This window comes from Streptomyces sp. NPDC002669 (assembly GCF_042889165.1).
Classification (GTDB): domain Bacteria; phylum Actinomycetota; class Actinomycetes; order Streptomycetales; family Streptomycetaceae; genus Streptomyces.
The window spans coordinates 392,041-432,834 of record NZ_JBIAQQ010000005.1 but is presented as its reverse complement, the minus strand read 5'-3'; the positions used below and the strand labels follow the sequence as shown (position 1 = coordinate 432,834).

Annotated in this window: 40 protein-coding genes, 1 rRNA gene and 1 pseudogene (1 of these 42 only partly in view); 24 read left to right on the top strand and 18 right to left on the bottom strand. The window is 71.6% G+C overall.

Annotated features, from left to right (window positions below):
* Positions 1–152 precede the first annotated feature (152 nt).
* The 9 genes from rrf to ACFYW1_RS11025 all read left to right on the top strand — a co-directional run bounded on the left by rrf (position 153) and on the right by ACFYW1_RS11025 (position 7,244).
* Positions 153–269: ribosomal RNA gene (rrf, locus tag ACFYW1_RS11065) — 5S ribosomal RNA — on the top strand.
* A gap of 71 nt (positions 270–340) precedes the next feature.
* Positions 341–985 carry an HAD family hydrolase gene (locus tag ACFYW1_RS11060; protein WP_388990136.1) on the top strand — a complete coding sequence of 215 codons (645 nt, stop codon included), beginning with the start codon at positions 341–343 and terminating at the stop codon, positions 983–985.
* 42 nt (positions 986–1,027) lie between these two features.
* On the top strand, positions 1,028–2,242 hold the full coding sequence (locus ACFYW1_RS11055) for an MFS transporter (protein ID WP_388990134.1): 1,215 nt from the start codon (positions 1,028–1,030) through the stop codon (positions 2,240–2,242).
* Complete coding sequence (locus ACFYW1_RS11050; RefSeq protein ID WP_388990132.1) at positions 2,211–3,383, top strand: acetoin utilization protein AcuC; 1,173 nt, start codon at positions 2,211–2,213, stop codon at positions 3,381–3,383. Before ACFYW1_RS11055 ends, ACFYW1_RS11050 begins: the two co-directional genes overlap by 32 nt.
* A 122-nt stretch (positions 3,384–3,505) precedes the next feature.
* Complete coding sequence (locus ACFYW1_RS11045) at positions 3,506–4,321, top strand: phosphatase (protein ID WP_388990130.1); 816 nt, start codon at positions 3,506–3,508, stop codon at positions 4,319–4,321.
* A gap of 128 nt (positions 4,322–4,449) precedes the next feature.
* Positions 4,450–4,662, top strand: coding sequence for a helix-turn-helix domain-containing protein (locus tag ACFYW1_RS11040; protein ID WP_014046653.1), 213 nt, complete (start codon positions 4,450–4,452; stop codon positions 4,660–4,662).
* A 110-nt stretch (positions 4,663–4,772) separates the two neighbouring features.
* Positions 4,773–4,871, top strand: coding sequence for a 30S ribosomal protein bS22 (locus ACFYW1_RS11035; protein WP_003948845.1), 99 nt, complete (start codon positions 4,773–4,775; stop codon positions 4,869–4,871).
* Between the two features lie 189 nt (positions 4,872–5,060).
* On the top strand, positions 5,061–6,155 hold the full coding sequence (locus ACFYW1_RS11030) for an NAD-dependent epimerase/dehydratase family protein (RefSeq protein WP_388990127.1): 1,095 nt from the start codon (positions 5,061–5,063) through the stop codon (positions 6,153–6,155).
* A 15-nt stretch (positions 6,156–6,170) separates the two neighbouring features.
* The gene (locus tag ACFYW1_RS11025) at positions 6,171–7,244 is read left to right on the top strand and encodes a lysophospholipid acyltransferase family protein (protein ID WP_388990125.1); all 1,074 of its coding nucleotides are present in this window, start codon (positions 6,171–6,173) and stop codon (positions 7,242–7,244) included.
* Positions 7,245–7,342: 98 nt separating this feature from the next.
* Here the strand turns inward: ACFYW1_RS11025 and ACFYW1_RS11020 are convergent, their stop codons facing one another.
* The 3 genes from ACFYW1_RS11020 to ACFYW1_RS11010 form a co-directional block, all read right to left on the bottom strand.
* The gene (locus ACFYW1_RS11020) at positions 7,343–8,530 is read right to left on the bottom strand and encodes a DUF5667 domain-containing protein (RefSeq protein WP_388990123.1); all 1,188 of its coding nucleotides are present in this window, start codon (positions 8,528–8,530) and stop codon (positions 7,343–7,345) included.
* Positions 8,531–8,813: 283 nt separating this feature from the next.
* Positions 8,814–9,593: an ECF subfamily RNA polymerase sigma factor, BldN family gene (locus tag ACFYW1_RS11015; protein ID WP_388990121.1), complete on the bottom strand. Its 780-nt coding sequence runs from the start codon at positions 9,591–9,593 to the stop codon at positions 8,814–8,816.
* Between the two features lie 341 nt (positions 9,594–9,934).
* Entirely contained in the window at positions 9,935–10,888 is a 954-nt protein-coding gene (locus tag ACFYW1_RS11010; RefSeq protein WP_388990119.1) for an HAD family hydrolase, read from the bottom strand.
* 136 nt (positions 10,889–11,024) lie between these two features.
* On the opposite strand from ACFYW1_RS11010, the gene ACFYW1_RS11005 reads away from it, so the two are divergent.
* The 12 genes from ACFYW1_RS11005 (at position 11,025) to ACFYW1_RS10950 (ending at position 25,391) form a co-directional block, all read left to right on the top strand.
* Positions 11,025–11,300, top strand: coding sequence for a glutaredoxin family protein (locus ACFYW1_RS11005; RefSeq protein ID WP_388990117.1), 276 nt, complete (start codon positions 11,025–11,027; stop codon positions 11,298–11,300).
* A 271-nt stretch (positions 11,301–11,571) separates the two neighbouring features.
* Complete coding sequence (locus tag ACFYW1_RS11000) at positions 11,572–12,339, top strand: redox-sensing transcriptional repressor Rex (RefSeq protein WP_388990115.1); 768 nt, start codon at positions 11,572–11,574, stop codon at positions 12,337–12,339.
* On the top strand, positions 12,336–13,841 hold the full coding sequence (locus tag ACFYW1_RS10995; RefSeq protein ID WP_388990113.1) for a glutamyl-tRNA reductase: 1,506 nt from the start codon (positions 12,336–12,338) through the stop codon (positions 13,839–13,841). The genes ACFYW1_RS11000 and ACFYW1_RS10995 overlap by 4 nt, the downstream gene beginning before the upstream one ends.
* Entirely contained in the window at positions 13,838–14,824 is a 987-nt protein-coding gene (gene hemC, locus ACFYW1_RS10990) for a hydroxymethylbilane synthase (protein WP_388990110.1), read from the top strand. The genes ACFYW1_RS10995 and hemC overlap by 4 nt, the downstream gene beginning before the upstream one ends.
* Positions 14,821–16,491 carry a uroporphyrinogen-III synthase gene (locus ACFYW1_RS10985; protein WP_388990107.1) on the top strand — a complete coding sequence of 557 codons (1,671 nt, stop codon included), beginning with the start codon at positions 14,821–14,823 and terminating at the stop codon, positions 16,489–16,491. The genes hemC and ACFYW1_RS10985 overlap by 4 nt, the downstream gene beginning before the upstream one ends.
* 234 nt (positions 16,492–16,725) lie before the next feature.
* On the top strand, positions 16,726–17,724 hold the full coding sequence (gene hemB, locus ACFYW1_RS10980) for a porphobilinogen synthase (protein WP_388990105.1): 999 nt from the start codon (positions 16,726–16,728) through the stop codon (positions 17,722–17,724).
* Positions 17,725–18,109: 385 nt separating this feature from the next.
* Positions 18,110–19,303, top strand: coding sequence for an aminotransferase class V-fold PLP-dependent enzyme (locus tag ACFYW1_RS10975; RefSeq protein ID WP_388990103.1), 1,194 nt, complete (start codon positions 18,110–18,112; stop codon positions 19,301–19,303).
* Positions 19,288–20,619, top strand: coding sequence for an ABC transporter substrate-binding protein (locus ACFYW1_RS10970; protein WP_388990100.1), 1,332 nt, complete (start codon positions 19,288–19,290; stop codon positions 20,617–20,619). Before ACFYW1_RS10975 ends, ACFYW1_RS10970 begins: the two co-directional genes overlap by 16 nt.
* 5 nt (positions 20,620–20,624) lie before the next feature.
* Positions 20,625–21,581, top strand: a complete 957-nt coding sequence (locus ACFYW1_RS10965) for a carbohydrate ABC transporter permease (protein ID WP_388990098.1) — start codon at positions 20,625–20,627, stop codon at positions 21,579–21,581.
* Positions 21,578–22,396, top strand: coding sequence for a carbohydrate ABC transporter permease (locus tag ACFYW1_RS10960; protein ID WP_388990096.1), 819 nt, complete (start codon positions 21,578–21,580; stop codon positions 22,394–22,396). The genes ACFYW1_RS10965 and ACFYW1_RS10960 overlap by 4 nt, the downstream gene beginning before the upstream one ends.
* Positions 22,397–22,403: 7 nt before the next feature.
* Positions 22,404–24,296 (top strand): glycoside hydrolase family 36 protein, encoded by a 1,893-nt coding sequence (locus tag ACFYW1_RS10955; protein WP_388990094.1) that lies wholly within the window; start codon positions 22,404–22,406, stop codon positions 24,294–24,296.
* A gap of 66 nt (positions 24,297–24,362) precedes the next feature.
* Positions 24,363–25,391, top strand: a complete 1,029-nt coding sequence (locus ACFYW1_RS10950; RefSeq protein ID WP_388990092.1) for a LacI family DNA-binding transcriptional regulator — start codon at positions 24,363–24,365, stop codon at positions 25,389–25,391.
* A 57-nt stretch (positions 25,392–25,448) separates the two neighbouring features.
* Here the strand turns inward: ACFYW1_RS10950 and ACFYW1_RS10945 are convergent, their stop codons facing one another.
* From ACFYW1_RS10945 to ACFYW1_RS10930, 4 genes are all read right to left on the bottom strand, one after another.
* Positions 25,449–25,874, bottom strand: a complete 426-nt coding sequence (locus tag ACFYW1_RS10945; RefSeq protein ID WP_388990090.1) for a HEAT repeat domain-containing protein — start codon at positions 25,872–25,874, stop codon at positions 25,449–25,451.
* Between the two features lie 37 nt (positions 25,875–25,911).
* Complete coding sequence (locus ACFYW1_RS10940; protein WP_388990087.1) at positions 25,912–26,274, bottom strand: hypothetical protein; 363 nt, start codon at positions 26,272–26,274, stop codon at positions 25,912–25,914.
* A 102-nt stretch (positions 26,275–26,376) separates the two neighbouring features.
* Entirely contained in the window at positions 26,377–27,168 is a 792-nt protein-coding gene (locus ACFYW1_RS10935; protein WP_388990085.1) for a DUF4253 domain-containing protein, read from the bottom strand.
* A gap of 111 nt (positions 27,169–27,279) precedes the next feature.
* Positions 27,280–28,557: a choice-of-anchor A family protein gene (locus tag ACFYW1_RS10930; protein WP_388990083.1), complete on the bottom strand. Its 1,278-nt coding sequence runs from the start codon at positions 28,555–28,557 to the stop codon at positions 27,280–27,282.
* A 210-nt stretch (positions 28,558–28,767) separates the two neighbouring features.
* Between ACFYW1_RS10930 and ACFYW1_RS10925 the strand changes: the two genes are divergently transcribed.
* Positions 28,768–29,265: a hypothetical protein gene (locus ACFYW1_RS10925; protein ID WP_388990081.1), complete on the top strand. Its 498-nt coding sequence runs from the start codon at positions 28,768–28,770 to the stop codon at positions 29,263–29,265.
* 135 nt (positions 29,266–29,400) lie between these two features.
* On the opposite strand, the gene ACFYW1_RS10920 is transcribed toward ACFYW1_RS10925, so the two are convergent.
* The 9 genes and pseudogenes from ACFYW1_RS10920 to ACFYW1_RS10880 form a co-directional block, all read right to left on the bottom strand.
* Positions 29,401–30,066, bottom strand: coding sequence for a 1,4-alpha-glucan branching protein (locus tag ACFYW1_RS10920; protein WP_388990079.1), 666 nt, complete (start codon positions 30,064–30,066; stop codon positions 29,401–29,403).
* Between the two features lie 25 nt (positions 30,067–30,091).
* The gene (locus tag ACFYW1_RS10915; protein WP_388990077.1) at positions 30,092–30,343 is read right to left on the bottom strand and encodes a DUF397 domain-containing protein; all 252 of its coding nucleotides are present in this window, start codon (positions 30,341–30,343) and stop codon (positions 30,092–30,094) included.
* Positions 30,340–31,126, bottom strand: a pseudogene (locus tag ACFYW1_RS10910) (Scr1 family TA system antitoxin-like transcriptional regulator). Before ACFYW1_RS10910 ends, ACFYW1_RS10915 begins: the two are co-directional and overlap by 4 nt.
* A gap of 125 nt (positions 31,127–31,251) precedes the next feature.
* Positions 31,252–32,055: a HEAT repeat domain-containing protein gene (locus ACFYW1_RS10905; protein WP_388990075.1), complete on the bottom strand. Its 804-nt coding sequence runs from the start codon at positions 32,053–32,055 to the stop codon at positions 31,252–31,254.
* 45 nt (positions 32,056–32,100) lie between these two features.
* Positions 32,101–32,604, bottom strand: coding sequence for a pyridoxamine 5'-phosphate oxidase family protein (locus ACFYW1_RS10900; RefSeq protein WP_388990073.1), 504 nt, complete (start codon positions 32,602–32,604; stop codon positions 32,101–32,103).
* A gap of 52 nt (positions 32,605–32,656) precedes the next feature.
* On the bottom strand, positions 32,657–33,283 hold the full coding sequence (locus ACFYW1_RS10895; protein WP_388990071.1) for a glyoxalase: 627 nt from the start codon (positions 33,281–33,283) through the stop codon (positions 32,657–32,659).
* A gap of 2 nt (positions 33,284–33,285) precedes the next feature.
* Positions 33,286–33,753, bottom strand: a complete 468-nt coding sequence (locus ACFYW1_RS10890; RefSeq protein WP_388990069.1) for a helix-turn-helix transcriptional regulator — start codon at positions 33,751–33,753, stop codon at positions 33,286–33,288.
* A 38-nt stretch (positions 33,754–33,791) separates the two neighbouring features.
* On the bottom strand, positions 33,792–34,202 hold the full coding sequence (locus tag ACFYW1_RS10885; RefSeq protein ID WP_283852231.1) for a VOC family protein: 411 nt from the start codon (positions 34,200–34,202) through the stop codon (positions 33,792–33,794).
* 143 nt (positions 34,203–34,345) lie between these two features.
* Positions 34,346–35,095, bottom strand: a complete 750-nt coding sequence (locus ACFYW1_RS10880) for a DUF4232 domain-containing protein (protein WP_388990067.1) — start codon at positions 35,093–35,095, stop codon at positions 34,346–34,348.
* Positions 35,096–35,469: 374 nt separating this feature from the next.
* Here ACFYW1_RS10880 and ACFYW1_RS10875 point away from each other — a divergent pair, with 374 nt between their 5' ends.
* Positions 35,470–36,828 carry a helix-turn-helix domain-containing protein gene (locus ACFYW1_RS10875; protein WP_388990065.1) on the top strand — a complete coding sequence of 453 codons (1,359 nt, stop codon included), beginning with the start codon at positions 35,470–35,472 and terminating at the stop codon, positions 36,826–36,828.
* Between the two features lie 127 nt (positions 36,829–36,955).
* Here the strand turns inward: ACFYW1_RS10875 and argS are convergent, their stop codons facing one another.
* Positions 36,956–38,722, bottom strand: a complete 1,767-nt coding sequence (gene argS, locus ACFYW1_RS10870) for an arginine--tRNA ligase (RefSeq protein WP_388990199.1) — start codon at positions 38,720–38,722, stop codon at positions 36,956–36,958.
* Between the two features lie 136 nt (positions 38,723–38,858).
* Between argS and lysS the strand changes: the two genes are divergently transcribed.
* Positions 38,859–40,634 (top strand): lysine--tRNA ligase, encoded by a 1,776-nt coding sequence (gene lysS / locus ACFYW1_RS10865; protein WP_388990063.1) that lies wholly within the window; start codon positions 38,859–38,861, stop codon positions 40,632–40,634.
* A gap of 117 nt (positions 40,635–40,751) precedes the next feature.
* Here lysS and ACFYW1_RS10860 read toward each other — a convergent pair whose 3' ends face one another.
* On the bottom strand, positions 40,752–40,794 hold the final stretch of the coding sequence (locus ACFYW1_RS10860) for a DUF2637 domain-containing protein (RefSeq protein WP_388990061.1). It continues 1,427 nt past the right edge of the window; only the last 43 of its 1,470 coding nucleotides appear in the window; its start codon lies off the right edge, out of view; it ends in the stop codon at positions 40,752–40,754.

The following is a 40,794-nucleotide window of genomic DNA, read 5'->3' as shown; positions in this document are numbered from 1 at the left end:
GTTGATAGGCCAGATGTGGAAGCCCGGTAACGGGTGGAGCTGACTGGTACTAATAGGCCGAGGGCTTGTCCTCAGTTGCTCGCGTCCACTGTGTTTGTTCTGAAATAACGAACGGCTGTGTTGTCTCCGGTTGTTGGTTAATTTCATAGTGTTTCGGTGGTCATTGCGTTAGGGAAACGCCCGGTTACATTCCGAACCCGGAAGCTAAGCCTTTCAGCGCCGATGGTACTGCAGGGGGGACCCTGTGGGAGAGTAGGACGCCGCCGAACAATCATTCCGGGAAAGCCCCGTGCCCTTGTGGCACGGGGCTTTTCTGCGTTCCGGCGTCTAGTCTCGGACCATGCGCTACGAACTGGTCATCTTCGACAACGACGGTGTGCTCGTGGACAGCGAGCCGATCTCCAACACCATCCTGGCCGAGTACCTCACGGAGCTCGGCCACCTCACTTCGTACCAGGAGAGCCTTCGCGACTACATGGGGGCGGCCGTGCACCGGGTGCACGACCTCGTCGAGGAACGGACCGGGGAGAAACTGCCCGAGGACTTCGACACGACGCTCCACTCGCGGATCTTCGCCGCGTTCCAGCAGGAGTTGGAGCCGGTGCCGGGCGTCGAGGACGTACTGGCAAAGCTCGTCGCCGAGGGGATTCCGTACTGCGTCGCGTCCTCCAGCAGCCACGAGCGGATCAGGGTCGCGCACCGGAAGACCGGGATCGACCAGTGGTTCGAGGAGGAATGGATCTTCAGCTCGGAGGACGTGGGGCGGGGCAAGCCGGCCCCCGACCTGTTCCTGCACGCCGCCGAGCGGATGGGGGCCCGTCCCGAACGGTGCGTCGTCATCGAGGACAGCCCGCTCGGAGTGGAGGCGGCCAGGGCCGCGGGCATGGACGTGTACGGGTTCACGTCGATGATGCCGGCGGACCGGCTCACCGGTGTGACCGGCTACTTCTCCGACATGAGCCAACTCCCGGAATTGCTCGCCTGATCCATCTACCCACGGGTAGAAACTGGCCTTACGCTCGCGGCCATGACAGACGCTCGCTTGCGGCACGGCCGGGCTTCCCTCACGTTGAGTTTCTTCGTGCAAGGGGTCACCTTCGCCCTGCTGGTGACACGGATTCCCGCCATTCAGGACCGGTACGGGATATCCGACGGGCTGCTGCCCGCGTTCCTTGCCGCGGTACCCGTCCTGGCCGGAGTGGGCAGTGTGGTCACCGAGAAGGTGGTCGTACGGGTACGGCCCGGGGTCGTGCTGAGGTGGGCGCAGCCCGTCGTGATGCTCGCGCTCCTCGGCGCCGGTGCCGGGAACGCGCTGTGGCAAGCGGCCCTGGCGCTGGGGGTGTTCGGGATCGCCGTCGGGGCGCTGGACGCCTCGATGAACATGATGGGGGTCAGTCTCCAGCGGGCGTACGGGCGCTCGATCATGCTGGGGTTCCACGCCGCGTACAGCCTCGGGGGGATCGCCGGGGCGTCCATGGCCTGGGCGGGGGCGCACTGGGACCTGTCGCTGCTGGTCTCGTACCTGCCGGCGGTGGTCGTGCTGCTGCCCGCCGCGTTCGTCGGCAGCCGGTGGTACACCGAGGGCGGTACGGCGGAGAAGGGCACGGGCGCGGGACAGGAGCAGGGCAAGGGGGCGGGCGCCTCGGTCTCCTTCAAGCTGTTGCTGCCGCTCTGCCTGGTGATGAGCTTCGCGTACATCGGGGACTCGACGGTCTCCAACTGGAGCGCCAAGTACCTCCAGGACGTGCTGGGCAGCTCGGAGCAGATGTCGACCGTTCCGTACAACGTCTACATGGTGACGACGCTGCTGGGGCGGGCCGTCGGGGACTTCGGGGTGCGGCGGTTCGGGGCGGTGGCCGTGGTGCGGGGCGGGAGCGTGCTGGCCGCCGCGGGCTTCGGTGTGGTGGCCGCGGCCCGTGGGACGTGGACCGGGATGCTCGGGTTCACCATGCTGGGGCTCGGGCTGTGCGTGATCGTGCCGCAGACGTTCGCCGCCGCCGGGCGGATGTTCCCCGGGGCGAGCGACACGGCGATCGCGCGGCTGAACGTCTTCAACTACGTGGGGTTCCTGGTGGGATCGCCGCTGGTGGGGGCGATCGGGGACGCGTGGAGCTACCGGGGGGCCATGCTCGTACCGATGGTGCTGGTGCTCGCGATGCTCGTGCACGCCAAGTCGTTCGGGTCGGAGCCCGCCCGATACGGTGGCGGGCATGAGCGGCCGCGCACAGCTGATGTGGGATGACGCAGTAACGGGATACGACTTCGGGGAGAGCCACCCGATGGACCCCGTCAGGCTCGCCCTGACCATGGGGCTGGTCCGGGCGCTCGGGCTCGACGGGGCGGTGGACGTAGTGGCGGCCAAGGCGGCCGGGGACTCCACACTGCGGCTCGTGCACCGCGAGGACTACGTGGCCGCGGTGCGGGCCGCTTCCGCGGATCCGAAGCGGGCCGATCAGCGCTACGGGCTGGGCACGGTGGACGATCCGGCGTTCGCCGGGATGCACGAGGTGTCGGCGCTGATCGCCGGGCAGTCGGTGGCGGCGGCCGAAGCGGTGTGGCGCGGGGAGACCGCGCACGCGGTGAACTTCACGGGCGGGCTGCACCACGCGATGCCGGGCGGTGCGGCCGGGTTCTGCATCTACAACGACGCGGCGCTCGCCATCGCGCGGATGCTGGAGCTGGGCGCCGAACGGATCGCGTACGTCGATGTGGACGTGCACCACGGCGACGGGGTGCAGGCGGCGTTCTGGGAGGACCCGAGGGTCCTGACCGTTTCGCTGCACGAGCACCCGCGGACGCTGTTCCCGCAGACCGGCTGGCCGGAGGAGACCGGTTCCGGGGCGGGCGAGGGCAGTGCGGTCAACGTGGCGCTGCCGGCCGGTACCGGGGACGCGGGGTGGCTGCGGGCGTTCCACGCGGTGGTGCCGGAGCTGCTGGCGGACTTCCGGCCGCAGGTGGTGGTGAGTCAGCACGGGGCCGACACGCACTTCGAGGACCCGCTCGCCCATCTCGCGGTGTCGCTGGACGCGCAGCGGGCGGTGATGGCGGCCTGTCACGACCTGGCCCACGAGTACGCGCAGGACGGGCGCTGGCTGGCGCTCGGCGGGGGCGGCTATGCGGTGGTCGACGTGGTGCCGCGGTCCTGGACGCATCTGGTGGGGATCGCCGCGCACGCGCCGGTGGACCCGGAGACGGTGATTCCGTCGTCGTGGCGGGACGAGGTCTACGCCCGGACCCGGCAGTTGGGGCCGGGCCGGATGACGGACGGGCGCACCCCTTCCTGGAAGTCGTGGGAGGAGGGGTACGACCCCGCGGACCGGCTGGACCAGGCGGTGCTGGCGACGCGGCGGGCGGCGTTCCCGCTGCGGGGGCTGCTGACCTGAGAAGGGGCGGAACCGGTCGGGTGCGGCCGGTTCTGTCGCATGGCGAGGAATGGTTACGCCAACTGTGGGTCGTGAGCGGACTTCCGGCCCCCCGTCCGGGTGATTGGGGGAGCATCGGTGGAGTGTTGAGCACCGGAGCGCTGCGCGCGCATCTGCTGGCGGCCCGGCTGGCCGGGCCCGTGGCCACCTCGCGGGAGAAGAGCCTGCGGAGCTATCGGCTCTTCGCGGCCCGGGATCCGCGGGTGACGCTCGGTCTCCACCCCCGTCGGGGATGGGAAGAGCACGAACTTCTTCGTCTGATGGCCGACAGGTGCGGGGTTTCGTCCGATCCCGGGCATGTATCGGGTCCTGATGTGATCGATCCGGAGCGGACCCTGGCAGGTCTGGACGCCTTCGCGGAGCGGCTCGCGCATGCGGCGGTCCGGCGGGCGCCGGTGCTCTTCGGGACCGGTCATCCGCACCGGCTGCTCGGTTTCTACGCAGCGCTGGCAGACGCCATGTCGGCGGCCGGGTGTTCCGTACTCACTCCCGCGCAGGGGCGATGTGTCGACATAACGACCCGGTTCGGCGTACGTACGTTCAGCCTCGACTACGTACGGGGAGTCGCGATGGTGCGCGAACCCGGCGTGCGGCTCCCCGGTGGTGACACCGGCGCACACACGCATTCCCCGCTGCCGGTCAGGGTGGTCCTGGACGTGGCGGCGGAGGGGGGCGGGCCGCTGCCGGAGCTGGTGATCGGGGACCACGGCTGGGTCTGCGGGGCAGGTCAGCTGGGCATCGAGGCGATCGGGCTCGCGGACACGGACGATCCCGCGCTGTTCGTCGGGGAGGCCGAGGGGCGGGTCGCGGTCGCGGTGCCGCTCGACGACGCCGTCCCCTCGGCCTACTACCGGCCGCTCACGCGCTATGTACTCAATCGGGCGTGTCTGTCACAGTAGGCGGCCGATCGGCTCTCCTCTTCCCCACTCGCATCACCCGCCCCTAATCTGGGGAGTGAGCGCACAACGACGAAGAGTCACCGGAGGGGAAGCCGGTGCGCGTCTCGTGCGGAAGGTACAGGTGGGTCATGGCTGCTGGCAGCGAGAGGCCTCTCAACGAGGTCAAGTTTCTGACTGTGGCGGAAGTCGCCTCGGTCATGAGAGTGTCGAAGATGACCGTGTACCGCTTGGTGCACAGCGGTCATCTGCCGGCAATTCGGGTGGGCAGGTCCTTCCGGGTTCCGGAGCAAGCGGTTCACGAGTATCTCCGCGAGTCCTTTGTGGGGGTGGAGTCCGCCTGAGGTTCACCTCGGATTACGCCCCTCACGCGCTGGCGGGTAGGCTAGGCCGACGTAGGTCGTGTGGGCCCAGACGCCCCGCACCAGTGAAGAAGAAGTGAGCGAGGGTAGTCGTGGGCTCTGTTATCAAGAAGCGGCGCAAGCGGATGGCCAAGAAGAAGCACCGCAAGCTGCTCAAGCGCACGCGCGTGCAGCGTCGCAACAAGAAGTAAGCGAACGCTGTTCGTGATTCCGCAGCCCTTCCGCCACCTCGGCGGGAGGGCTGCGGTGCGTCGTGGGCGGCTGCATTCGGACCAAGAAGCCGGGCAGGAGCCGAAGAAGGCAGCCGTGGGGGCATCACGGGGCGACCACCACCCGCTACGGTGACGGCCAGGGAAACCTTTGGACGGAAGGCGCTGATCTTGGGGAAGGTCGTGCTGGTCACAGGAGCGGCCCGGCAGCTGGGGGGCCGCTTCGTGCGGCGCATCCAGCGTGATCCGGAAGTGGACCGGGTGATCGCCGTCGACGCGGTCGAACCGGAGCATCCGCTGGGCGACGCCGTTTTCGTACCGGCGGACATCCGCCAGCCCGCGATCGCCAGGGTCCTCGCCGAGTACGCCGTCGACACGGTGGTGCATCTGGACGTCTCGGCGAAGGCGGTCGGCACGGGCGGCCGGACGTCGGTCAAGGAGACCAACGTCATCGGCACCATGCAGTTGCTCGGGGCCTGCCAGAAATCGCCCGGCGTGCGTCGGCTGGTGGTCAAGTCGAGTACGAACGTGTACGGCTCGGCGCCCCGCGACCCGGCGGTCTTCACCGAGACGACCCCGCCCAAGTCGCTGCCCAGCGGGGGCTTCGCCAAGGACGTGGTGGAGGTCGAGGGGTACGTACGCGGATTCGCGCGCCGTCGGCCGGACGTCGCCGTGTGCGTGCTCAGATTCGCGAACATCCTGGGGCCGCAGGCGGACTCGCCGCTCGCGGACTACCTCGCGCTGCCGGTGCTGCCGACGGTGTTCGGGTACGACCCGAGGCTCCAGTTCGTGCACGAGGACGACGTGGTGGACGTCCTGGGCACCGCCTCGCGCGAGCCGGGGCGCGGGACGCTGAACAGCGGCACGTTCAACATCGCCGGGGACGGGGTGCTGCTGCTCTCGCAGTGCTCGCGGCGGCTGGGGCGGCCGACGGTGCCGTTGCTGCTGCCCGCGGTCACCTGGGTGGGCCAGGCGCTGCGCACGGTCGGCATGACGGACTTCTCGCCGGAGCAGATCCGGCTGCTCACCCACGGCCGGGTGGTCTCCACCGTCCAGATGCGCGAGACGCTCGGTTTCCATCCCCGCTTCAGCACCGCGGAGACGTTCGCGGAGTTCGCGCGCAGCCAGGGTCCGGGCCTGCTGCCGCCGGGGACGGTGGGCAGGGCGGTCGACGCGCTGGCCGCCGTGCCGTTCGCCGGGACGAACGGCGATGTCCCCGGGACCACCGGGGCCGACGACACCGTGCCGGCCCCCAGCGCCAGGTAGAGGAGCGCACCGACGATGGCGGATGCCAAGGTCATTCCGTTCGACGACGACCGTTCGCGGGCGGGCGGTCCGTCGCGCGCCGCGCGGCGCCGGTCCTCGGCGGGCGTCGGCCGGGCCCAGGGGCCCGCGACGGCCCCCGCGGTGGGGACCGCGCCCGTGAGCGCCCTGCCGGGCCGGCAGGACGTCCCGCGGCCGCAGGAGGAGCCCGGGGCCGAGGGGTCGGGGCGGCCCGCGCCGGACGAGGGGCCCGGCGGCTGGGAGCGGCGGCTCGCCGGCGGGCTCGCGTTCCTGCGGCGCCGGGTCACCGGCGAGTACGACGTCGACGAGTTCGGGTACGACGAGGAGCTGACCGACCAGGTCCTGATGTCGTTGCTCCGGCCGGTGTACGAGAAGTACTTCCGGGTCGAGGTGAAGGGCATCGAGAACATCCCGTCCGAGGGCGGGGCGCTCATCGTGGCCAACCATTCGGGGACGTTGCCGCTCGACGGGCTGATGCTCCAGGTCGCGGTGCACGACAACCATCCGGCGGACCGGCACCTGCGGCTGCTCGCCGCCGATCTGGTCTTCATGCTGCCGGTGGTGAACGAGCTGGCCCGCAAGGCCGGGCACACGCTGGCCTGTTCGGAGGACGCGGAGCGGCTGCTGCGGCGGGGCGAGGTCGTCGGGGTGATGCCGGAGGGGTTCAAGGGCATCGGGAAGCCCTTCGGGGAGCGGTACAAGCTCCAGCGGTTCGGGCGGGGCGGTTTCGTCTCGACGGCGCTGCGGGCGGGGGTGCCGATCGTGCCGTGCTCGATCGTGGGGGCGGAGGAGATCTACCCGATGATCGGCAACTCGAAGACCCTGGCGCGGCTGCTGGGATTCCCGTACTTCCCGATCACGCCGACGTTCCCCTGGCTCGGGCCGCTCGGGGCGGTGCCGCTGCCGACGAAGTGGACGATCCAGTTCGGGGAGCCGATCTCCACGAGCGGGTATCCGGTGGAGGCGGCGGAGGACCCGATGCTGATGTTCAACCTGACGGACCAGGTGCGGGAGCAGATCCAGCACACGCTGTACAAGCTGCTGGTGCAGCGGCGTTCGGTGTTCTTCTGAGGGGTGCTTCCGCGGGTACGAGGACGGCGTCGGCCGCCGGACGGGTTCGGGCCGTCCGGCGGCCGACGTGGCGTTTCTGCGCGAGCGGGAGGGGGCGGCTAGGGCGCGTCCTCGCCGTTGATCCCCAGGCCCGGGAGCAGGCCGGGGAGGAGCGGGGGCAGGGTGACGTCCGGGGCGGGCGGGATGTCGGTCCGTCCGTCGGAGGACGGGTCGACGCCCGGGGGCGGGGTGCCGAAGAGGCCGTCCGTGCCACCGGAGATCAGGCCGTCGGAGGAGGTGCTGCCCGAGCCGGACGGGTGGGGCGCGGTGCTGTCGTCCGTACGGCCCCGGGAGGCATCCGGGGAGGAGGGGGCGGTGGAGGCGTCCGTGCGGGAGGGGCCCGTGCCGCGTTCCGTGGTGTCCGAGTGCTGGGCGTCGTCGCCGTCCGGGGTGCGGGGCAGCAGCGACTGCAGTGGTTCGACCTCTTCGTCCATGGCGTCGAAGACCGAGCTGACCTCGTCGCCGATGTCCATGAGCTGTACGGGCAGCCGGTCGCGCAGGTTGCTCCAGCTCTCGCGGTGCGAGCGGGAGAAGGAGTCGAGGGCCTGGATCGGGCCGATGGCGCCGTCGCGCCGGTAGACGGAGCTGAGCAGGCGGTGGCCCTCGGTGGCGTCGTGCGTCATGCCGTTGAGCGTGCGCCTGATCTCGCCGAGCTGTTCGTGGTCCAGGTCGCCGGAGCGGGCGCGCTCCATCAGGCGGCGGGCCTCGTTGAGCCGGGTCGATGCCTGGTCGAGGTAGACCTTGCCGCGGTCGGTGTCGCCGCTGGCCATGCCGAGGTGGAGGTCTTCCATGCCGCGCTTGAGCCCGTACAGCGAGTCACCCGGGAGGGCGTCGGAACTGGCAGCGGCCACTCCGCCGAAGGCTCCCGCCGCCACACCGACGGTGAGTCCGCCTGCCGCGAGCCCCTTCGTCCAGCGGGAACGGGGACGCAATTTCCGGAGCGGGGAGGCGCGGTGGGCCCCCTTCGTGCGCTGTTCGGGCACCGTAGGGCCCGCGGACGCGCCGCCCTCGGTGAGCATGGCTTCCATGGCGGCGACGAGCTGGGCTCGCTGCACCACTTTGACCTCGGGGTCCAATTCCGGCCGCGGTACCTCACCGAGGCCGTTCGCCAGGGCCAACAGCGGTCCGTGGTCGGCCTGTTCGGCCGGTTCATCGGGCTGTTCGGCCGTTGCCCCGGGGATCGACTGCTCCTCCAGGGCCTGGGCGAAGGCGTTCGCCCGCCGGTGTGCCGAAACGTTTGCGATCACTGGCGGCACCTCCTCTCGTCATGACGGTCGACCCCCCTGGGGATCCGGAAGGTTGCACACCTTGAGCGCTTCCACACGAATGAGTGAGTGTCGGCGGACATGGAGTGACGACAGGGGGCCTGCAACCGGCACAACGAGGGGCGCGGCACTTGGGTTACGCACGAAGGATGATCGGACCAGTGTGTGACGGAGGAGTCGCCGAGCGTGTTCGGGACGGGGCGCGGCGGGCGGGTTCGAGGGGCGGATTGCGGGCGTGTCCGGGGGAGGGGCGGCGGGTGCGGGGTCAGCGGGCGTCGTCCGGGAGGAGCCGGGCCAGGGTGCGGACGGCGCGGTACTGCAGGGTCTTGATCGCGCCCTCGTTCTTGCCCATGACCCGCGCGGTCTCGGCGACCGAGAGGCCCTGCAGGAAGCGCAGGGTGACGCACTCCTGCTGCTGGGGGTTGAGCCGGCGCACGGCCTGCAGCAGTGCGGCGTTGGAGAGGGATTCCAGGACGGAGTCCTCGGGGCTGCGCTCGACCTCGTTGGCGTCGAGCATCTCGCCGGTGGTCACCTCCAGCCGGAAGCGGCTGGACTTGAAGTGGTCGGCGACCAGGTTGCGGGCGATGGTGACGAGCCAGGCGCCGAAGTCGCGGCCCTGCCAGGTGAACGTGGAGATGCGGCGCAGGGCGCGCAGGAAGGTCTCGCTGGTGAGGTCCTCGGCCGTCGCCTTCCCTCCCACGCGGTAGTAGATGTAGCGGTAGACGGTGTCGCTGTACTGGTCGTAGAGGCGGCCGAAGGCCTCGGCCTCGCCGGCCTGCGCGCGTTCGACGAGGTCCATCATGCGCGCGCTGTCGCTGTCGGCGGTCGGTCGGCGGACGGTGGTGGACGCGGTCGTCGCGCCGCGGCTGCCGCGTCTTCCGACCGCCGCACCGCGTTCGGCCAGGGCGTAGCAGGGGCCGGCAGGTGCAGGGGTGGCGAATGCGGGGACGGCGTACGCGGTGGGGACGAAGCCGCGCAGGCGGTTGGCGACCGTTGCGCGCAGCGTAGCCAGGCCCGAGGCGTCAACCCCGACGTGTGGGTACACGGGACTCCCAGAGGCAGAGCTTCCATCACGTGCAGTGCGAAACCCTCACTCGTCGTAGTGAGTGAGGGGTTCCGGAATGCGTCTGAGGAGAATAACGCTTCGTACAGGCAGTGCTACACCCAGTTGCTCAAATCATCGATTACGTCGCTTCCGTAGCAACTAAACGACGCATTAAGTAGCACATCGTGACCGGTTATTGATCGGATTACTTCGGTATCTGCTTTCGGGCGCGACTGGTTGTGGCCGTGTGCGAGCAATCCGACTGGCGGGAGCGGTCGGTGGGTAAGAGGTTCCGATCGGCCGCGGGGGCCGGGCGTGGCCCGGGGCCGGGGGCGGGCGCGTCAGCGGCGGCGGCGGTGCAGGGCGACCGCGGCGGCGGTGCCGCCCGCGAGGGCGCCGACGCCGGCCGCGGCGGGGATGCCGACCTTGACCGCCTTGCGGCCCGTCCGGTAGTCCCGCAGGCGCCAGTCGAGGGCGCGGGCGTGCTTGCGGAGCTTGGCGTCGGGGTTGATCGCGTACGGGTGTCCGACCAGGGACAGCATCGGGATGTCGTTGTGCGAGTCGCTGTACGCCGCGCAGCGGGCCAGGTCCAGGTCCTCGGCGGCGGCCAGGGCGCGTACGGCCTCGGCCTTCGCGGGGCCGTGCAGCGGTTCGCCGACCAGGCGGCCGGTGTAGACGCCGTCGACGGACTCGGCGACCGTGCCGAGCGCGCCGGTCAGGCCGAGTCGGCGGGCGATGATCGTGGCGGTCTCCACCGGGGCGGCGGTGACCAGCCAGACCCGCTGGCCGGCGTCGAGGTGGGCCTGGGCGAGGGCGCGGGTGCCGGGCCAGATGCGGTCGGCCATGTACTCGTCGTAGATCTCCTCGCCGATGGACATCAGCTCGGAGACGCGGTGGCCCTTGACGATGGACAGGGCGCTGTCGCGGGCGTCCTGCATGTGGTCCGGGTCCTCGACGCCGGCCAGCCGGAACCACGCCTGCTGCCAGGCGAACCGGGTCAGCTCGCGGCGCTGGAAGAACTTCCGCTTGTACAGGCCGCGGCCGAAGTGGAAGAGCGCCGCGCCCTGCATCACCGTGTTGTCCAGGTCGAAGAAGGCGGCGGCGCGGTCGTCGCCGGCGACGGGGAAGGGCTCCTCCGCGGGCTTCGCCTTCGCGGCGGTGTCCTGTTCGGCGTCGGGGGACCGGTCGTCGGTGAGGGTGGATTTCCGTGCTGCCTCGGCTGCCGCCTCGCCGGCCAGCACACTCCGTGCTGTCGCGGGGCGCCTACGGGGGGTGAGCCATCCAGGAGCGGCCATGCGGTGAGCATAACCAGTCGGTTCGGCCCTTCCCGACCTGCCGGGATGCCGCGGCGTGAACTCTTGGCCGCATGTCCGGCGACCGGGTGACACCGGGGGCGTCGGGGCGGGTCCGGGGGCGGCGCAGAATGAAGGCATGAGCCCCTTGTTGCGACGTACGAAGAAGAAGCCCGAGCAGCGGACGGTGACCCTGGTGGGGAAGCCCGGGTGTCATCTCTGTGACGACGCGAGGCGGGTGGTGCGCGAGGTGTGCGAGGAGACGGGTGCGTCCTGGGAGGAGAAGGACATCACCCAGGACGAGGAGCTGCACCGGGCGTACTGGGAGCAGATCCCGGTCGTGCTCGTCGACGGCGAGCAGCACACGTTCTGGCGGGTGGACCCGGCGAGGCTGCGCGGGGCACTGCTTTCCTGAGCGAAGCCGGTTACCATCATGGGCGTTTTGAGTGCTCTCGGGGGAGTGGTTGTGAGGAGTGTGTGCCGCTTTGCCCCCTTCGGGCCCGCAACGGGCTGATGCGATCGTCGGTTCCGGGATCACGCGACGGATGTGCGTGACCCCGGTCACTTTGACCGGACAAAACGGACACTATCTTTGTGCACGCGTTCACAAAGACATAGCCTGCATTCGACGGGGCGGTCTTGGGAACTACGGCCGCCTGCAGCCCCGCTCATCCCGCAGGAGCACCGTGGCAACTGGCCGAACTCACCGACCGGCGACCCGTAGCCGAGGAATTCCCGAGGCCACCGTCGCCCGGCTTCCGCTGTATCTGCGCGCGTTGACCGCGCTCTCCGAGCGCTCGGTCCCCACGGTCTCGTCCGAGGAGCTCGCCGCCGCCGCGGGGGTCAACTCCGCCAAACTGCGCAAGGACTTCAGCTACCTCGGTTCGTACGGGACGCGCGGCGTCGGCTACGACGTCGAGTATCTCGTGTACCAGATCTCCCGCGAACTCGGGCTCACCCAGGACTGGCCGGTCGTCATCGTCGGCATCGGGAACCTCGGTGCCGCGCTCGCCAACTACGGCGGTTTCGCCTCCCGCGGTTTCCGGGTCGCGGCGCTGATCGACGCCGATCCGGCGATGGCGGGGACGCCCGTCGCCGGCATCCCCGTCCAGCACGCGGACGAGCTGGAGCAGATCGTCCGCGACAACGGCGTCTCGATCGGTGTCATCTCCACCCCGGCCGGTGCCGCGCAGCAGGTCTGCGACCGGCTCGTCGCCGCGGGCGTCACCTCCATCCTCAACTTCGCGCCGACGGTGCTCTCCGTGCCCGACGGCGTCGACGTGCGCAAGGTCGACCTCTCGATCGAGCTCCAGATCCTCGCCTTCCACGAGCAGCGCAAGGCCGGCGAGGACACCGAGGGCGGTGTCCAGGACCCGGCCGGAGCGCCGGTGCGTCCGGTCGCCGGAAGCCGCAAGGGACCTGACGGGGACATGCCCGCCGTGATGCCGGCATGAGCCTTCTCGTCGTGGGACTGAGCCACCGCAGCGCCCCGGTCTCCGTGCTGGAGCGGGCCTCGCTGGCCGCCGACACCCGGGCCAAGCTGCTCCAGGACACCCTCGCCGCCGAACCCGCGGTCGAGGCCACCGTCCTGGCCACCTGCAACCGCATCGAGCTGTACGCCGACGTGGACAAGTTCCACGCGGGCGTCGCCGAGCTGTCCACGCTGCTCGCCCAGCACAGCGGGGTCGGCCTGGACGAGCTCACTCCGTATCTCTATGTGCACTACGAGGACCGGGCCGTCCACCACCTCTTCTCGGTGGCGTGCGGGCTGGACTCGATGGTCGTCGGCGAGGGCCAGATCCTCGGCCAGATCAAGGACGCGCTGGCGCTGGGGCAGGAGCTGCACACCGCGGGCCGGCTGCTGAACGACCTGTTCCAGCAGGCCCTGCGGGTCGGCAAGCGCGCCCACAGCGAGACCGGGATCGACCGGGCCGGGCAGTCGCTGGTCACCTTCGGCCTCGAACAGCTCGCGGCCGGCGCGGACGTCGCCGACTGGGCCCGGGGCAAGCGCGCCCTGGTGATCGGCGCGGGCTCGATGTCCTCGCTCGCCGCCGCCACCCTGGCCCGTACCGGCGTCGCCGAGATCGCCGTCGCCAACCGCACCCGGGCCCGCGCCGACCGGCTCGTCGAGATCCTGGGCCAGCCCGGCGGCACGGGCGTGACCGCCCGCGCCGTGGAGATGGCCGAGGTCTCCGGGGAACTGACACGTGCCGACATCGTCGTCTCGTGCACCGGTGCGACCGGGCTCGTGCTGACCGCCGAGGCCGTCGCCGGGGCGCTCGGCCTGGCCGTCGAGGACGCCGACGAGACCCCCGCCGTCGTACCGGCACCGGCCGCGGCCCCCGTGCCCGACGACGTGGACCGGCATGCCGCCTGGGTGGAGAACGGCAGCTCCGGCACGGTGCGCCGGGCCGTCCGCCGGGCCACCGTGCCCGCCCAGGGCACCGGCCCCGCGCGCCTGGCGCTGCTCGACCTCGCCATGCCGCGGGACATCGACGGCGCGGCCGCCCGGCTCGACGGGGTGCGCCTCGTCGACATCGAATCGCTCGCGGAGGCCTCGGCGGACGCCCCGATGGCCGCCGACGTGGACCAGGTGCGCACCATCGTCTCCGACGAGGTCGCCGCCTTCGGCGCCGCCCAGCGCGCCGCCCACATCACCCCGACCGTCGTCGCGCTGCGCACGATGGCCGCCGGAGTGGTCGCGGGCGAGATCGCGCGGCTCGACGGACGCCTCCCCGATCTCGACGAGAAGCAGCGCGCGGAGATCACGCAGACCGTGCGCCGCGTCGTCGACAAGCTCCTGCACGCGCCCACCGTGCGCGTCAAGCAGCTCGCCAGCGAGCCCGGCGGCGCCGGGTACGCGGACGCGCTGCGGGAACTCTTCGACCTCGACCCGCAGACGGTCGCAGCCGTCTCCCGGGCAGACCTGAACGACCCGAATCGAGGGCGGTCATGACCGACAACTCATCCCCGGTCACGGGGGCCGACAAGCCGCTGCGGCTGGGCACCCGGCGCAGCAAGCTCGCCATGGCGCAGTCCGGCATGGTGGCCGAGGCGGTCAGTGAGGTGACCGGGCGCGCCGTCGAGCTCGTCGAGGTCACCACGTACGGCGACATCTCCCGGGAGCACCTCGCGCAGATTGGCGGCACCGGTGTGTTCGTCGCGGCGCTGCGCGACGCGCTGCTGCGCGGCGAGGTGGACTTCGCCGTCCACTCGCTCAAGGACCTGCCGACCGCCCAGCCCGAGGGCCTCGTGCTGGCCGCGGTGCCGGTGCGCGAGGACCCGCGCGACGTGCTGGTGGCGCGGGACGGGCTGACCTTCGAGCAGCTGCCGGCCGGGGCCCGCATCGGCACCGGCTCGCCGCGCCGCATGGCGCAGCTGAACGCGTACGCGCGCAGCCACGGCCTCGACATCGAGACCGTGCCGATCCGGGGGAACGTCGACACGCGTATCGGATTCGTCCGGAGCGGTGAGCTGGACGCGGTGGTACTCGCCGCGGCCGGGCTCAGCCGCCTCGGCCGGAGCGGTGAGGCCACCGACTTCCTGTCGGTCGACACCGTCCTGCCCGCTCCCGGCCAGGGAGCACTGGCGATCGAGTGCGCTGCGACCAGCGCCGACCTCGCCGCAGCGCTCGCCGAGCTCGACGACCCGTACACCCGGGCCGCCGTGACCGCCGAGCGTGCCCTGCTCGCCGCCCTGGAGGCCGGTTGCTCCGCACCTGTGGGTGCGCTGGCCGACCTCCTGGTCGACGGACAGGCTGTCAACGAACTGCGCCTGCGCGGTGTCGTCGGGGCTCCCGACGGTTCCTCGCTGGTGCAGATGTCCACCACCGGTCCCGTTCCCACGTCGCAGGACGACGCGGCGGCCCTCGGTCGCGAGCTCGCGGCCGAGATGCTCGCCAAGGGGGCGGCCGGTCTTATGGGGGAGCGAGCACTTTGAGCCCCACCGGCCCCGCCGCAACCGACTTTCCGGCCCTGTCCGCCCAAGGGCACGTCACCTTCCTCGGCGCCGGTCCCGGCGACCCGGGGCTGCTGACCCTGCGCGCCGTCGAGGCGCTTGCGAGCGCGGACGTCCTTGTCGCCGAGCCGGACGTTCTCGGCGTTGTTCGCTGCCATGCGCGGGCAGGAGTGAGCACCCCTGAGCTGACGGTTGTTGACGCGCAGTCAGCAGCCGCCGGTGTCCCCGTTCTCAGGGATGCGGCCAATCTTGTCATGGAGGCAGCGAAGGGCGGCAGGCGGGTCGTCCGTGCGGTCCTGGGCGACCCGGGGCTGGACGGGAACGCCGGTGCCGAGATGCTCGCCTGTGCCGCGGCCGGGGTTCCCTTCGAGGTGGTGCCGGGGGTCGCGAGCGCTGTGGGCGTGCCCGCGTACGCCGGTGTGCCGCTGCGGGACGAGCAGGGCGCGGACGTCCGGTTCGTGGACGCCCGTACCGCCTCCGACCGCTGCTGGAGCGAGGTCGGCGCGAGCGACGCGACGGCCGTGGTCTCGACGACGCTCGACTCGGTGGCCGCGGCCGCCGGTGAGCTGGTCGCGGCGGGCCGCAAGCCCGACACCCCGCTGACGGTGACGGTGGCCGGCACGACGACCCGGCAGCGCACCTGGACGGCGACCCTCGGGACGATCGCCCAGGTGCTGAAGCAGGCGAAGGTCCTCCCGTCGCCGGAGGGGCACCAGCCCGTCATAGCCGTGGTCGGTGAGCGCAGCTCCGCCGCCCAGCGCGACCAGCTCGCGTGGTTCGAGTCCAAGCCGCTGTTCGGCTGGAAGGTGCTCGTCCCGCGCACGAAGGAGCAGGCGGCGTCCCTCTCCGACCAGCTCCGTTCCTACGGCGCCGTGCCGCACGAGGTGCCGACGATCGCCGTCGAGCCGCCCCGTACGCCCCAGCAGATGGAGCGCGCGGTCAAGGGCCTGGTCACGGGCCGCTACGAGTGGATCGCCTTCACCAGTGTCAATGCCGTGAAGGCGGTCCGGGAGAAGTTCGAGGAGTACGGGCTCGACGCCCGTGCCTTCGCCGGGATCAAGGTCGCCGCGGTCGGCGAGCAGACCGCGGCCGCGCTGGTCGACTTCGGTGTGAAGCCGGACCTGGTGCCCTCCGGCGAGCAGTCGGCCGCCGGTCTGCTGGAGGACTGGCCGCCGTACGACCCGGTCTTCGACCCGATCGACCGGGTGTTCCTGCCGCGTGCCGACATCGCCACCGAGACGCTGGTGGCGGGGCTGATCGAGCTGGGCTGGGAGGTCGACGACGTCACCGCGTACCGCACGGTCCGCGCCTCGCCGCCGCCGGCCGAGACGCGCGAGGCGATCAAGGGCGGCGGGTTCGACGCGGTGCTGTTCACCTCGTCGTCCACCGTGCGGAACCTGGTCGGCATCGCGGGCAAGCCGCACAACGTGACGGTCATCGCGTGCATCGGCCCGGCGACCGCGAAGACCGCGGAGGAGCACGGGCTGCGGGTCGACGTCCTGTCGCCGGAGCCTTCGGTGCACAAGCTGGCCGAGGCGCTGGCCGAGTTCGGCGCGCGGCGCCGGGACGCGGCGAAGGAGGCCGGTGACCCGGTGACGCGGCCGAGCGAGCGGCGTCCGGGGGCGCGGCGGCGTCGTACGACGACCTGATCCGTCCGGTCGAGGTGTGCGAGGGGCCCGGTCGCTTCGGCGGCCGGGCCCCTCGGCCGTGTCCGGCGGGTTCCGTGCGGGCAGCTCCGTGCGGCGGCCGGCGCGGGGTGCGGCGCGGGGTGCGGCGCGGCGCCGGTTCCGGGCGTCGGCCGGGCCGGTCCGGGGCCGCAGGGCGGGGTTTTCCCGGCGCTGGTGTCGGTAAGACGGTGATGTGTACGGGTCTAGTCTCGAAGCATGACTGTGTACGGAAACTTCCCCGGCTCCCGCCCCCGGCGGCTGCGGACGACCCCGACGATGCGTCGGATGGTCGCCGAGACACGGCTCGACGCGGCGAACCTGATCCTGCCCGCGTTCGTGCGCGAGGGCGTCGACGCCCCGGTCGCGATCTCGGCCATGCCCGGCGTGCAGCAGCACACCCTGGACACCCTGCGAAAGGCCGCGGTGGACGCGGTGTCGGCGGGGGTTTCCGGGATCATGCTGTTCGGTGTTCCCGAGGACGAGAAGAAGGACGGCCGGGGCACGGCGGGCACGGACCCGGACGGCATCCTCCAGGTGGCGCTGCGGGCGGTGCGCGAGGAGGTCGGCGACGACCTCGTCATCATGTCGGACCTGTGCCTGGACGAGTACACCGACCACGGCCACTGCGGTGTGCTGACCGAGGACGGCCGGGTCGACAACGACGCGACGCTGGAGCGGTACGCGGAGATGGCCCAGGTCCAGGCCGACGCGGGTGCCCACGTGGTGGGCCCGAGCGGGATGATGGACGGTCAGGTCGGGGTCATCCGGGACGCGTTGGACCAGACGGGCCACGAGGACGTGTCGATCCTCGCGTACACCGTGAAGTACTCCTCGGCGTTCTACGGGCCGTTCCGCGAGGCCGTGGGTTCCTCGCTCCGGGGCGACCGCAAGACGTACCAGCAGGACCCGGCGAACGCCCGTGAATCGATGCGGGAGCTGGCGCTCGACCTGGAGGAGGGCGCCGACATGGTCATGGTCAAGCCGGCCGGTCCGTACCTCGACGTCCTGGCGAAGGTCGCCGAGTCGGTGGACGTGCCGGTCGCGGCGTACCAGATCAGCGGCGAGTACTCGATGATCGAGGCCGCCGCCGAGAAGGGCTGGATCGACCGGGACGCGGCGATCATGGAGAGCCTGACGGGCATCCGGCGTGCGGGCGCGCAGATGATCCTGACGTACTGGGCGACGGAGGTCGCGCAGCGGCTGGCGCGGCGCTGAGCCGAGCCGGGTCGAGCCGGGTCCGGACTTCGGAACCGGGTAGTCGCAGGTCCGGCCCGGCCGGGCCGAAGAGGCAGTGGGACGGACCTTCCGGGGGTCGTCGTGGCACAAAAGTGCCATGGCGGCCCCCGGCCGCGTTTGTGGTGAGTCCGTGGTGAGTTCTGTGGTGAGTCCGGGGCGGTGGTCCGGGGACCCGGTGGTTCGGGGACCTGGTGGGGCAACGGGCCGGTGAGGCGGTGAGGGGTGGGGCGGAGGGCTGACGGCCCGGGGGCCGGTCCGTCGGAAAACCGTCGTGGCGAACCTCTTGCCGAGGTGGTTCCGTCTCCCTAATGTGAACCTTCAAATCCCACGATGTTCATGAAGTAAGGGCCGTGAGGGCATTATTTTGAACGATCAAATTAGCGCTGCGTCCGGTCCCGACACCTCCGGCCCGGGTTCCTTCCAGGGGCCGGCTGCGGGCTACCTCGACTACGCGAGAGTCGGACCGCTCTCCCGCCCGGCCACCGCGGCGCTGGCCGCGACGACCGAGCTCGCCGTCCGCGTGGACCCCGCCGACCTCGACCGGCTGTTCGACCTCAGTGACGCCGCCCAGACCTCGGCGGCCCGGCTGCTCTGCGCCCGGCGGCACGAGATCGCCCTCGCCCCGTCCACCAGCAACGGTCTGTTCACCGTGGCCGCCGCGCTGAACGGCCCCGGCACGCTCCTGGTGCCCCGCGACGAGTTCCCAGCCAACCTCTATCCCTGGCTGCGCTTCGCCACCCGCGGCGGCCCCGCGGTCCGCCTCGTCGAACCGGACGGGCAGCGGCACATCACCTCCGACCTGCTGCGCCGCCACCTCACCCCCGAAGTCACCGCCCTCGCCGTCAGCGCCGTGGACTCGCTCACCGGCCATCTGGCGCCGCTCGCCGAGCTCAAGGAGATCCTCGGCCCCGACCGGCTGCTGATCGTCGACGCCATCCAGGGCCTGGGCGCCGTCCCGCTCGAAACGGACGCCGCCGACGTCCTCGTCAGCGGCGGGCAGAAGTGGCTGCGGGCCGGCTGGGGGGCCGCGCTGCTGCTGATCCGCGACCGGTGCGCCGAGCGGCTGGCCCCCGGGCTCGGCGGCTGGGCGGGCGTCGCGGAGCCCTTCGCCCTCCGGCACCCGGCGGAGCCGCTGCCCGGGGCCGCCGCCCACCTCGCCACCAACCCGGACTTCCCGGCCGCCGCCGCCCTCGGCGCCGCCATCGACGCCCTGCTCGACCGGGGTGGCCCGGTTGTCGGCGGGGCCCGTATCCGCGCCACCCTCGCCCACCTGCTCGACCGGGCGCGGCAGGCCGGGGCAGAGGTCCTGCTGGACGGCCTCGGCCCCCACGAACGCGCCGGCATCGGCACCTTCCGCCTGCCCGGCCACGACCCCGTCACCGTCCACCGGACCCTCGAAGCGGCAGGCCTGATCACCACCCGCCGCGACGAGTGGATCCGGCTGTCCCCCCACACCTCCACCCCGGACGCCGCGGCGGACCTCCTCGCCGAGGCGTTGCGCACCCTCACCCACCCCACCACCCACTACGCCCAGGAGCCGACATGTCCCACCAACTGAGCCGCCGCAGACTGCTCCAGCTCGCCACCGCCTCCGCCGCCGGACTCGGCCTGACCGCCTGCGGCGACAACGGCTCGGGCGGCGACAGCGGCGCCGACGGGGACAAGGGCCGGATCACGGTCTGGAGCTGGACCACCGCGGCCGACGCCCTGCGCGGTGTCGTCCCCTCCTTCGAGCGGGACAACCCCGGCATCACGGTGGACATCCAGGACGTCGGCAACCCGGCCATCTGGGACAAGATCACAGTCGGCCTCGCGTCGGGCGGCAAGGGCCTCGCCGACGTACTGCACATCGGCGTCGACTACCTGCCCGGCTACCTGGAGAAGTTCCCCGACGGGCTCACCAACCTGTCCCGGTTCGGGGCCGACCGGTACCGGAGCGAGTTCGCCCAGGGGCTGTGGCCGACCGTCATAGGCGAGGACAAGGCCGCCCACGCCCTCCCGTGGGAGGTCAACCCGCTCGGCCTGTTCTACCGGAAGGACTACTTCGAGAAGGCCGGCGTCGATCCCGAGACCATCGGCAGCTGGGACGACCTGATCGCCGCCGGGCCGAAGATCCGTGCCGCCACCGGCGCCCAGCTGCTCGGGCTCGACAAGCCCGGCACCACGCCGGACATGGACTTCTTCCAGAACCTGATGCAGCTCCAGGACGCCTTCTACTTCGACCAGCAGGGCAGGATCACGCTCGGCTCGAAGGAGGCCGTCCAGGCCCTCACCATCATCAAGCGGCTCAACGACGCCGGTCTGCTCGCCGACACCGCGGGCCAGGGCACCCGGAAGCGCCTGATGGGCCAGGGCAAGCTCGCCACCTCCCCCGACCCCGCCTGGGCCGTCGAGTACCTGGCCACCAAGTTCCCCGAACAGAAGGGGAAGTGGCGTGTCATGCAGCCGCCCGCCGCCGTTCCCGGGGGCGGCCGCAGCGTCATCGTCAACTCCACCTACCTGGCCGTCTCCGAGTCGAGCAAGCGCCGCAAGGCCGCCTGGCGGTTCGTCGAGTACGCGCTCACCGAGCCCGCCGAGATCAACCGGATGTTCAAGTCCGGCGGTGTCTTCCCCGCCCTCGGCTCGGCGTACGACGACCCGATGTTCAGCGCGCCCCACCCCTACTACGGCGGCCAGAAGGTGCTGAAGACCTTCGTCGAGACGCTCTCCTCCGGCTCCGAGGCCACCAACTTCACCGGCGACTACACCCGTGCCCTCAAGCTCGCCGGCGACGCCCAGAGCCAGGTGCTGGTCAAGGGCGCCGACCCGGTCAGTGCTCTCAGGGACGCCGCCGAACGGCTCGCCCAGCAGACCGGTCGGCAGCTGGCGGTCTGACCACCATGTCCTCCGTCCTGCCCGAACGGGCTCCCGCCACCGAGAAGCCGGCCGGCCGCGGCACCCCAGCGCGCGCCGGCCGCGTCCGCCCGCGCCGACGCGCGCTGCTGACCCGCGGCTCCGTCCCGTACCTGCTGATCATGCCCGCGGTCCTGGGCTTCGCGATCTTCAAGGCGTATCCCATCGTCTCCTCGCTGTGGATCAGCCTCACCACCGGCAGCGGTACCGACCGGAGCTTCGCCGGACTCGCCAACTACCGGCGGCTGCTGAACGATCCGCTGTTCTGGACCGCGCTGAAGAACACCGCGCTGATCCTGGTCGTCCAGGTGCCGCTGATGCTGTGCCTGGCCCTGCTCGTCGCCCTCGCGCTCAACTCCGCCAAGGTCCGGCTGCGCCCGCTCTGGCGGCTGGGCGTCTTCGTCCCCTCGCTGACCGGCCTGGTCGCCGCGGGCGTGATGTTCTCCGTGATCCTCAACCGCGACGCCGGGCTGCTGAACTGGGTCCTCTCCCTGTTCGGCGTCGACCGGGTGAACTGGCTGGGCAGCCCCGGCTGGGCCCGCGTGGGCGTCGTCCTCGTCATCACCTGGCACTACACCGGCTACAACGCGGTGATGTACCTCGCCGGCCTGCAGGGCATCCCCAAGGAGCTGTACGAGGCCGCGATGGTCGACGGGGCGGGGCCGATCCGCCGCTTCTTCTCCATCACCCTGCCCCAGCTGCGGCCGATCCTGCTGCTCACCGTGGTGCTCTCCACCATCGGCACCCTGCAGCTCTTCGACGAGCCGTACGTCCTCACCGGCGGCGGCCCCGACAACGCCACCCTGACGGTCACCATGTACCTGTACAACAACGGCTTCAAGTACTTCGACTTCGGCTACGCGTCGGCCATCGCCTACGCCCTCGCGCTGATCGTGTCCGTGCTCGGCATCCTGCAGGTCCGCCTGATGGGAGAGCGCCGATGAAGTCCCGTCGAGGTCCCCTGCTCACGCTGCTGCTCGCGGGCGCCTTCGCGCTCTGCGTCGGCCCGTTTTACTGGCTGGCCATGGCCGCGACCCAGGCGGACAAGGACGTGTTCTCCTGGCCGCCGAAACTGCTGCCCGGCGGCCACTTCCTGGAGAACCTCCGCGGACTGGAGGAGTCCATCGGGCTCGGCCGGGTCCTGCTCAACACCCTGGTGGTGTCGAGCGTCCAGACGTTCGGTGCCGTCGTCGTCTCGGTACTGGCCGGATACGCCTTCGCCAAGTTCGAGTTCCGCGGGCGCAACCTGTTCTTCGTCCTGCTGCTCAGCACCCTGGTCATCCCCGACACGGTGATGCTGATCCCGATCTTCCAGATGATGATGGACCTGGGCCTGATCGACTCCTACCAGTCCATCATCCTGCCCGGCCTGGTCACCCCGTTCGGCATCTTCCTGATGCGGCAGGCCCTGCGCTCCATGCCCGACGAACTCCTCGACGCGGCCCGCGTCGACGGCGCCGGCGAACTGCGGGTGCTGTGGCGGATCGTCATCCCGGTCAACCGGCCGATCATCGCGGCGCTCGCGCTGTTCGTCTTCCTCGGCAGCTGGAACCAGTTCGTCTGGCCGCTGATCGCGTTGCGCAGCCCCGAGATGTACACGCTGCCCGTGGCCACCGCCACCCTCCAGGGGCTGTCGACCACCAACTACGCGCAGGTCCTGCTCGCCGCGGGCATCGCCGCCATTCCCGTGATGGCCCTCTTCCTCGTCCTGCAACGCCAGTTCATCTCCGGCCTGTTGGCCGGGGCCACCAAGGAGTGACCACAGCATGACCACCGAGAACGCGTCCGCGTCCGCATCGGCATCCGTGTCCGCCGAGCCGGGTGCCGGTCCGCAGCCGTACGCCCCGGTGTGGCGCCCGAACACACCGGTCGGGGAAACCCCCGGCACCGTCGTCCACCGGCAGTTCGCCACCGGCCTGTCCCTCTCCACCGGGGCACCGCTCGACGTCCACCTCACCGGGTTCGGCTGCGACCGGCTGGAGACCGCCGTCACCCCGGCCGGCGACGGCGCGGTCCTGGTCGAGGTCCGGTCGGCGGCCGGGGCCACCGTCCGCGCCGAATGGCGGGTCCCCTGCCTCGGGGCCACCGCCTACTGGACCCCGAACACCGACGCCTCCCGCTGGCTGCCGCCGTCCTGGGTCGCCCCCCGCACCGTCTCGCTCGCCAAGGGCGCCCCCGTTGTCAGCCTGGTCGGCACCGACGACCGCGCCCTGTGCACCGCCGCCGCGGCCGAGGTCTTCGCCCCCGTGCGCATCGAGGGCGGGGTGGTGGAGGAGACCGACGAGTTCGCCTTCACCGTCGAGCAGACCCTCACCCCGGACGGGCCGCCGCTGCGGCTGAGGATCGACATCGGCGGCCGTCACTTCGCCGCCACCCTGCGGGAGGTCACCGACTGGTGGGCCGAGGGCCTGGACCACCCCGGTGTCGCCCCCGCCGCCCGGATGCCCGCCTACTCCACCTGGTACAGCCTCCACCAGAACGTCGACACCGCCGTCGTCGAACGCCAGGCGGCCCTCGCCGCGGGCATCGGCTGCGACAGCATCATCGTCGACGACGGCTGGCAGACCGCCGACCGCACCCGCGGCTACGGCCACTGCGGCGACTGGGAGCCCAACCCGGCGGCCTTCCCCGACTTCGCGGGCCACGTCGCCGAGGTCCACCGCACCGGCCTCGCCCACCTCCTGTGGTACGCGGTGCCGTTCATCGGCCGGCACAACGACGCCTGGGACCGCTTCAAGGGCATGATCCTGCGCGAGGTGCCCACGATGGAAGCGGCCGTGCTCGACCCCCGCCATCCCGAGGTCCGCGCCCATCTGATCGAGAAGATCTCCCGCGCCGTCGAACAGTGGGACATGGACGGCCTGAAACTCGACTTCATCGACCACTTCGCCGCCGCCGACCCGCCGCCCGCCCCGGACGGCGCCGACCACGCCACCGTCCACGAGGGCCTGCGTCGGCTGCTCGCCGACCTCGACGCCCGGCTGCGCCGCACCCGGCCCGACGTGATCGTCGAGCACCGCCAGCCGTACGTCAGCCCCGGGCTGTGGCCGTACGCCACCATGGTCCGCGCCACCGACTGTCCGCTCAGTCCCGCCGAGAACCGGCAGCGCACCGTCGACTGCCGCCTCACCGCCGGCCCGCTCGCCGTCCACGCCGACATGATGACGTGGAACGCCGACGAGCGGCCCGAGGACGTCGCCGTCCACCTCGTCAACGCCCTGTTCTCGGTACCGCAGATCTCCGTCGACCTCGCCGCCCAGACCCCCGACCAGCTCGCCACCCTGCGCTTCTGGCTCGGCGTCTCCCGCCGGTACGTCGACGTCCTCCAGCTCGGCACCCTGGAACCCGCGCGTCCGGACCTGGGCTACCCCCTGGTCCGCGCGCACGACCGCGCCACCACCGTGATCGCCCGCTACGCGCCGCTGCCCGTCGCCCTTCCGGACCGGAACGCCGAGGACGGTCCGCAGACCCTGCTCGTCGCCAACGCGGACCCCGACCCCACGGTGATCCTGTCCGCCGCCCGGCCGGAAAGAGCACTCGTCCGCATTCAGGACTGCCGGGGTGAGATCCTGTCCGATACCGTGCTCGACCTCGTCGCCGGGGTGAACCCGGTGACCGTACCGACAGGCGGCCTGCTCACCCTGACCCGCGAGCACTGAGGAACGCGGGTCGGGGACGGGCTCCCGCCCGCCCCCGACCCGCCGCCGACCGCCCGCAGAGGAACGATGACCGCTCGACAGGTGACCATCGAGGAGGTCGCGCGTGCGGCCGGAGTGTCCCGACAAACCGTCTCGAACGCCCTCAACGCCCCCCACCGGTTGCGCGAGGCGACCCTTGCCCGGGTCACCGCCGCCATCGAGGAGCTCGGCTACCGGCCCGACCAGTCCGCCCGCAGCCTGCGCACCGGCACCCGCAAGGTCATCGGCTACCCCGCCCCCGCCGACAACCCCGCCGACCCCAACCCCCTGATGGGCGGCTTCCTCCAGGCGCTGGTGACCGCCGCCGACGACGTCGGCCACCGCATCCTGCTGTTCCGCTCCGACCCCCAGCAGGGCGCCGGAGCGGTCGCCAGGTCCTTCAACGACCTGATCGCGTCCCGTCAGGTCGACGGGTTCATCCTCTCCGACGTCATACACGACGACCCCCGCGTCGACGTGCTCGCCGAGGCCGGTTTCCCGTTCGCCGCCTTCGGCCGGACCGCCCCCGGCCGTCCGCAGAACTGGGTGGACATCGACTCCACCGCCGCCACCGCCGCCCTGGTGGAGCTGCTGCTCGCCCAGGGCCACCGGCGGATCTGCTACCTCAACTCCGCCACGTCCCTGCCCTGGCTGGCCGACCGCCGGGCCGGCTTCCTGCAGGCCGCGGCCGCCGCCCCCGACGGGGCCTTCGAGGTCGGCGTCCCCGAGGACGACCCGGTCGCGCTCTCCCAGGCCGTGCAGCGTCTGATCAGCGGATCCGACCGGCCGACCGCCCTGGTCTGCGCGAGCGACTGGCTCGCCCTGACCGCCTACCAGGCCGTCCGGGCCGCGGGCCTGGCCGTCGGCCATGACATCGCTGTCACCGGCTTCAACGACATCCCACTGTGCACGATGCTCCAGCCCGCCCTCACCAGCGCGCGGCTGCCCCTGGCCGCCATCGCCCAGGCCCTCGTCGACCGGCTGATCACCGCCGTCGAGGACCCCTCCGCCACTCCGTCGAGCGGGCTGCTGCTGCCCGCGGAGCCGGTCGTGCGCGCCAGTACACCGGACCGGTAGCGGGGCCGTACGGGCTTTTTCGTACGGGGCTCTCGTACGGGGCTCTCGTACGGGGCCTCAGGTACTCCGGTTCCGTTCCGCGAGGGCGCTGCGGGCGGAGGCGCGTACGAGGGGGTCCTCGTCCGTGTCCGCCGCGGTGGTCAGGGCCTCGTGGACCGCCGGGTCGTCGGCGTAGGGGCCGAGGGCCATGGCGGCGTACTGGCGGACGAGGTCCTCCTCCGGGTCGTGCAGTGCGGTCAGCAGGGCCCGGCCGGCCGTGCGGCGGGTGGCCGGGTCGGACGGGGGCCACAGGCGCAGGAGCGTGGTGGCCTCGATGCGGGCGAGGTCGTACTCCCCGGGGTCGGCGACGACCGCGACGAGGAAGGGCACCGCATCGGCGTCGCCGTCCAGTTCCGCGACGATCGCGCGTCTGCGGTCGCTGGTGGCGGGCAGGGCGTGGAACTCCTCGACGAGTCGGTCGAGTCCGTCGGTCGTCCGCTTCATTCCGGTGCTTTCCGTTCCGGTCGGTCGGGCTCGTCGGTCAGGGCCAGTCGACCAGGGCCGCGAACGCGATCCCCGTGACGAACACCGTGCAGGGTGCGAGCACGGCGAGGAAGAGGCCGGCCGGTGGCCTGCGGAAGCTGAGGACCCAGCTCGCGACCAGTACGGCCAGGGCCAGCACCAGGCCGCAGCACAGCACAGTCCAGGCGGGCCCGAAGCTCGCGTCGAACCGGTCGGAGGCGGGTTCCGAGCAGGAGTCGCAGGCCATCGGGGAGAGCCCGCCGAAGAACAGGGCGAGCAGCGCGAGCGGGAGCGTCATGACCGTGGAGACCAGCGCGGCGATCCAGACGCGCGACGGGCGGGCGTCCGTGACGTCCTCGGGCAGGCGCGTTTCTTCGGGCATGCGTACGAGTCAACTCGGTGTCCGGGGCGGCCGCATGAGTCGCCGTACTCAGTCCTGCCGGAACGGCCGACTCCGCCGGGGCGGCCGGTCCTGCGGGGGCGGTCAGTCCCACCAGAACGACCAGATCTCCTGGCCGAGGACCTGCTTCTCCGCGTAGACGGCCAGGTCGTGCGGCGGGCTCTGGTCGATGTTGTCCGGGCAGAACGCGTAGTGCTCGGCGGCGACGGCGCGGGCCTCCGCGAGGGTGGTGGGCGGGCGGGAGACCGAGAGGGTCAGGGTGTCGAAGCCCAGCATCACGACCCGGATGCCGAAGCGGTCCTCCCAGGAGCGGAGCACGGCGCAGAGCCTGGCCGTGTCCTCCTCGAAGTTGAGCGGGCCCGACCAGCCGATGGCCGCCGGTATGTCCGCGCTGCGCCGGGCCGGGACGAGCGCCGCCCGCGAGCCGGGGAACCAGCCCTCCGGGCCGACGCACTCCTCGGCGATGGCGGCCGCCAGGTCGTCGGGGGCGTCCTGTCCCTCGGCGGCCGGGACGGGTGCCAGGCCGGGCCAGTCGCCCTCGGCGGGGTCGATCTCCTCGGGCGCGTTGTCGTTCCAGTACCCGGCGAGCACCTCCTCGGCGTCGTGGTCACCGGGGTAGGAGGTGCTGTCCGGGGTCAGGTCCCACTCGGCGGGCCACTGGTCGCGTCTCCCGCCGTCGATCAGTACGGGAAGCAGTCCGACCGTCCGCCCGGCGGTGCGCAGCGCGCGCCACGCTCCGTGGGTCGCGGGCTCGTCGGCGCACCAGAGCAGCGGTTCGTGCCAGGTGCCGTCGATCGTGGTGTCCACCAGTGAGCCGGGCGGGAGTTGGAGCCCCGACGTGGCCAGGGACGGGAGCGGGTTGGGAAGCGTCGCCATGTCGGTGAGCGTACGGGGGCCCACTGACAACCGGCCGCCGGGCGGGGGCGTCGGGGGCCGGGGCCGCCCGGGACGGAGCCGGTGTCGGGTCCGTCCCGGGCGGCCCGGGCGTCAGGCCCGCCTGGAGCGGCGGCGGGCGGCGAGGACGAGGCCGGCGCCCGCGGCGAGCACCACGACGGTGCCGATGACCAGCGGGATGGTGCCGCTGCTGCCGGTGGAGGCGAGGTCGCCGTCCTTCTTGCCGGGGGCGGTGCTGTCGGAGGGGGCGGGGGTGGTGGGCGTGGCGGGTCCGGACGCGTCCGTGGACGGGGTGCCGCCCGCCGACGGGACGGTGGGTGCGGTGGGCGTGGCGGTGCCGGTGGGAGGCGTGGCCGAGGGGGTGCCGGTGGGGGTGGACGGGGTGGTGGAGGGGGTGGGTTCGCCGGTCTCGGGGAGGCAGCCGCTGAAGGGGAAGTGGTGGGTCTCGGCGCCGCCGGTGCCGTGCAGCGAGGCGACCCAGACCGAGCCGTTGACCGGCGCGCCGCTGCCGAGTTCCAGGTGGGCGCCGGGGGCCAGGACGCTGCCGGGCCAGGCGGCGGAGCTGTGCTTGGTGACGGTGCGGGCCTCGGGGAAGTTCCACAGGAGGCGGGCGCGGACCTTGCCGCCGGAGGCGCTCTGGAGCTTGTCGTCCAGTACGTAGTCCTGGCCGCCGGAGAGGAAGAAGCCGGTGGTGCCGGCCTCGGCCATGTCGTAGTCCCGGCCGCTGACGTTGACGATCGCGGTGGCGCCCGCGGGGACCTTGAGGAAGACCTCCTTGGCCTTCTCCAGCTGGTCGGCCGTCACCTTGAAGATGTTGCGGGAGGCGTTGGAGCCCTCCAGGGTGAGGCGGTTGCCGCTCGGCGTCACCCGGGTGCCGTCCGTGGCCGGTTCGTCGCCCAGGGCGGTGGAGTAGGCGCGGAGCTTGGCGAACTCGGCCTCGAAGTCGATGAGTCCGGCGTTCCTGCCGACGCTGCCCGCGTGCATTTCGAGGGCGCGGTCGCGGATCTCGCCGCCGACGGCCGCGTTGCCCTTCATCACCGCGGTGACGGACTTGTCGTTGCGGAGGTCGCCCCGGACGACGAGGGAGGCGCGGCCGGGCAGGGCGTCGACCTCCGCCGCGGAGAGTTCGTTGGCGACGCTGAAGCCGCCGCGGAAGTCGGCGTTGCCGCCGACGGCCACCGCGCCCTCCGCGTCGGGGGTGTGGACGTCGTCACCGAGGACGAACTCGCCGTACTTCCCGGCGACTCCGAAGGCGTCGGTGGCACATCCGGCCGAGTCGGCCGGTGCGGCCTGCGCGGCCGGGGCGACGGTCAGACCGAGGACGAGGGCTCCACCGAGCGCGGCGGCTGCGGCGGTTGCGGTTATGCGCATGGGGCTGGTTCTCCCGCGGAGGTGGTCGTAGAGCTTTCCGTGGCGGCTTTGCCCATGCTTTTCACAGATTGAAATATTGGTCAAGACCAATGCGTGCGGGGTGGGTGAACTGTCGGGAGGGTGTGGGTTTGTCCAGCCGTCGACAGGTTGCCGGTGAGGTGCCGGCGAGGAGGGGTGTTCCGGAGGCCCGGGGGGCGGTGGACGAGTTCCGTGAGCTGCCGTTCTGGCATGCTCGCCGGTATGGATGCGGGCGGCGTGGTCGTGCAGATGATCGTTGTGCGGTGGTCGGTGGCGTCCCGGGGCGGCGAGGGGGCCCGGCTCCGAAGCCGGGTGCCGAAGGGGTTCCTGTTGCCCGAGGGGTTGTCCGGGCCCCTCGTCCACCGCGTGGACTGCGACGAGCGGAACGGGTTCGTTCCGCGTTTCCGGACGTTCGACGGTCTCCGGCCGCTGGAGGGCGAAACGCCGCTGAGGGTCGCGCCGGAGGCCGACGGCGTGCGCGTCTTCGCGGACCGCAACCGGCGGACCGGTGCCCCTCCCGCCCGCCGTCTGGGGGCCGGGCAGTGGTTGCGCTGGCGGGACACGTCGAGCGGGCGTCGGCGGGTCGGGATGACGGTCGTGAACGTCGCCGTCGTCGGCCGCCCCCCGTCGAACCTCTTTCTCGGGGCGCCCACGTTCAGTGCCGAATCCGTTGAATCGTGGATCAATTAGGGCAACGTGGCTTGTTCGCAGGGCGAGTTCACGGCCTCTCCGGCCGGAAGGTTCTGTCTCCTGCACGAGCGGGGCCCCAGGTTCGGCCGTCGGGCGTGGTGCCCGGTCCCGAGCGGCCGGGCACCACGGCCCGGTTCACGGCCGGGCGTGGACGACGACGAACGCGGCGCGCGCCGTGGTGCCGTCCGGCAGCGGCGCGTTCGCGGTGACGTCGCCGAGCGCCTTCGCGTCGGTCTCCCGGCCGGGCCGGAGGACCCGGTTGATACGAAGGTTCAGCCGGCGTCCGTCGGATGCCGTCGTGACCAGGACGTCCGTGCCGTTCGGGTCGTCGGTGGCGGTCGTGGACGAGAGCTCCGCCTTGACATCCGGCCCGGTGAACCGGGCGGTGACGGAGGGGTCGGGGGTGTCGCTCGTGCTCTGCATCTGCGGCTCGGCCCTGCCGACGAGCAGCGCGAACAGCTGGGCGACGAGGACCGGGTCGCGCGTCCCGTCGTACACCCAGCGGTGGCCCAGCACCCCGTGCTCGGACGTGCCGATGAGCGCCTCGTCGGCACCCGCGAGCGGTGCGCCGCGGTAGGTGAACGGCACCTGGTACGTGACCGGTTCGGCCCCCGAGCTGTCGGTGACCGCCATGAACTCGATCCCGACCTCGCCCTCCGGGTCGTCCAGCCGGAACCCGCCGGTCCTGGCCAGCTCGGGCCGCTGCCCCGGCGTGCCCCGGTACCAGGGCTGCTCGGGCAGCCAGGTGGCGAGGAGTTCCAGTTTGGTGGGCGTCAGGGTGGTGCGGTGGATGACTGCCATGGCGGTCGGTGTCCCTCCGGTGGATTCAGACGGTGCGCCGGTCGGCGGCGAATCCGGCGAAGGCCGTCCAGGTGGTGGGGGCGATGGTGAGGGTGGGGCCGTCGGGGTTCTTGGAGTCGCGGATGTGGACGGCGGCGGTGTGCGCGGCGACCTCGACGCAGGCATCTTCGAAGTCGCCGCTGTGGCTCGACTTCTGCCAGTCGTAGCCGACCTCCAGGCACTGCCCGCCTTCGCTGCCGCTGTAGCTGGATTTGAACCACTCAAGTGCGGTGTTCATTGCTCTCCCAGCAGACGGTCCAGCAGGCCCAACGTGACTTCGGGGGTGAGGGCCTGGGCTCGCAGCATCGCATATTTCTGGGTGAGGATGCTGATTCCGTCGGGGTCGGAGACCAGCAGGCTGCCGCGCTGGGACTCGGAATAGGCCACGCGCTGAAAGTCCGGCGTCTCCAACAGAGTGAAGGGGCCGTTGAGGCCCGCGTGGGCCCGGTGGTTCAGGGGCAGGACCTGGAGGCAGATGCCGGGGAGTTCGGCGCAGGCCCGCAGGTGTTCCAGCTGCTCCACATGTCCTTCGTCGTCGGTGAGTTGGAGCCTCAGGTCCGGCTCCCAGACGACGAAGCTGATGGTCGGGGGCGAGGGGCGGCGCAGGATCTCCTGGCGCTTCAGACGGACCCTCGTCCGGATCGCCACCTCTTCCTCGCTGAACGCCGGGATCCGGTTGCGGAACACCGCCTGGGCGTAGTGCTCCGTCTGGAGGAGGCCCGGCATGACCTGGTTGTCGTACCAGGACAGCGCCAACGCCTCGAACCTCCAGCGCCAGGTACTCCTCCGCCCACACCGGGATCAGACCGACCTCCGGCAGGTTGTCCACGGCCTCCGCCAACGCGCCCTTGGTGTTCAGGAGTTCGTCCAGCGCGGCGGCCAGACCGGGCAGCAGCGCCCGTCTGCCCTGCTCGATGGAGGCGATCGTCTCCACCTGGTGTCCTGCCATGGAGGCGAGTTGAGCCTGTGTCAGTCCGGCCGCCCTGCGGAAGACGGCGACCAGTTTCCCCACGAGCTTCATTGCCGACGTGTTCTTGCGCTTCCGCTTTCCGGGTTGCATACCGGGCGAACTTCCACGCGCGCGCCCGCGTCACGCGCGTACGACCCGTACAAAAAATCTGTACGGGCGGGCATGGGGTACGGCGGTCAGGGCCGGCACTCGGTCAGGATCCATTCGACGGCGTCCCGGACCCCCGCGTCGGGGTCCCGGGAGAGGCGGTCGAGGAGTTCCGGGACGCCTCGGGACGGCCATTTCCCGATGGCCCATGCGAGGGCCCTGCGCACCTCCGGGGCCGGATGGTCCGCGAGGTGGGCCAGTCGGTCGGCCGGTCCGCGTCGGCGCAGGCCGAACCAGTGGAGGGTCTGGACGAGCTGTTCGGGGTCGCCGGGGGTGCCCGCCGCGGCGATCTGCCGGAGGAGGACCGCGCTCGCGGGGGCGGGGCCGTCGAGCGGGTGGGGCCGGCGCTGCCGCAGGCGCTGCGACCCGTACTCGCCGCGCACCTTGCAGCCGAAGCAGGTGCAGGGCGTCTTGCCGTTCGAGCCGGGGAAGTACCGCCAGCCGGTGACCTGGCTGACGGCGCGGATGCGGTGCACCTCGCGCCGGGTGACCGCGCGGGGGACGAACACCTCCCATCCGCGGGGGTCGGGCATGTCGGCGACCCGGCGCACGGCGTCGGCGGCCGTGGTGGTCAGGGGTTCGCGGTGGTAGCGGCCCACGGTGACGGGTTCGTCGTCCGGCAGCCGGACGTGCACGGCGACGAGCCCGCGCGGGCCGCCGCGCCTGGCCAGTTCGCGCAGCCACTGGTGGGTGAGGGTGTACGAGGGGAGCACGGGGAAGCAGTAGATGCCCCGGGGCAGCGCCGGCGCGCGGCCGTGGCTCTCGGCCCGTATGCCGGAACGGCGCACGCGCGCCGCGTTCGCCGAGGGGGTCAGGTGCACGAACATCGCCATGCGGGCGATGCTAGGGCCCCTTCCGCCGGTCGCGCAGGGAGGTTTTCACGGCCTCGCGGTGCCGCGCTCCGGCGTCGGCGTCGGGCGGGGTCGGCCGAGCCAGTGGCCGTCGCGCATGAGGGTGCGTCCTCGGAGTTCGTTCGCCTCGCGCCAGGCCTGGACGCGGTGCGGCCGGATCAGGAAGTACTGGTAGGGCTCGTCGATCGCGCGCGGGTCGAAACCGGTCTTGGCCTCGAACGCGTCGCCCGTGCCCGGGGCGAGGTCGGCGAGGTCCACCGGCTCGGCGGTGCCGTCGACCACGACGACGTCGCGGGTCGGGCCGAGGGCGAGCCGTACCCGGCCGTCCGCCAGCAGGTTGCGGCCGGTGACCGAGGCGCGGGGCGTCGAGACGAGGAACGCCGTCCCGGTCCAGAGGAACGAGAGGGGCACGAGGTGGGCACCGCCCGCGGAACCCGACGTCGAGACCCAGAGATCGATGTCGGTCTCCAGCCGTGCGTGCGTGTCCCGCAGTCTTTCGTCGAGTCCGCGCGGTGGTGCGGCGTCCGTCATCGGGTTCCTCCGGGTCGTGTGGTGCGGGGGGTGGCGGGCGGCGGTGGTGCGGTCACGCGGTGGGGGCCGGTACCGCGGCCTCCCAGGCGAACCCGTCGGGGTCGGTGAAGGACTCGGTGCCGCCGACGAGCGCGACGCGGTGCGAGCCGGTGCCGTCGGGGGAGACGCCGAGGTCCTTGGCGAGGGCGCGGCGCCGGTACAGGGCCAGCTTGACGGGGCTCTCCCCGGAGGCGAACTCCGTGTACACGCGGCCGAAGCTCTTCGCCACGGCGAGGCCCTGTCCGACGTAGAACCGCTTGCTCGCGGCCACGTCCGCCACTCCCAGCAGGATGACGATCTCGTCGATCTCGCGGGTGGTGGGGCCGGTGTCCTTCTTGGCCGAGGTCGCGACCTTCCAGATCGTCCCGTCCGGGGCCCGTACGACACCGCCGTGGCCCCAGAACGACTTCGTGACGGGCTTCAGTTCCGTGGCACCGGCTTCGAGGGCGGTGGCGACGAGGCTCTCGACGGCGGACGGTCCGGAGACCGTGAGCGCCATCGTGAAACCGCGGAAGCCGGTGCTGGGCTCCTGCGAGGCCCGCAGGCGTATCGGGGTGTCCAGGCCGAAGGCGGTGGAGCAGAAGCGGGCGGCGGCCTCGGGGTCGGCCACGTCGAGGGTCACGGATTCGATGAAGTTCATGGTCATGACGCTATGTGCCCCTCGATGACCGGTGCTTCTTGATTCCTGACCGGTCGCGTCACCTGTTTGGACACGCACGGCGGCATCCCCGCCGCACCGTCCAGCGCACGGCGCCGGTAGGTGCTGGGGGGCATGCCGACGAGCTCGGTGAAGCGGGTGCTGAAGGTGCCCAGCGACGAGCAGCCGACCTCGAAGCAGACCTCGGTGACGCTGAGGTCGCCGCGCCGCAGCAGCGCCGCCGCCCGCTCGATGCGCCGCGTCATCAGGTACGAGTACGGCGATTCGCCGTAGGCGAGCCGGAATTGGCGGCTGAGGTGCCCGGCGGACATGTTCACGCCGCGGGCGAGCGCCTCGACGTTCAGCGGCTGCGCGTACTCCCGGTCGATCCGGTCGCGGACGCGGCGCAGGAGCACGAGGTCGTTCAGGCGCTGCGCCTCGGCGCGGGCGTTTCCCCATGCGGGGCGGCACATGTCGGAACTCCTCTCGTCGGTTCTGTCCGCCGGGCGGGTCAGCGGACTTCCTGGATGCGGACCAGGTTGCCCGCCGGGTCGCGGAAGGCGCAGTCGCGGATGCCGTACGGCTGCTCGGTCGGCTCCTGGACGACCTCGGTGTCACCGGCCTGCACCTTCTCGAAGGTGCCGTCGAGGTCCCGGGTGGCGAGCAGGATCCAGCCGTAGGTGCCCTTGGCCATCATCTCGGCGATGGTGCGGCGCTCGTCCTCGGTGATGCCCGGGTCGGCGGCCGGCGGGGCCAGGAGGATGGAGGTGCTGGGCTGGTCGACGGGGCCGACCGTGATCCAGCGCATCTTGCCCTGGCCGACGTCGTTGCGGACCTCGAAGCCGAGGACGTCGCGGTAGAAGGCCAGGGAGGCGTCCGGGTCGAGGTGCGGGAGGAAGCTGGTGTGAATGGTGATGTCCATGGCGATGATGCTGGCACGGTCCCGCGGCCGGTGCTTCTCGAATCCTGATCGATCGGGGCGGGACACCGGCCCGGCCGGTGCCCCGCCCCGATCGGTGCGGCAGATGCTGCGCGTGCCGCGCGTGCGGCGTCCGTGGCAGGGGCTCAGTAGGTGAGGGCGACGGCCATGTCGCTCTGCCAGTAGGTGACGAAACCGTTGTCGCCCCAGTGGGTGCCGGCGGGGAGCTTCAGCTCGGCGGGGGAGCCCGTGGAGCCCGAGTTGCTCCTGGGGGTGAAGTACACCGTGAGGTCCGTGCCCTCGTACAGGTCCTTCCCGTCGGACTCGCCGAACAGGCCGATGCCGGCGTAGGCGGACTGGCCCGGCTCCAGGGCGACCACGGCCTGCGGGACGCTGCTCCGGAGGACCGGGAAGACGGCCTGGGCGTCGTCGAAGCGGAGCGCCGGGGCGTTGTACGCGTAGCAGGGGCGGGAGCCGGTGTTGGTCGCGGTGAGCAGCAGGTGGTTGATGGGGCGGCTCACCTTGCTGATGGTGACCTTGGTGTTGTCACCGGTGCAGGTGACGGGGGAGCCGGTGCTTGCGGTGTTCCCGGTGCCGCCCTTCCGGCCGGTGTCGGAGCCGGTGGAGTTCTTGGCCCCGGAGGTGTTCCCGGCCTTGTCCCCACCCGCGTTCCCGCCCTCGTTCCCGGAGGAGGCGGACGCGTTCGGGTCCTGGTCGGTGGCGCCGGCCGCTTCGGCGTCCTTGCCCGTCCCGGAGGAGGCGGTGCTGCCCGCCGGGGCCGCGGCGCCCGCCTTGCCGGCGTCCCCGTCGGTGTCACTGCACGCGGTGAGCGAGAGGGCGGCCAGGAGCGCGGTGGCGGCGAGGGCGGCGGTGCGGAAGCGGCTGTTGCTGCGCATGGTGGTGGTACTCCCCGTGGTGTCTGTGGTGTCTGCGGTGCGGATGCACGGATGTGCGGAGGTGCGTGAGGTACGTGATGTGCGTGGTGCGGAGGTGCGTGGTCAGCGGTGGATCAGGGCCAGGACGATCGCGGTGGAAACGATCACCACGCCGATGGCCACGAGATCGATCGGATCGATGCGGAACTGGGTTTTCACTGCGCCGTCCCGGTGTGGTCGCTGCGGTGTGGTCACAGGTTGCGGGGCGGCGGATTCCGGCCGCAACGCCGAACGACCTATTGGGGATGCTGGAATGCCTGCGCGTACTGTGACCTGGGCAGATTCCACGTCCCTGGAACGGTGTTCTGGGACGGACCAGAGGGGGGAACGCCGCAGTGGCGACGCCGGAGGCCAGGGAGTTCGCGGCTCTGTTGAAGGAGCTGAAGGACCGTTCGGGACGCAGCTATGGGGTTCTGGCGGGCAGACTCCACGTCAGCACGTCCACGCTGCACCGGTACTGCAACGGTGATGCCGTGCCCAACGAGTACGCCCCGGTGGAGCGGCTGGCGCGGCTGTGCGGGGCGGCGCCGGACGAGCTGGTGGAGTTGCACCGGCGGTGGATCCTGGCGGACGCGGCGCGGCGCCGCCCGGCGGCCACGGAGCCGGTGCCCGCACCCGAGCCGGCTGCCGAGGCGGCGCCGGAACCGGCATCTGCGCCGGACCCCGAGCCCGAGCCCAAGTCCGAACCTGTCTCCGATCCCGAGCCCGAGCCGGCGGTCGTCGGTGCGGAGCCCGTACCGCCGCGCCGGAAGGGGTTCCTGGCTTCCCGGCGGTCGAGGGTGCTGCTCGCCGCTGCCGCCGTCGTCGCGCTGACCGTGCCCACCTCGATCGTGGTGAGCAAACTGACCGCCGACCGCTCCGACGAGTTCAGCAACGCCCCCTCCGTGCAGGCCAAGGACGCGGACGAGCCCGAGCTGACCGACGGCGGGACCGCTTCCCCCTCACCGGACCGGCCGAAGAAGTCGGGCAGCCCCTCCCCCTCGGACCGGGCGGGCGCGTCCTCCCCGGCGGCGCCCGGAGCCTCGACCGCCTCGCCGGGCCGCGGCGGGGAGGCGAGCGGTGGCGTGCCGTTGACCGCCACCATCAGCTCGTACAACTGGGAAGACCCCTGCGACCAGTTCTACGTGCTGGACCAGGCCCCCGACGACGTTCCCCCGCCGCCGCCCACGTCGCAGGAACGCCGCAGCTGGGCACGGGCGCTGGGCGGGGTGGACGGCGGGCGCATGAAGCTGGAGATCACCGTGCAGGGGAAGTCCGATCAGGCCGTCGTGCTGAGCAGGATGCATGTGCGGACGCTGTCCCGGAAGGCGCCGCTGCCGTGGTCGGCGTACTCGATGGGGGAGGGCTGCGGGAGCGGGGTCACGCCGCAGACGTTCGACATCGACCTCGACGACAACCGGCCGACGCTCACCCCGGTGGCGGGGCAGAAGAACGACGAGCCGGTGCCGCCGAAGGACTTCCCGTTCCGGGTGTCCTCCACCGACGTGGAGGTGTTCGACCTGGACGCGCACGTCGAGGGGCACGACGTCAGCTGGTACCTGGAGCTGGAGTGGAGCAGCGGGGGCCGCAAGGGGACGCTGCGCATCGACGACAACGGGAAGCCGTTCCGCACCAGCAGCATCAAGACCCGGCCGATGTACATCTACTGGTACGAGTCGGCCCAGTGGAAGCCCCCCGTGATCCCCATCGAGTAGTCGCGGGAAGCGGGCGCGGAAACGGAACGGCCCGGTGCGGTGACCGCGTGACTGCGGTCGCCGCACCGGGCCGTGCGCGTACGGGCGGATGATCCGGGCCGTCCGCCGTACGGGCGGCCCGTGGGGATCAGAGGCGCTCGGGGGTCCGGATGCCGAGCAGCGCCATGCCCCGGTGCAGGGTGCGGGCGGTGAGGTCCGAGAGGAAGAGGCGGTTCTCGGCCACATCTCCGGGGACCTCGGCCTTGAGCACCGGGCACTGGTCGTAGAAGGTCGTGAACAGCGACGACAGCTGGTAGAGGTACGCGGCCAGCTTGTGCGGCTCGTACGCGGCGGCCACCTCGGAGACGACCTCGCCGAACTCGTCCAGGTGCAGACCCAGCGCGCGCTCGGCCGGGGCCAGCTCCAGCTCCGGGTGGGGCCGGGGGCTCAGCTCGCCCGCCTTGCGCTTGATCGAGCGGGACCGGGCGTGCGCGTACTGGATGTACACGCTGGTGTCGCCGGTCAGCGACACCATCTGGTCCAGGTCGAACTTGTAGTCGCGGGCGGCCGACGTGGACAGGTCCGCGTACTTCACCGCGCCGATGCCGACCTGCGCGGCGCGCTCGGCGATCTCGTCCTCGGTGAGGTCCTTGGCCTTCTCGCGCACGACGGCGGACGCCCGGTCGATCGCCTCGTCGAGCAGGTCCTGGAGCCGGACGGTCTCGCCCTCACGGGTCTTGAACGGCTTGCCGTCCTTGCCGAGCACGGTGCCGAAGGCGAGCTGCACGGCCTTGACGTCCTCGTTCAGCCAGCCGGCCCGGCGGGCGGTCTCGAAGACCATCTTGAAGTGCAGGGCCTGGCGGGCGTCGACCACGTACAGCAGGCTGCTCGCCTTGAGGTTCTGGACCCGGTCGCGGATCGCGGAGAGGTCCGTGGCCGCGTAGCCGTAACCGCCGTTCGACTTCTTGACGATCAGCGGCACCGGGTTGCCGTCCGGGCCCTTCACGTCGTCGAAGAAGACGCAGAGCGCACCCTCGGAGCGGACGGCGACGCCCGACTCCTCCAGGATGCGGCAGGTCTCCTCCAGCATGTCGTTGTATCCGGACTCGCCGACGATGTCGGCGTCGCGGATGTCCATGTCGAGCTTGTCGAAGACCGAGTAGAAGTAGATCTTCGACTCGTCGACGAACCGCTGCCACAGGGCGAGGGTCTCCCCGTCACCGGCCTGGAGCGCGACGACGCGGTCCCGGGAGCGGGCCTTGAACTCCTCGTCGGAGTCGAAGAGCGCCCGGGACGCCTTGTAGAGCCGGTTCAGCGAGGACATGGCGGCCTCGCCGTCCTCCGCGCCGCCCTCGTGGGACAGCTCGTCCGGGTGCTCGATCAGGTACTGGATGAGCATGCCGAACTGGGTGCCCCAGTCGCCGATGTGGTGCCTGCGGACCACGGTCTCGCCCGTGAATTCCAGGATCTGCACCATCGCGTCACCGATCACGGCGGAGCGGAGGTGGCCGACGTGCATCTCCTTGGCCACGTTGGGCTGCGCGTAGTCGATGACCGTCGTGCCCGCGGCGCTGTTGCAGGGCACGCCGAGCCGGTCCTCGTCGTCCGCGGCGCGCGCGGCGAGGGTCTCGACGATCGCCCGGTCGCTGAGCGTGATGTTCAGGAAGCCGGGGCCGGAGACCTCGATCTCCTCGATCGGGCCGCCGGCCGGGATCGCGGCCGTGACCTGCGACGCCAGCTCGCGGGGGTTGCCCTTGAGCTTCTTGGCGAGGGCCAGGATGCCGTTGGCCTGGAAGTCGGCCCGGTCGCTTCGTCGCAGCAGCGGGTCCGCGGTGCCGGCGTCCGGCAGGGCTGCCGTCAGGGCGTCCGCGAGCTGCTGCTGGAGCGTGGAAGCGAGGGAATTGACCGAGGCCATGAGCTGGCTGCCGTTTCCGTAGGAGTACAAGGGATCACAACCAGTATTCCATGGGCGGTAAAGCCATTTTCGCGCTCCGGGCGGGACCTGGGAGAATGGGCGGAGCCCCTACCAGGTCCCCACCAGAGAGAAGGACGTGCAGACCGTGGCTCAGAGTCAGAGCAGCACCGAGGCCGACTGGGTCTCCCGCTTCGCGGACGATGTCATCGCCGAATCGGAGCGTCGTGCGCCTGGCAAACCGGTCGTCGTCGCGTCCGGCCTCTCCCCGTCGGGCCCGATCCACCTGGGCAACCTCCGCGAGGTCATGACCCCGCACCTGGTCGCCGACGAGATCCGCCGCCGCGGGTACACCGTGCGGCACCTGATCTCCTGGGACGACTACGACCGCTACCGCAAGGTGCCGAACGGCGTCCCCGGGGTCGACGGCTCCTGGGCCGAGCACATCGGCAAGCCGCTGACCTCGGTGCCCGCCCCGGCCGGTTCCTCGTACCCGAACTGGGCCGAGCACTTCAAGGCCGCCATGACGGCCTCGCTGGCCGAGCTGGGCGTCGAGTACGACGGCATCAGCCAGACCGAGCAGTACACGGCCGGTGCCTACCGCGAGCAGATCCTGCACGCGATGAAGCACCGCGCCGACATCGACGCCGTCCTCGACCGGTACCGCACGAAGAAGGACCCGGCCGAGGCCGGTGCCAAGGGTGCCAAGGGCGGCAAGAAGCCGCAGCAGCAGAAGAAGGTCGACGAGGCCGAGCTGGAGGCCGAGGCGGGCTCCGGTGCGGCGAGCGAGGACGACGGCAGCGGCGGCTCGGCCGGTTACTTCCCGTACAAGCCCTACTGCGGCAACTGCGAGAAGGACCTCACGACCGTCACGTCGTACGACGACGACAGCACCGAGCTGAACTACACCTGCACGGCCTGCGGCTTCGCCGAGACCGTCCGGCTGAGCGAGTTCAACCGCGGCAAGCTGGTCTGGAAGGTCGACTGGCCGATGCGCTGGGCCTACGAGGGCGTGATCTTCGAGCCGAGCGGGGTGGACCACTCCTCGCCGGGCTCCTCCTTCGTGGTCGGCGGCCAGATCGTCCGCGAGGTCTTCGACGGCGTGCAGCCGATCGGCCCGATGTACGCCTTCGTCGGCATCTCCGGCATGGCGAAGATGTCCTCCAGCAAGGGCGGCGTGCCGACCCCGGCCGACGCGCTGAAGATCATGGAGGCCCCGCTGCTGCGCTGGCTGTACGCCCGCCGCAGGCCCAACCAGTCCTTCAAGATCGCCTTCGACCAGGAGATCCAGCGGCTCTACGACGAGTGGGACTCGCTGGGGCGCAAGGTCGCCGACGGTTCGGTGCTGCCGGCCGACGCCGCCGCGTACGCGCGCGCCATCGGCACGGCGGCCGGTGAGCTGCCGAGCACGCCGCGCCCACTGCCGTACCGGACGCTCGCCTCGGTCGTGGACATCACGGGCGGCCACGACGAGCAGACGCTGCGCATCCTGAGCGAGCTGGACCCGGAGAACCCGCTGACCTCGCTGGACGAGGCCCGCCCGCGTCTCGACCGCGCCGAGAACTGGATCACCAGCCAGGTCCCGGCCGAGGCCCGCACGATCGTGCGCGACGAGCCGGACAAGGAGCTGCTCGGCTCGCTGGACGAGCAGGGGCGCCGGTCGCTGCAGCTGCTCCTGGACGGGCTGGACTCGCACTGGTCGCTGGACGGGCTCACCACGCTCGTCTACGGCGTGCCGAAGGTGCTGGAGGGCCTGGAGCCGGACGCCAAGCCGACGCCCGAGCTGAAGGTCGCGCAGCGGTCGTTCTTCGCGCTGCTGTATCGGCTGCTGGTCGGCCGGGACACCGGGCCGAGGCTGCCCACGCTGCTGCTGGCCGTCGGCGCTGACCGGGTGCGGAGGCTGCTGGGCGCGTGACGCCCGCGCCGGTCCCGCCGCGCGCGGGGCCGGGGCCGTACGTACGAGGGGCCGCCAGCCGGATCGTCCGGGTGGCGGCCCCTCGCCGTTCGTGCGCCGTATCGGTGCGGTGCTGCCTCAGGCGATGTGGTCCGCTTCGAGTTCGGCGTGGTAGCGGTTC

Excerpts from the sequence above, each read along its gene's own strand:
- argS (WP_388990199.1), bottom strand. The coding sequence starts at position 38,722 with ATGGCCTCGGTCAATTCCCTCGCTTCCACGCTCCAGCAGCAGCTCGCG.
- ACFYW1_RS10945 (WP_388990090.1), bottom strand. The coding sequence starts at position 25,874 with ATGAAGCGGACGACCGACGGACTCGACCGACTCGTCGAGGAGTTCCAC.
- ACFYW1_RS10960 (WP_388990096.1), top strand. The coding sequence starts at position 21,578 with ATGAAGTCCCGTCGAGGTCCCCTGCTCACGCTGCTGCTCGCGGGCGCC.
- ACFYW1_RS10950 (WP_388990092.1), top strand. The coding sequence starts at position 24,363 with ATGACCGCTCGACAGGTGACCATCGAGGAGGTCGCGCGTGCGGCCGGA.
- ACFYW1_RS10880 (WP_388990067.1), bottom strand. The coding sequence starts at position 35,095 with ATGCGCAGCAACAGCCGCTTCCGCACCGCCGCCCTCGCCGCCACCGCG.
- ACFYW1_RS10935 (WP_388990085.1), bottom strand. The coding sequence starts at position 27,168 with ATGGCGACGCTTCCCAACCCGCTCCCGTCCCTGGCCACGTCGGGGCTC.
- ACFYW1_RS10940 (WP_388990087.1), bottom strand. The coding sequence starts at position 26,274 with ATGCCCGAAGAAACGCGCCTGCCCGAGGACGTCACGGACGCCCGCCCG.
- ACFYW1_RS10920 (WP_388990079.1), bottom strand. The coding sequence starts at position 30,066 with ATGGCAGTCATCCACCGCACCACCCTGACGCCCACCAAACTGGAACTC.
- ACFYW1_RS10895 (WP_388990071.1), bottom strand. The coding sequence starts at position 33,283 with ATGAACTTCATCGAATCCGTGACCCTCGACGTGGCCGACCCCGAGGCC.
- hemB (WP_388990105.1), top strand. The coding sequence starts at position 16,726 with ATGACTGTGTACGGAAACTTCCCCGGCTCCCGCCCCCGGCGGCTGCGG.
- ACFYW1_RS10955 (WP_388990094.1), top strand. The coding sequence starts at position 22,404 with ATGACCACCGAGAACGCGTCCGCGTCCGCATCGGCATCCGTGTCCGCC.
- ACFYW1_RS10900 (WP_388990073.1), bottom strand. The coding sequence starts at position 32,604 with ATGACGGACGCCGCACCACCGCGCGGACTCGACGAAAGACTGCGGGAC.
- ACFYW1_RS10995 (WP_388990113.1), top strand. The coding sequence starts at position 12,336 with ATGAGCCTTCTCGTCGTGGGACTGAGCCACCGCAGCGCCCCGGTCTCC.
- ACFYW1_RS10915 (WP_388990077.1), bottom strand. The coding sequence starts at position 30,343 with ATGAACACCGCACTTGAGTGGTTCAAATCCAGCTACAGCGGCAGCGAA.
- hemC (WP_388990110.1), top strand. The coding sequence starts at position 13,838 with ATGACCGACAACTCATCCCCGGTCACGGGGGCCGACAAGCCGCTGCGG.
- ACFYW1_RS10885 (WP_283852231.1), bottom strand. The coding sequence starts at position 34,202 with ATGGACATCACCATTCACACCAGCTTCCTCCCGCACCTCGACCCGGAC.
- ACFYW1_RS10890 (WP_388990069.1), bottom strand. The coding sequence starts at position 33,753 with ATGTGCCGCCCCGCATGGGGAAACGCCCGCGCCGAGGCGCAGCGCCTG.
- ACFYW1_RS11050 (WP_388990132.1), top strand. The coding sequence starts at position 2,211 with ATGAGCGGCCGCGCACAGCTGATGTGGGATGACGCAGTAACGGGATAC.
- ACFYW1_RS10965 (WP_388990098.1), top strand. The coding sequence starts at position 20,625 with ATGTCCTCCGTCCTGCCCGAACGGGCTCCCGCCACCGAGAAGCCGGCC.
- ACFYW1_RS11060 (WP_388990136.1), top strand. The coding sequence starts at position 341 with ATGCGCTACGAACTGGTCATCTTCGACAACGACGGTGTGCTCGTGGAC.
- ACFYW1_RS11005 (WP_388990117.1), top strand. The coding sequence starts at position 11,025 with ATGAGCCCCTTGTTGCGACGTACGAAGAAGAAGCCCGAGCAGCGGACG.
- ACFYW1_RS11055 (WP_388990134.1), top strand. The coding sequence starts at position 1,028 with ATGACAGACGCTCGCTTGCGGCACGGCCGGGCTTCCCTCACGTTGAGT.
- ACFYW1_RS10970 (WP_388990100.1), top strand. The coding sequence starts at position 19,288 with ATGTCCCACCAACTGAGCCGCCGCAGACTGCTCCAGCTCGCCACCGCC.
- ACFYW1_RS11010 (WP_388990119.1), bottom strand. The coding sequence starts at position 10,888 with ATGGCCGCTCCTGGATGGCTCACCCCCCGTAGGCGCCCCGCGACAGCA.
- ACFYW1_RS11040 (WP_014046653.1), top strand. The coding sequence starts at position 4,450 with ATGGCTGCTGGCAGCGAGAGGCCTCTCAACGAGGTCAAGTTTCTGACT.
- ACFYW1_RS11025 (WP_388990125.1), top strand. The coding sequence starts at position 6,171 with ATGGCGGATGCCAAGGTCATTCCGTTCGACGACGACCGTTCGCGGGCG.
- ACFYW1_RS10930 (WP_388990083.1), bottom strand. The coding sequence starts at position 28,557 with ATGCGCATAACCGCAACCGCCGCAGCCGCCGCGCTCGGTGGAGCCCTC.
- ACFYW1_RS10905 (WP_388990075.1), bottom strand. The coding sequence starts at position 32,055 with ATGGCGATGTTCGTGCACCTGACCCCCTCGGCGAACGCGGCGCGCGTG.